Annotated in this window: 49 protein-coding genes and 3 pseudogenes (1 of these 52 cut by a window edge); 32 read left to right on the top strand and 20 right to left on the bottom strand. The window is 58.9% G+C overall.

What is annotated here, in order from left to right; genetic code table 11:
- From EM858_RS18400 to EM858_RS18385, 4 genes are all read left to right on the top strand, one after another.
- Positions 1–97 carry the 3' end of an SMI1/KNR4 family protein gene (locus EM858_RS18400; protein ID WP_080820897.1) on the top strand. 350 nt of this gene lie to the left of the window's left edge, so 97 of the gene's 447 nt are visible here — the last part of the coding sequence; its start codon lies beyond the left edge, outside the window; it ends in the stop codon at positions 95–97.
- A gap of 165 nt (positions 98–262) precedes the next feature.
- The gene (locus EM858_RS18395) at positions 263–625 is read left to right on the top strand and encodes an ATP-dependent DNA ligase (RefSeq protein WP_127757550.1); all 363 of its coding nucleotides are present in this window, start codon (positions 263–265) and stop codon (positions 623–625) included.
- Positions 626–650: 25 nt separating this feature from the next.
- Positions 651–1046 carry a hypothetical protein gene (locus tag EM858_RS18390; RefSeq protein ID WP_127757549.1) on the top strand — a complete coding sequence of 132 codons (396 nt, stop codon included), beginning with the start codon at positions 651–653 and terminating at the stop codon, positions 1044–1046.
- Between the two features lie 6 nt (positions 1047–1052).
- Positions 1053–1343 carry a hypothetical protein gene (locus EM858_RS18385; protein ID WP_127757548.1) on the top strand — a complete coding sequence of 97 codons (291 nt, stop codon included), beginning with the start codon at positions 1053–1055 and terminating at the stop codon, positions 1341–1343.
- A 168-nt stretch (positions 1344–1511) separates the two neighbouring features.
- On the opposite strand, the gene EM858_RS18380 is transcribed toward EM858_RS18385, so the two are convergent.
- Both EM858_RS18380 and EM858_RS18375 read right to left on the bottom strand, forming a co-directional pair.
- Positions 1512–2012 (bottom strand): hypothetical protein, encoded by a 501-nt coding sequence (locus EM858_RS18380; RefSeq protein WP_127757547.1) that lies wholly within the window; start codon positions 2010–2012, stop codon positions 1512–1514.
- A 728-nt stretch (positions 2013–2740) separates the two neighbouring features.
- Positions 2741–4603 carry an ABC transporter ATP-binding protein gene (locus EM858_RS18375; protein WP_127757546.1) on the bottom strand — a complete coding sequence of 621 codons (1863 nt, stop codon included), beginning with the start codon at positions 4601–4603 and terminating at the stop codon, positions 2741–2743.
- A gap of 297 nt (positions 4604–4900) precedes the next feature.
- Between EM858_RS18375 and EM858_RS27460 the strand changes: the two are divergent.
- The 3 genes and pseudogenes from EM858_RS27460 to EM858_RS18365 form a co-directional block, all read left to right on the top strand.
- Positions 4901–5008, top strand: a pseudogene (locus EM858_RS27460) (integrase); the annotation flags it as partial.
- Between the two features lie 103 nt (positions 5009–5111).
- Complete coding sequence (locus tag EM858_RS18370) at positions 5112–6317, top strand: OpgC domain-containing protein (protein WP_127757545.1); 1206 nt, start codon at positions 5112–5114, stop codon at positions 6315–6317.
- 431 nt (positions 6318–6748) lie between these two features.
- Complete coding sequence (locus tag EM858_RS18365) at positions 6749–6979, top strand: BrnA antitoxin family protein (protein ID WP_112954850.1); 231 nt, start codon at positions 6749–6751, stop codon at positions 6977–6979.
- Positions 6980–8101: 1122 nt separating this feature from the next.
- Here the strand turns inward: EM858_RS18365 and EM858_RS18360 are convergent.
- The 5 genes from EM858_RS18360 to EM858_RS18340 form a co-directional block, all read right to left on the bottom strand.
- Positions 8102–11497, bottom strand: coding sequence for a TM0106 family RecB-like putative nuclease (locus EM858_RS18360; RefSeq protein ID WP_127757544.1), 3396 nt, complete (start codon positions 11495–11497; stop codon positions 8102–8104).
- Positions 11498–11956: 459 nt separating this feature from the next.
- Positions 11957–15175, bottom strand: coding sequence for a DEAD/DEAH box helicase (locus EM858_RS18355; RefSeq protein WP_127757543.1), 3219 nt, complete (start codon positions 15173–15175; stop codon positions 11957–11959).
- Positions 15172–16485 (bottom strand): EH signature domain-containing protein, encoded by a 1314-nt coding sequence (locus EM858_RS18350; protein ID WP_127757542.1) that lies wholly within the window; start codon positions 16483–16485, stop codon positions 15172–15174. The genes EM858_RS18355 and EM858_RS18350 overlap by 4 nt, the downstream gene beginning before the upstream one ends.
- Before the next feature lies 1 nt (position 16486).
- A complete protein-coding gene (locus tag EM858_RS18345; protein ID WP_236781232.1) occupies positions 16487–17356 on the bottom strand; it encodes an OmpA family protein in 870 nt (289 codons plus the stop codon).
- 56 nt (positions 17357–17412) lie between these two features.
- On the bottom strand, positions 17413–18873 hold the full coding sequence (locus EM858_RS18340) for a methyl-accepting chemotaxis protein (RefSeq protein WP_245483025.1): 1461 nt from the start codon (positions 18871–18873) through the stop codon (positions 17413–17415).
- 291 nt (positions 18874–19164) lie between these two features.
- Here EM858_RS18340 and EM858_RS18335 point away from each other — a divergent pair, with 291 nt between their 5' ends.
- A complete protein-coding gene (locus tag EM858_RS18335) occupies positions 19165–20220 on the top strand; it encodes a type I restriction endonuclease (RefSeq protein WP_164865475.1) in 1056 nt (351 codons plus the stop codon).
- 99 nt (positions 20221–20319) lie between these two features.
- Here EM858_RS18335 and EM858_RS18330 read toward each other — a convergent pair.
- The 3 genes and pseudogenes from EM858_RS18330 to EM858_RS18320 all read right to left on the bottom strand — a co-directional run.
- Positions 20320–20990: pseudogene (locus EM858_RS18330) on the bottom strand (IS5 family transposase); the annotation flags it as partial.
- Positions 20991–21255: 265 nt separating this feature from the next.
- On the bottom strand, positions 21256–22179 hold the full coding sequence (locus tag EM858_RS18325) for an SRPBCC family protein (protein ID WP_127757540.1): 924 nt from the start codon (positions 22177–22179) through the stop codon (positions 21256–21258).
- Positions 22176–22517 (bottom strand): metalloregulator ArsR/SmtB family transcription factor, encoded by a 342-nt coding sequence (locus EM858_RS18320; protein ID WP_164865474.1) that lies wholly within the window; start codon positions 22515–22517, stop codon positions 22176–22178. The genes EM858_RS18325 and EM858_RS18320 overlap by 4 nt, the downstream gene beginning before the upstream one ends.
- A gap of 284 nt (positions 22518–22801) precedes the next feature.
- On the opposite strand from EM858_RS18320, the gene EM858_RS27455 reads away from it, so the two are divergent.
- From EM858_RS27455 to EM858_RS18295, 5 genes are all read left to right on the top strand, one after another.
- Positions 22802–23020 carry a hypothetical protein gene (locus tag EM858_RS27455; RefSeq protein ID WP_080820895.1) on the top strand — a complete coding sequence of 73 codons (219 nt, stop codon included), beginning with the start codon at positions 22802–22804 and terminating at the stop codon, positions 23018–23020.
- Positions 23021–23066: 46 nt separating this feature from the next.
- Positions 23067–23471, top strand: a complete 405-nt coding sequence (locus EM858_RS18310) for a hypothetical protein (RefSeq protein WP_080820894.1) — start codon at positions 23067–23069, stop codon at positions 23469–23471.
- 255 nt (positions 23472–23726) lie between these two features.
- Positions 23727–24620, top strand: a complete 894-nt coding sequence (locus EM858_RS18305) for a DMT family transporter (protein ID WP_080820893.1) — start codon at positions 23727–23729, stop codon at positions 24618–24620.
- 148 nt (positions 24621–24768) lie between these two features.
- Positions 24769–26784 (top strand): hypothetical protein, encoded by a 2016-nt coding sequence (locus EM858_RS18300; protein ID WP_080820892.1) that lies wholly within the window; start codon positions 24769–24771, stop codon positions 26782–26784.
- A 138-nt stretch (positions 26785–26922) separates the two neighbouring features.
- Positions 26923–27411: a cupin gene (locus tag EM858_RS18295; RefSeq protein ID WP_080821092.1), complete on the top strand. Its 489-nt coding sequence runs from the start codon at positions 26923–26925 to the stop codon at positions 27409–27411.
- Positions 27412–27445: 34 nt separating this feature from the next.
- On the opposite strand, the gene EM858_RS18290 is transcribed toward EM858_RS18295, so the two are convergent.
- The 5 genes from EM858_RS18290 to EM858_RS18270 all read right to left on the bottom strand — a co-directional run bounded on the left by EM858_RS18290 (position 27446) and on the right by EM858_RS18270 (position 31586).
- Positions 27446–28258 (bottom strand): nickel-binding protein, encoded by an 813-nt coding sequence (locus EM858_RS18290; protein WP_080820891.1) that lies wholly within the window; start codon positions 28256–28258, stop codon positions 27446–27448.
- Between the two features lie 192 nt (positions 28259–28450).
- On the bottom strand, positions 28451–30394 hold the full coding sequence (locus EM858_RS18285) for an ABC transporter ATP-binding protein/permease (protein WP_127757538.1): 1944 nt from the start codon (positions 30392–30394) through the stop codon (positions 28451–28453).
- A 72-nt stretch (positions 30395–30466) separates the two neighbouring features.
- On the bottom strand, positions 30467–30667 hold the full coding sequence (locus tag EM858_RS18280; RefSeq protein WP_080820889.1) for a hypothetical protein: 201 nt from the start codon (positions 30665–30667) through the stop codon (positions 30467–30469).
- Positions 30668–30762: 95 nt separating this feature from the next.
- Entirely contained in the window at positions 30763–31089 is a 327-nt protein-coding gene (locus EM858_RS18275; RefSeq protein ID WP_127757537.1) for a hypothetical protein, read from the bottom strand.
- A complete protein-coding gene (locus EM858_RS18270; protein WP_080820887.1) occupies positions 31086–31586 on the bottom strand; it encodes a hypothetical protein in 501 nt (166 codons plus the stop codon). The genes EM858_RS18275 and EM858_RS18270 overlap by 4 nt, the downstream gene beginning before the upstream one ends.
- 168 nt (positions 31587–31754) lie before the next feature.
- Between EM858_RS18270 and EM858_RS18265 the strand changes: the two genes are divergently transcribed.
- Both EM858_RS18265 and EM858_RS18260 read left to right on the top strand, forming a co-directional pair.
- Entirely contained in the window at positions 31755–32621 is an 867-nt protein-coding gene (locus tag EM858_RS18265) for an alpha/beta hydrolase (RefSeq protein ID WP_080820886.1), read from the top strand.
- A gap of 195 nt (positions 32622–32816) precedes the next feature.
- Entirely contained in the window at positions 32817–34025 is a 1209-nt protein-coding gene (locus EM858_RS18260) for an MFS transporter (protein ID WP_080820885.1), read from the top strand.
- 99 nt (positions 34026–34124) lie between these two features.
- On the opposite strand, the gene EM858_RS18255 is transcribed toward EM858_RS18260, so the two are convergent.
- The gene (locus EM858_RS18255; RefSeq protein WP_080820884.1) at positions 34125–35213 is read right to left on the bottom strand and encodes a hypothetical protein; all 1089 of its coding nucleotides are present in this window, start codon (positions 35211–35213) and stop codon (positions 34125–34127) included.
- Between the two features lie 322 nt (positions 35214–35535).
- On the opposite strand from EM858_RS18255, the gene EM858_RS18250 reads away from it, so the two are divergent.
- The 10 genes and pseudogenes from EM858_RS18250 to EM858_RS18205 all read left to right on the top strand — a co-directional run bounded on the left by EM858_RS18250 (position 35536) and on the right by EM858_RS18205 (position 46552).
- The gene (locus EM858_RS18250; RefSeq protein ID WP_080820883.1) at positions 35536–35973 is read left to right on the top strand and encodes a hypothetical protein; all 438 of its coding nucleotides are present in this window, start codon (positions 35536–35538) and stop codon (positions 35971–35973) included.
- A gap of 129 nt (positions 35974–36102) precedes the next feature.
- A complete protein-coding gene (locus EM858_RS18245) occupies positions 36103–36612 on the top strand; it encodes a cytochrome P460 family protein (protein ID WP_080820882.1) in 510 nt (169 codons plus the stop codon).
- A 181-nt stretch (positions 36613–36793) separates the two neighbouring features.
- Positions 36794–38538, top strand: a pseudogene (locus EM858_RS18240) (cytochrome c biogenesis protein DipZ).
- 45 nt (positions 38539–38583) lie between these two features.
- Complete coding sequence (locus EM858_RS18235) at positions 38584–39342, top strand: alpha/beta hydrolase (protein WP_080820880.1); 759 nt, start codon at positions 38584–38586, stop codon at positions 39340–39342.
- Positions 39343–39543: 201 nt separating this feature from the next.
- A complete protein-coding gene (locus tag EM858_RS18230) occupies positions 39544–40590 on the top strand; it encodes an alpha/beta hydrolase (RefSeq protein WP_080820879.1) in 1047 nt (348 codons plus the stop codon).
- 94 nt (positions 40591–40684) lie between these two features.
- Positions 40685–41425, top strand: a complete 741-nt coding sequence (locus EM858_RS18225; protein WP_026372362.1) for a response regulator — start codon at positions 40685–40687, stop codon at positions 41423–41425.
- Positions 41422–42738, top strand: coding sequence for an ATP-binding protein (locus tag EM858_RS18220; RefSeq protein WP_080820878.1), 1317 nt, complete (start codon positions 41422–41424; stop codon positions 42736–42738). The genes EM858_RS18225 and EM858_RS18220 overlap by 4 nt, the downstream gene beginning before the upstream one ends.
- Before the next feature lie 149 nt (positions 42739–42887).
- Complete coding sequence (locus tag EM858_RS18215) at positions 42888–43304, top strand: organic hydroperoxide resistance protein (RefSeq protein ID WP_060726459.1); 417 nt, start codon at positions 42888–42890, stop codon at positions 43302–43304.
- Positions 43305–43613: 309 nt separating this feature from the next.
- On the top strand, positions 43614–45032 hold the full coding sequence (locus EM858_RS18210) for an aldehyde dehydrogenase family protein (protein ID WP_080820876.1): 1419 nt from the start codon (positions 43614–43616) through the stop codon (positions 45030–45032).
- A 197-nt stretch (positions 45033–45229) separates the two neighbouring features.
- Positions 45230–46552 carry an epoxide hydrolase family protein gene (locus EM858_RS18205; RefSeq protein WP_080821091.1) on the top strand — a complete coding sequence of 441 codons (1323 nt, stop codon included), beginning with the start codon at positions 45230–45232 and terminating at the stop codon, positions 46550–46552.
- Between the two features lie 151 nt (positions 46553–46703).
- On the opposite strand, the gene EM858_RS18200 is transcribed toward EM858_RS18205, so the two are convergent.
- The 4 genes from EM858_RS18200 to EM858_RS18190 all read right to left on the bottom strand — a co-directional run bounded on the left by EM858_RS18200 (position 46704) and on the right by EM858_RS18190 (position 48815).
- Positions 46704–46907 carry a hypothetical protein gene (locus EM858_RS18200; RefSeq protein WP_080820875.1) on the bottom strand — a complete coding sequence of 68 codons (204 nt, stop codon included), beginning with the start codon at positions 46905–46907 and terminating at the stop codon, positions 46704–46706.
- Positions 46908–47058: 151 nt separating this feature from the next.
- Positions 47059–47229 (bottom strand): hypothetical protein, encoded by a 171-nt coding sequence (locus EM858_RS27190; protein ID WP_162934162.1) that lies wholly within the window; start codon positions 47227–47229, stop codon positions 47059–47061.
- 67 nt (positions 47230–47296) lie between these two features.
- Positions 47297–48277 carry an alpha/beta hydrolase gene (locus EM858_RS18195; RefSeq protein WP_080820874.1) on the bottom strand — a complete coding sequence of 327 codons (981 nt, stop codon included), beginning with the start codon at positions 48275–48277 and terminating at the stop codon, positions 47297–47299.
- A 19-nt stretch (positions 48278–48296) separates the two neighbouring features.
- Positions 48297–48815, bottom strand: a complete 519-nt coding sequence (locus EM858_RS18190) for a Dps family protein (RefSeq protein WP_080820873.1) — start codon at positions 48813–48815, stop codon at positions 48297–48299.
- Between the two features lie 412 nt (positions 48816–49227).
- On the opposite strand from EM858_RS18190, the gene EM858_RS18185 reads away from it, so the two are divergent.
- The 7 genes from EM858_RS18185 (at position 49228) to EM858_RS18155 (ending at position 57613) form a co-directional block, all read left to right on the top strand.
- Positions 49228–51522: an FdhF/YdeP family oxidoreductase gene (locus EM858_RS18185; RefSeq protein WP_080820872.1), complete on the top strand. Its 2295-nt coding sequence runs from the start codon at positions 49228–49230 to the stop codon at positions 51520–51522.
- 249 nt (positions 51523–51771) lie between these two features.
- Entirely contained in the window at positions 51772–53352 is a 1581-nt protein-coding gene (locus EM858_RS18180) for an ATP-binding protein (protein WP_080820871.1), read from the top strand.
- Positions 53345–54001 carry a response regulator transcription factor gene (locus EM858_RS18175; RefSeq protein ID WP_080820870.1) on the top strand — a complete coding sequence of 219 codons (657 nt, stop codon included), beginning with the start codon at positions 53345–53347 and terminating at the stop codon, positions 53999–54001. Before EM858_RS18180 ends, EM858_RS18175 begins: the two co-directional genes overlap by 8 nt.
- Before the next feature lie 65 nt (positions 54002–54066).
- Entirely contained in the window at positions 54067–54441 is a 375-nt protein-coding gene (locus EM858_RS18170) for a response regulator (protein WP_080820869.1), read from the top strand.
- Positions 54442–54682: 241 nt separating this feature from the next.
- A complete protein-coding gene (locus EM858_RS18165) occupies positions 54683–55150 on the top strand; it encodes a hypothetical protein (RefSeq protein ID WP_080820868.1) in 468 nt (155 codons plus the stop codon).
- Position 55151: 1 nt separating this feature from the next.
- A complete protein-coding gene (locus EM858_RS18160) occupies positions 55152–56399 on the top strand; it encodes an oxalate decarboxylase family bicupin (RefSeq protein WP_127757536.1) in 1248 nt (415 codons plus the stop codon).
- 101 nt (positions 56400–56500) lie between these two features.
- Positions 56501–57613 carry an FAD binding domain-containing protein gene (locus EM858_RS18155; RefSeq protein ID WP_080820866.1) on the top strand — a complete coding sequence of 371 codons (1113 nt, stop codon included), beginning with the start codon at positions 56501–56503 and terminating at the stop codon, positions 57611–57613.
- The last annotated feature ends 58 nt before the right edge of the window (positions 57614–57671 follow it).

The following is a 57671-nucleotide window of genomic DNA, read 5'->3' as shown; positions in this document are numbered from 1 at the left end:
TAGAATGTGCGTTATAGGTCCGGACATTAACAAGGTTTTTGACGTGAGTATATATAATTTTTTTCTGGATTTTGCTTCCGGAAATTTGAATTGGTGAAAAGTGGTCTGGCATACCGGATAAGACAGAATTTTCGGGTACTGAAACGACGATCAGATCATGCATGTCGTTTCTGACATTACAATCGATCCGAGGGCTATTTGCAAGGCGGCCAGCCCCATCCCATGACAGGAATGGTTTCGGTGGCATATCCGCGATATCCTCATGGTGGCGTTTGTCGACTACGCAAAGGACAAGTCGTCTTCCTTCGGCCTGACGGTTGGCGTGAACCCCGCCGACTGGAGTATTCGCGGTGATGAGATCGTCTATGCCGATTCAGTCGGAACAGGCTGCAGGGAAGCGCAGGCCACCAATCTCCGCGTCACCCTTGACAGGCTGAAGCGTAAGCGATCGCCCCTCGCCTGCAACGGCTCCCGTAAGGATATTGTCTGGGCACTGCCAACCATCATCACCGAAATCCACTGTCGTGGCTGGACACATCAGGGGAAACTACGGCACGCCTCTTTCAAGGGCGCTCGCGATGTGCAGGATAACGCCGATGTCTTTCGGATCGAAGACGTTCTTTAGTTGCTACGAAGTGAGACGACAGAATATGAAACGCAGAGCCGCAAAACGCCGTCCATGTCTCGTCATGCTTTTTATGTTTCTACCGGTTGGAACAATAGTTGCTCAGGAATTGACGGAAGGACAGCGTGAGGAAGCTGCGTTGCTCGACGTCTTTCAGGCCAAAGGCTTTTCAGGTGGTGAGGCGGCTCACATGCGAGATATTGGAATCTTGATGTTCATGAACCGTTTCTGCGGAGAGGACCACACATCGGCAGCCTATGTCAGAAGAATTTTCAAGAACGAGAATGATTTTAAAGTATACGGCGACAGGGCGGACGACTATTGGACGAGCGCGGACCAATATGCGTCTTTGCTCGTCAGATATGCGGACAGTGGTCGACGACAGGAAATCTGCGCGATGCTCCCCAAGCCTGCAAAATGAAGCTGTATGTACATGAATTCGAAATGCGCCGAACAAGCAGCTTACACGGAGTTTCTGGCCGAGGTCTCTCCATTCCTTGATCCTCACACGGTGCGAGATGCTGCCATTTTCGATTACGGGCAATGGGAATTGCCATTTGAAGCAGTTTTAATTGCCATTATGGAGAAGCCAAGAAATCAGGTGAGGTTTGATTTCAACCGCGTCGCTGTGTTGGCTGAAGCCGCAAATATAGTGATCGAAGGAGTATTAGATCCGGCGACTTGGCAAAAATTTCTGTCGTGGAACGAGAAGCGGTGACAATCGCCGCGGCGCCGTGGAGGCGGCGCGTTTACGGCCGGAGTGAGCACCAGCGACGGGGACCGGCGGAGGAAACCAGCGCTCCCAAGTAGCGCCGTAGGGTTTTCCAAAACCGGCGGAACCCTTTATAGAAATCGGTCATATCCTAAAAACGCGGTCCCGTATCATTCATTTGGGAAGCTTTGTCGCCGCGCCTCGCAGGATTCTTTCCGCTGCCTTGACTACACTTTCGTCTTGATCTTTGGCCTGTGTCTTCAACCATTCAACCGTGGTCTTTTCCAAATAGAGAGAAAGGCGCTCCAGTCCTTCGGGAAGGTGGGCCTTTCTTGTGCCAGGACGTGATGCCCCAAACTCGATCAAATCAGGATATATCAATACGGCAATGCCACATGCGGCCGTGCCCAGACGATCGCGAATTGCTTCAAAACTCCGAGCACCCAATTGCTGAGTATTCGTAAGCCATGGGTCGCCGGAGATCACTGGTTGAAATTGTATTTTCTGTTTTTGATAGGACTCTGAACTGGCGACGTTGTCGCAAAGAAACTCAGCGCTCTTCACATAACCAAAACTATAGGCGAGGCGTTCTTCACGTGATTTATCCTCCGCGCAAACTGCACCACCTGAAATGCAGATACTCAACATCACAAACATAGAAAGTTTCTTGGACATCGTTTGGTGGATCCTTGGCAGCGTTAGAAAACAGAGGATTGAATCTACTGCCTTTTCAGTACGTGAGGCTCAAAGAGCAATACAAGCCGCTCCTACCAGACGCAACCTTGCATCTGCTGGAGGCATCACACAAAGCTGCGGCACGCCTCATTCAAAGGCCAGAGCCGTCGTCTACAGCATCATTCTGACATGCAGGGCTTGCGCCGTCGCGCCGCTGGCCTACGGCCTTCGTGACGACGGGCGAACGCCTGGGTTTCGTCACTGAGGGAATAGCCACGGTGCCACGACCGGGTGTCCTCTTCCGTCCCCTCACGCTCATACCACCCTCGATACCAATGGCAGTCGCCTCGCGCGGGAAGATACTTCCGCCCGTCGCTTCATGGATACCCCGCAGGCTACGAAACCTTCGCGGACGTAGCCAAACGCGTGCCCAAGTTCATCAAGGAGATTTACAATATCAAGCGGCTGCACTCGGCCCTTGGCTATCGATCGCCAGCAGAATTCGAACCCAACTCGCCCAGCAGGTGGCTTAGTTTGAAGCACCTCGCCGGTCCAGCTCGAGGGGTTCACTCAAAAACCGGCTCAGTTCTGCGCGGAAACCAATATTCTATGCGTCGAAGGCGTCGATAGCTGTATTCAGCATGCCTCCAATCGAATTCAACCGGTTTTCATCACAACCTCTTTACACGTGACGAAGCTCTCTGCTCTCAGCGTCGCTCCACTACCGCTTACGACGTCACCCACTCATCTTCGGGAATGAAGCCGCCGATCTGGCGTTTCCAGAGCCGCGCAAACAGCCCGTCCCGCTCGACCAGCTCGTCCGGTCGCCCCTCTTCGACAATCCGGCCGTGATCCAGCACGATGATGCGGTCCATTCTGGCGATGGTCGAAAGGCGGTGCGCGATCGCGATCACGGTTTTGCCTTCCATCACCAGATTGAGCTTTTCCTGAATGGCGGCTTCGGACTCGCTATCAAGGGCGGAGGTGGCTTCATCAAGGATCAGGATAGGCGCGTCTTTCAACAGCACGCGCGCGATGGCGACCCGCTGTCGCTGCCCGCCAGAAAGCTTGATGCCGCGGTCTCCTACAAAGGCCCGATACCCTTTTCGCCCTTCGCTGTCGGCGAGATCACCGATGAAGGCATCGGCCTTCGCCACTTTCGCTACCTGCTCCACCTCCTCCTGCGTCGCTTCTGGTCGCCCGTAGCGGATATTGTCGCCAACAGACCGATGCAGCAACGCCACATCCTGGGCAATTACCCCGATATTACGGCGTAGGCTCATCTGTGTGATCTCGCGAATATCCTGCCCGTCGATGCGAATGGCGCCATCCTGAATGTCGTAAAACCGCAGAAGCAGATTGACCAATGTGGTTTTTCCCGCACCTGACAGACCAACCAGCCCGACCTTCTCTCCCGCGCGGACCTTAAGCGACAGATCATTGATCACCGGCCTGCCTGACTTGTAGGCGAAACGGATATGATCGAAATCGATGTTCCCATGCGAAACGCTCAGTTCCGCCGCGTCGGATCTGTCCGTAATCGTCGGCGGCGTCGTCATGACAGGCATGGCGTCCTTGATTGTGCCGATCGCCTGAAAAATCTGCTGGCCCATCTGCAGGAAGGTGAACGTGTGCCCGGACAACCGCTGCAATATATAGACGGCACCGACGAATTCCCCGACCGTGATGAAGCCCTTCACAAGACCGGAAAGCCCCACCGCCAGAATTGACAGCCACAACGCCATATTGAGCGCAACCACGACCAGCTCGGACGCCCGGTAGACACGCTGCTCCCGGTGCTGCGTCTGCACCGCCTTGGTCAAGATGCGACGAATAGCGCCCGCCTCGCTGTCCTCGGCGGCAAATTGCTTGATCATCTGCATATTGCTGTAGAGATCGGTGATCGCCCCCGAGACAAGGCTCTTTTGCTCGGCCGAGCGCCGTGACCGCTCCGTGAAGACGGGAGCCAGTTTGACGGCGAGAACGACATTGAGCATGATCCAGATGAACACCGGCAGCGCCAGTTGCCAGGACAAAGCCGCCAGGAGCGCAAGAGAGCCTATCATTTGCAGCAAAAAACGCGGTCCGATCTGGAATGCGTTGATGATCTGCTGCTGAACGGCTGACGAGACCTGTGAAAGACGCGAGGCGACCTGCCCGGCATAAAGCTCATGGAAAAATGCCAGATCCTGCCGCTCCACAGCCTTGTGGCCCTGCCACTGGATGGCCACCGGCATGGCGATGCCGAGCGTGTGCGAATTGAGCGTATTGAGAAGAAACGAAGCCACCGGCATGGCGGGAAAGATCAGCAACCCAAGGGCGGTCAGCAGCGGCCATTCATTGTGCAGGAAAGTTTCCGCTCCCTGAGCCGTCACGCCATCGACGATAACGGACAATCCCCAGATGATCGACAGGTTGATGGCTTCCACCGCCATGGACGACAAGGCAAGAGCAATGAGGACGCCGCGAAACATGGCGATGAAATGCAAAAGCACCGCCACGGGACCTTTCGACGGCAATGGTCGAAAGGGAATTTCGAGTGGCCGTATCAGCGTCTCGAAAGGACGAAAAATCGTATCTGAAATCGACATGGGCCTCTCGGATCGCGGTTTGGCATCGACGGGGAGGAATCAGCTACGCGTCCGGCATGGAACCATGCATGGCGTTCAATCTCAATTAACGGCTGTGTTTTTGCGACTGGAGTTCGCGACTTGGGTTTATAAAATCGCCAGAGTCTTCTCATCGCATCGTTCGGATACTGCGTCATATGGCACGCTTCACGACCGCACCGCCGCTCGGATACATTCATCATGGGCCGAGGTTGAATGCTGCGAAATGCACCAGGTTAGTGACGCCAGCGTAGTGCAAGCATTGATGCGCAAAGAGGCCGCCACGTTCAGAAGCATCTGGGGCACACGACCGCCGAGATGACTCGGCGGTATCAACGACGGCGGGACCGGTTTCGAGTTGACCTGACGAAGGCCTCGGGGCTTTAGCTGGCTTCTTTGGCTGCTTGCTAGGTATTAACGGTCGCCCAAGCCTCATTTAGGCCATCCTTATTGCGTTGCAATATCCTGGATTCGGTTGAAAGAGCTTGTCATGGCGGGTACCGCAGCGATTTCGAGGATCGTCGGGATAGATCTCACCCGGTCGGTCGCCATCTTTTTTGCAATGCTCAGTCATGTCTGGGTCGTCACCGCAATGGATCACTTCTGGAGCAGCCCGTCTGCAGATTTATTGCGGGCGCTGATGGCGCTGGCGACGCCGATCTTCATCCTGCTTTTCGGCACGATGCTCGAAATCATCTATCGGCCCAAATTTGTCCCGGGTGAGCAGAGGCTGGTTGCCATGCGGCTGTTTTCGCGTGCTATACAATGCTGGCTGCTATACTGCCTGTCGGTCGTAGCGCTGTATCTGGTCCCGGACGGATATTCGCTGAAATTCTCGATCGCGACCATGATGCTCCTGGGAGTTACGCCATTCACCGACATTCTGAAATTCTATGCCGTCGTTCTTTTCCTTGCCCCAATCCTATTGCTGTTGCGCAACAGAACCGGCCTGCTGCCGCTTCTCTTCGCCGCGGTCGCAGTCCATGCAGCCCACCCGATCCTTCGGGGATTGCCCAGCCCTATCGATTTTCAGATGAGCATGTACGCGGAGAGGGTAGCGACTTTTTTGTTTGGTATTGGCAACGCTAAGCTCGGCGGCCCGTCGATCCTTCACGGACTTAGCCTGATCATCGGAGGAATGGCGTTCGGGAGGCTCATCGCAGGTGACCGAGCCGCTCGATCTGCGACAACGGGCAGTATTGCTAAAAGAGCCTCGTTTCTGTTGGTTGCTTCAACTCTGGCTTTAGCACTCGGTGCTCTTTTAAGCCGTGACAGTTCGTTGGCCGAGCTTGGCGACATGTCGCTGCGAATGGATAGCGACCCGCTTTATTTTGCTGCCGGCCTTTGCGGCGCGATTGCCCTAACTTCCTTGGCCGTACTCACCACTCAGGGATTGTCTGAGGAGGGAAAGAAGAAGCTGGAAAAGCTCGTGTTTTTCGGACGTACCAGCCTGTTCACCTTCGCATTCGGCAACATGATCCTGTACGCTTGGCCCGATACGCCGGACACCCTTGGATCGGCCATTCTTCACGCTGTACTGATGAGCGTAGTCATTATCGGGCTAAGTTACCTGTTCAACCGGGAAATGCGTGGCGGCGGGCCCCTGGCCACGGTTGTTAGATTGCTTCAGTCGAAGATCACGTCATTTGTCAAGATGCTGATAGCTTTGGGTATCCGCAGAGCGGAACAGACCTGATTTCTTAGAAAATGCCGCGGGGCTGTTGATTATCGCACGAATTTGACCCACTTTTTCATTTCGGAGCGATCCGCCCACACCGCCAAAAGAGGCTTCTAGTCAACACCTGGATGAGATCAGGTGGTACAATGCGAAATGGAAACTTGTCGCAAATTCTACCGAAACATCAACACAACTAAACTCCTAGCGAAGATCGAAGGCTACGGGTGAGGTTTCCTGCAACCAGTTCGGCAGTTGCAGGAAACCCGCGGAGTTTCAAATCGCGATATGCGATCTTGTCCGAAGAGCGGGGCGGCTGACCAGTTCATCAGCAGCAATGACGCTCTTTCGGCTGCCCGCTACGCTGCGACCAACGCTGTGTTGGACATACAGCCTGGAAACGAAACTGACCGGCTGCACCGTTCGGGCGCACGACACAAGAGGATATGACCATGGCAACACCCCGACGACCGTCCAATCCGAAAGACGCAGCCGAGGCGCTGTTCAAACCGGCAAAGAAGGTCACAGCACCGGCCGTTGAACGGCCTGCAATCCCTAACACCAAGGAGCTTGTATCATTGAAGATCGACAGCGATGTCCTCGCGCATTTTCAGGCGGGCGGTCAGGGCTGGCAAGAACGCATCAACGACACCTTGCGAGCCGCAATGAATGTGTCCAATTAAGCTCTTGATGGGATCTGAACGTTCAACACCGTTATTCTAAATAGTGCTAACGCGCTGAAATTGCTCAGCGGTGGACGTCAGTTATCTCCGCGAAACGGCTGATATGGGCCGTGAACGAACGGGCCGCTTTGGGAGAACAGAACTAGGAAGCAGACCCAAGTACGCATCTAACATGGCCAATATTCGAATCCTATCCAACGGGGCACCCTGCTCCCTGGCTGCGCCAGTAAGATCAGACCATCGCAACCCTTCCAGATTCAGACCATAGCTGATCGTCGAACTCGGTGAGGCGTCATGCGACGGATACTGGGGACCGTAAAACCTTCTTTTTCCGGTGCGATCACCGTTTTTCTCATCGATCAGGCCCATTGCAATTGCCGCGTAGCTTGGCACGGACCACTCTGAAAGCCACCAGTTGATCCGAAGTGACTGCACACCATTATAGAGGCTGTCACCAAGCGCCATGAGTTCAGGGTTCATATACTCCCGCGGAATATCGAAGTTTGAAGAAACGCAGGAACTCTTCGCTTCGAAATTTTCCGCTTTTCTTCCATCCCAGTATTTATGAACATCTGTTTTATTGTACCCGGCGTTCTTTGCGTCACGATAGACTGCCGGTTGGGTTTTATATCTAGGCAACCGCCGGCAAGACCGTTGCTGCGGACAGGACGATCGCGAAAACCTTGTTCATTTCACTCCCCCGAGCCCAAAAGAATAAATGAAATCCAAAACTTACAAACGAGCAAAAAACAACTTAAAGTTGGCATGCTGATCCATTTTTTTGTCAAGACTATTCTCTGCGACCGTAACACCCTCCAGTTGTTGTGGAGGCCAGTCGTCCATATTTTCAGCAGCGTAGTTTCAGCTCAGTCCGCGCGGTACGACTGTTTCGGGCCGGAAGGGAACCGACGGCTTAAGAGTCCCAGTCCGGACGAAGCAGACGTTGATCAACGCCGACTGTTCAGTCACACAGGGCCCAGAGCTGACGCGCGGGTCCTGTCAAGCGTCGCGATGCGGCTTCGCTAGCCAGCCGTCTGCGTTTAAGCGCGGCACGTTGAAAGTCGCGAAGGCTCCAACTGTTACGAGGCTGCGAAGTGTTCATAAGCGATCTAGCCACGCCGCTCAGACCACGCTTGCTCTCTCTAGATACCGGCAAAAGGCGTTCGCGAGCTGCATCTGCCGCGGCGTCCGGCACTGCGCTTCGAAGACGGAGGGCGAGGCGACAAGCACGCAGATGCATTTGGCGCGCGAGGTAGCCACGTTCAGACGGTTGAGGCTGTAGAGAAACTCCATGCCGCGCGGTGCGTCTGCATAGCTTGAGGTCGTCATCGAGTAGATGACGATCGGCGCTTCCTGACCTTGAAATTTATCGACCGTGCCGATGCGGCCGCCGGGGATCCGGTCCTGCAACTCGATGACTTGAGCATTGTACGGCGCGATGATGAGGATTTCGTTGAGCGTAACAGGCGCTTCGACCCCGTGCTTGTCGATCCATGTCGTCCCCGCACCAAGGATTTTATCCACCAAGTCGCGGACGCAATCAGCTTCCTCAGGCGACGAACTCTGATTGCCTTCAGTCGGCACGGGTACGTAACGCAGGCCCGAGCCGCTGACACGGCCGCCCGACCTTATCTCCTGCACTTCCAGCCCTGGCCGTGGGTGAAGACGGCCGCCGTAGAACAGCTCGGAGGTATAGGCGCAGATGTCCGGGTGAAGCCGCCACGTCTCGGCCAGAAACAGCCCGCGGTCGTCGGCAATGGTCTGATCACCGCCGAGGATATGATGGAGCGATGAAACGTCGGTGCCTTCTGGATGGCTGCCCTGCATGGGCTGGTCAAGCTGTTGCGGATCCCCGAGCAGCACGATGGTAGATGCCGCCTGAGAGACGGCCAGCACATTGGCAAGCGCCATCTGCGCCGCTTCATCGATAAAGAGTACATCGACGGCTTCGGCGGCGTCGGGTGACGCCCAGAGCCACGCGGTGCCGCCGCCGACGTGGACGCCGTGGCTGATAGCGCCGAGCAGTTCAGGTGCCTTGGTCGTGAAGCTCAAACGGTGGACGTCGTCCTCTTTCTCGGCAGGTTTCTGCATACACTGGACATTTACGCCCATCGCGTCGGCCGCCGTCACGACGGCATCCAGAAGATTGCGGATCACCTTGTGGCTGTTGGCGGTCACGCCGACGGTCTTTCCAGCCTGAACGAGGGCGCAGATCATGCGGGCACCGGTGTGGGTCTTGCCGGCACCGGGTGGCCCTTGAATGGGAAACATGCCCGGCTGCAAATGCGGTGCGATGCGCAGCGCGGCATCGAGCGTGGGTTCGCCGTCCTGCCGGATCGGCTGTCCGCCGAGCCGCGGCGGCATCCGCATGAGAAGATCGCGGGCCGCCCTGTATCGGCCATCGCCCCCCATGCCGTTCGCGGCGACATGTTCACCGATGCGAACAAGCGCCTTCGCAAGCACGTCGGCATCAATCACCTTGTGAGCGAAAACGGCCTCGCTGTGGACATCGGCTGTGTCGCCCCGCTTTTTGATATCGACCCAGCGTTCGTCTAGCGCCATCTGCTCGACCGTGCCGAAATGGGCACCGCCCATGTTCCGCAGGCTTTCGCCGCCGCGCAGTTCCGTCTCCTGCGGGGGGAAGCTGTAGCGATGGATCGGCGCCTTGGCGGTACCGCCGGTTGTGCCGATGAAGGAAAGGCCGGACAGGCCCGCCCGCTCTTCGAGCAGGTCCTCCGCCGCGAGATCCGATAGCCGGAAATACTCCCACCACAGCGCCTTCTGCTCCCGCCGGTGCCAGTCGAGCGTATGGGCAAGCAGCCAGCGCGCGTGCTGCTCCGGTGTCCGGTCCGCTAGATCGAGCGGCACGTCGCCGGTTAGCTCAGCGATGAGCGCATTGATCTTCTCCTGCCACTCGCTAAGCTTCTCACTCGGCGCGCCTTCCGGTGCCTCCGGGCGCGGCACATCCGTGCCTGCTGCGATCAGTTCATCGCGGCGGGTCTCAAGCCAGTCGCGCAATTGCCAGGTCGAAACGCAGTCGTCCATGTTATAGCCGGCGACTACCGTGCGGTCGGCATCATCGATGAATTCCAGATCGCCAAGCTCCAGGCAGGCCTGCATCTTTGCGAGCGCCATGTTTGCGTCGGACAGCTTCGTGTCGCGCGTGAACCCGTACAGCGGTTCGAGCTTTTTGATGGAATAGCTCTCCACGCTCGCCCGCAAGGCGTTCCGGACAACGCCGTACAGATCGACGAAGCGCTTGGAGCGCAGCAGGAAGTCGATCTCTTCCTCGCGGCTCGCGTAGCGGCCCATCAGCCGCTTGAGCGCCGCCGGCTCGTAGGGCGCGAAGTGGTAAATGTGCAGATCGGGGTGCTGTTCGAGACGCGCCATGACGAAGTCGATAAAACGCTCGAAATTCGCCTTCTCGTCCTCGCGGGAAAAAGCCCAGTCGCAGGTGTAGCTGGCGGCGCCATCCGTGGCGGCGAAGCTGTAGCCGAACAGATATTCGAGCCCGCCTTCACCTGCAAAGGGATCGCCTTCGAGGTCGAAGAAGATATCGCCGGAGGACGGGGTCGGCAGGCTTGCAAGCCCAAACCCTGGCACCACCGACAGCAATTCGTGAAGCATGGCGGCTACAGCGCGGCCTTCGACCTGGATGCGCGCCTGTTCGCGAATGCGCTCATAGGAATAGGCCGCACCGCGGGTGGGCTTCCAAGCAAGCGGCAACGGCATGGTCGCAAGGTTGGCCACAGTCTCGATGCCTTGCCGCTTGAGTTCGTCAATCTGGACTTTGCTGATGCCGGCGACGAGAGAAAGATGATCGTCGGCGCGGCGCCGCTGATCGCAACGATCCTGCCAGCGGCATATATCGCAATGCGTTTTCGGGTCGGGATAGATCGCCGGCCCGCCGTGCTCGTCGATCGCGCGCGCGAGCTCGGCCCGCACCCGCCTAAAATAGGCCGCAAAGTCGTCCATCCGGAAGATCTGCGGCTCGTAGTCGGACCAGGGGGCGACGACATAGGAATATGTAGGCGTCAGGCCCTGCACCGAGGCCACGAGTTCGGCATAAAGGCAGAGTTGCAGGACGGTGCCGCCCTTGGTCTCGCGGGCGAGCTTGGTGTCGATCACTTCATAAGACCATGCGCCGAGATCGCTTGGCGTATCGATGCGGCGAAGGATATCGGTGCGGCCGACCCAGGCGTTAAGACGAAACGCACCCTGCACGATGATGGGGTGGCCTTCGATCATCGCCGTGCGTGTCTGCGCGACAGCGTCGTCGTCCACCCCGACGCCGTCAATAACGGTGACGTCGAGCCCCTGCGCCTTCAGGTGCTCGACATAGCCCTGTTCGTGGCGTGCGCCGCGCTCCCAGAGGATCTGCAACAGCGGGTCCCAGAAGGCGGGTTTGGGAAGTGTGCCGCGCGCGACTTCGATGTCTAGGCCGGTCAGATGGCGGCAGTTCAGGTGCCCGACCAAGTCGGACGCGCTGAGCAGAAGTGAGTCGTTGCGAAGCTGCATCAAATAGTTTTAACTCAAATGGTTTACACGCGCTATTGCTTGTTCCAGAGCGCTAGACATCTTTGTAGGCTCCGAGAACTGACACCCAGCATACGGGTGCTAGCCATCGGCGGCAGGCCGCCTCCAATTCAAGAACTGGCTAGAGAGGGCCGGTTATGGGAATGACAACCGCCATTGTGGACGACAGGAATGGAGGCGCAAAGCAGATCGGATCTCGGTAGCGGCTCTCAGAGCAAAGAGGAGCGGCCGCATAACGTGCAGGGCCACTCCCCATTCAGATTTCAGTTCGCTCGGCCAGTTCTAGGGTAGCTTTCCGCTTCACGAAAACTGAGTCAGAACCAACATATCAGCGCGGCCCATGCCGGAGAGCGCGGCGACCAATGCCGTCAGCTACGCCACCCCGCGGGACATGATCTGACGCCCCATCATCTCCCGCGCGAGTCCCACGACGCTTCAGGTCTACTCGGGCAGGACGAACTCTGGCCAAAGGGCGCCAGTCGCCAGCTTGGAATGCGGAACCGACATCTTCTTGGCAACTCCATTGACAGCCATGGAAACCACTGCGGCATCAATATCGGGACGAATGGAGTTTGACGGGAGACTTCCGCCGCTCGCAACGAGAATTGACGCTCCGCCACGCCGCGAGCGTATGCGGATTGTATTTGCGTCGAGCATCTCGGCAGTCAGGTCCGTTCGTCCTTCGAGAGCGCCATCTAGTTCCGGCGTCTCGCTCGCGACACCGACATCCGACGCTTCGACAACCGCATCGTAGAGCATCCGCGTCTCGCTCTCGGTAGCTTCAGCGGGCCAAAGAACTCGGTCAGCGATGGTTCGTTTCCGCTTCATCAGGCGCTGCAGCAGGCAATCGAACGAGCCGGCCCCCAAACGAGGGTGCACGGCGAGAGGGATGTGAACCGTCACTGGCTTTGTTTGACCAATACGGTGAGTGCGATCGTTGCATTGCTCTTCAACTGCCGGGTTCCACCAACGACTGAGATGGATCACGTGATTGGCGGCCGTAAGTGTCAGTCCAGTGCCAGCCGCCCTTGGCCCGAGGACCAGGACATCAAACCCACCGTCGTTCATTAGATGCCGCTGGAACCGGTCGGTGATATCCTTGCGCGCATCGATGGTCGTGTCGCCATTGATGATCATCACCGTGTCCAGATCGAACTCCAAGCGCACAACTTCGGCGAACCAGGCCTGCACATCTCGATTTTCGACGAATACGAGCGCGCGCTCGCCCTTTGACTTGATGTGGCGCAAGATGTCCAAAGCGGCTTCGACGCGTGCCGCCGATGCGCTAAACTCTTCCGTGGTTTCGCCTTCAAGCAGGCCGGGATGCAATGATATCCGCCGGATGTGATGCAGGAGCGCGAGCATCATACCGCCCTTACGACGGGCCTCGTCATACCTCAGCATCTGAGGTTCGGACATCTCTCTAGGATGCAGTATTCGAACCTTCGTAGGCAAGCCCGGCGCAGCGTCAGTTTTCAACCGCCTTATCGCTAGCGCCGGACGTCCATGCTGCCGGGAGAACAGCGCATGGTGAAGGACTGTCATATTCTCTTCGGTGGGAAGGCCGAACACCCCCTTGAACTGCGCCAACGCTCCAAGTGCACCGGGGAATAGTTGGTCCATCAATGCCCAGAGATCTTTCGTCGCGTTTTCGATCGGCGTCCCGGTCAAGCCTATGCGGAAGTCCGCATTCAGCGACTTCGCCGCTTTGGCCCTCATTGTCACTGGATTTTTGACGAACTGAATCTCATCGAAAATGGCGACGGCACACTGGAGTTCCATCAAGCTGATCGCGAAGTTCGCCAGCGTTTGATATGTGGTTATCACGACAGGCGCGCCGTTCTCGAGGCTCCGGACTTTGTCCAGATCGAGTAATGCTTCACCTTCGCGAATGTCCTGGCCGGCGATACCCTCCTTTTTGAAGTGGGCCAGATGGGAGCCATACAGGCGCACGGGAGTTCCAAGCGCCCCGGTGGAGAGATGTCGATCTATTTCGGCCTCCCAGTTCAAGAGCAGCGACGTTGGTGCGACGATCAAAAACGGTCGATGCTCCAAAACACCCGCATCCATCTGCCCTCTCAGCCATGCCAAAAATGACAAAGTCTGGAGAGTTTTTCCCAATCCTTGCTCATCGGCATTAAGGATTCCCGGGATACCCGCGCACCAAGCCGAAACCTGCCATTTGAGCGACACAATTTGATGGGGCTGCAGAGGTGTCATGACCGTCTCCGGTACCTTGTATTCTGCCTCGTCGCCTTTCGGTCGGACGACAGCCTTGAAGTCGACCTCCCAAAAATTGTCATGCGTGACCGGCAGGTAGGCGTCCAGCGAAACTGAAGGGGTATCAACGGGCTTCTGTCTCAGGTACTCGGCCAACCGTCTCGACAGAGCTTCGACGACTTCCGGAAACGTAGGAATTTCCCCTACATCATGGATGATCGTGGGCTTGCCTTCGGCGATAGCGGAGTGGAGAGCTTCGACGACTTCCGCCAATTGCTCATCCTCGATCTGCGAGAGGCGATCAGCCAACTCGGCATCAATGCAAGAGTTCCACCACCTGGTTCCGGAACTTTGCATCCCTTCAATTTCCATCGCCTGCCATTTGGCGACGCCAAGTACACGGGAAACCCATTCGCTGGTCTCGACCCACACTCGAGAGGTTTCCTGCTCAACCCTTTCTGCTCGTGCGGCTGGGCTCATGAGTGCGGTGATGCGCCCGTCATCTTCCATCTGACGTTCGATGGCCGATTGAATTATCCGGCCTGCATCCGCAATAAATGCTCGTCGTCCCGCTTCGTCCGCCTTCGCATGCTTCGCGATCGCATCAAGGACCGGAGCCGCCGAACGGTCGATGATCAGGAATTTGCCGTCTGCAACTCGATAAGCTGGCTGAGCTCCGCGCCGGATAGCACCCTCACGGAATTCGTGCAACTCGCGTCCCTTGAGTGCCGCGATATCGGCAGTTTCCCTGTCTGGATCCGGTTCAGGCGAGCCGACGAACGGAAGAGGAAAGAACTTCGTATCATCATTTTGATCGAACCCGATACCCACCGAGTCACACGTAACTACCGCGAGGTCGCGCAGGAAGCCTTCAAGGTTCTCCTGCGGCGCAGCTTCGTCCGACGCATCGAACAGACGGCGGAATTTCCCGAGTTCAAGCCAGTGATCCGTAACCGATGACTGCTTCTTGAGTGCATCCGCCTGCTGGATGGCCCAATAGATCTGGTGTGGAAGTCTCATCATCTGCACACCAGATCCTAAAAACGCTCCCTGAACCGGTAGTGCAACGGCGCGCCCGTTTTTTTCCCACCACCACTCGATGCCGAAATCGGCGCTTCCAACCGTGCCGGAAAGCCTTGCCTTGAAGACGTAGCCCGTGACCAAGCGTGGAAGTCCCAGGGCGGTAGCGGTGTTTGAATCGAATTGCGCTACCAGAGGATGGCGAATGAGGAGACCGTTCTCGGTTACCTGGTGCTGCTCGCCAAGGGGGTCCAGATGCCTCAGTCGAGCCACGGCCAGCGCCGTTGCGCGCTCCGCCTTCGTCAAAGCCCTCATGTCGATCGGCTCGCGACGCCTAAAGCTTGTAAACCAGCTCCTTCTCTCTTGCGTGACGGTGGCGTACGCAGCGTCGCGATCTACTCGGAAATCAAACTTGATCATCGGACGACCCGCTCTTCGACCCATTTCATCCAATGTCCATATGGATCATGGATTCTTGTGTCAGTGTGGCCCACCGGCAGAATAAGCGCCTCGGCGTCATAGGTAGTTTGATACAACTTGGGAGTCCTCCTATCTGTGCCCGAGAACACGTGGACGCGATAATCGTGGGAACCCTCGACCACGATGTGACGTCCTATCCGCATAATGAGCAAACACGTGTCCTTGCGCGCTTTCGAGGTCTGTTTGCCTGCAACCGCGCTCGCCGCGTTTGCCGATTTGGCAAACATGTCTGCCGCAATGTCCGCGGCGGCGGGAGACAAAGCGACCCAAGCCTCGTTGACGAGACCACGATTGAAAAGTCCTTTCCAGAAGTGATGCCGTGGCGGCCACATGTGATTGGCCGTCGATTTCGTAATTACGGACAACAGGGCGTCCATGCTCGCGCCGGCGAGCCAGCGCACCACCACACCACGACACGGCGCGCCAACAAGCGACCAGAATTCGGGGCGTTGATTGCGGGGGTCTCCGTATGCGCTGGTTATCCGGTCGAGGAGTTCCTTTCGATACTCCTGTTCAGGCATCTTGTGGAGCCATGGCGTCAGCAACTTCTCAATGGCGCTGGCCGCCATCTCATCGCTCGCCCTTGCTCGGCCACCCGGCAGAATCCACCGAAACACCTGGTCGACCTGCGCATCCGTTTCGATCTCAGGAAGTATGCGCAACCAAGACACGTGCAATTCCCACATCAGATTACCCGAATGGGGTGACGCGACGCCCACACCAGTCAGCCATCGATATGGGTCCGGCTGCGTGACCATTCTCTCAGCAAGCTGTTCGGGAGCATGAGTTGGATCAAGCACCTCGGGAATAGACAAGAAAACGCTCTGCCAGCGGTTGGACAGATGTGACGACCGCTCCTGGATGATGCCGGCGAGCCATTTTGTCAGTTGCCCGCCACGCGACCATCCCGCAATATACCCTTCCGCCGCCGCGTCGAGTAGAACCGGATTGGTCGTAGCGTGAACTTCGCGGCGGACGAAATCGAATGTGCTCGGGTCTAGTTTTTCGGCTCGACCAAATGCAGCACTCGCCAGGATACCGACCTCGCCTACGGTAACGCTGTCCCATTCCCAGTCGCGGACCGCGGTCGCGATTTTGGTTTTCACTTGCTCTAACGTGGCGGGGGCCACCTTGCCGACCTCCGGAAAGGCGTGGAAGACAGCCTGTACTGCCTGATTCAAGCGCTCGATACTCTTGCCTTCGAATTTCTTCCGATGGGGCATTGCACGAAGCATCTCAAGCAGCGTCATGTCACGGCTCCCCTGAAAGTGCCCGTCTTATCTCGGCGATATCCGTTTCCTTGGACGGAACCACCATGATGAAGCGCAGATCAATACGACGGTTGGCGTCTCGGCCGCTCTCCGTCTCGTTCTGTTGTATGGGGCGGCCTTTGCCAAAGCCCGCGACCGACAAGACGGGTTGCGTCTCCCGGTTCTGATAAAGCACGAGGTCCGACTTCTGTTGGATCATAAGCGAGTATATGGACGCAGCTCGTTTGGCACTGAGGTCCATGTTCACTACCTCGCTGCCCGTGTTGTCTGTGTGTCCCTCAACTTGCAACGAATCGATCAAGGCAAAGGCGGGATTGCAATCCTCAGCAAAGGCTCTCCTCAAACCCAGCGAGTAACAGCCGAGGTTCTGGTCTAGGACTTCGGCAATCTGCCGCATACGAGCCGCCCCTACGGCCGTCGGCACCTCTTTACCGGAATCGAATAGTCCGTCACCCGCGAACTGAAGCGCGTCGTAGTTCGCACTCACCTCGACGTTTACGCCTGGGATGCGGCTGTTGATCTCGCTCTTCAGACTCGTGAGCAGCTCTTTGCGAGCGTTGGCGACAGCCGAGTTGTAGACCTCCATTTTGTTTGCCTGTTCGGGAGCGTTGAGAAGCTTGCGCAGACGTTCGAGCTCTTCCTTCATTTCTCGGGTCGCCGTCACCACGAGACGGCCATCCGCCTCGACAATCTTAGCAATCGCATCGATGTCTCGTTGTAGCCGATCCTTCTCACCTTTCAGGGTGTCGTACAGGGATCGAGGCACGGTGTCGGAGACATTGAACTGGCTCGCGAAAAAGGCTAGCAGAATCATAAGGATAAAAAGAAAGCTGATGGTCATGTCAGCCATCGATATGAAGACCGACTCCTCCTCTTCCTCTTGCCGACGTGCGCCTCCCCTACCCCTCATGCCAACGGCCTCGCGCTCTCCGGTGTAAACGCCTTTGCATTCTCAATCACCCCCTGGAGTGTTTGAAGTGCATCAGTATACTGCTCGTGGACCTTATTCGCATGATTTTCGACTTCGCCGATCGACCGCGAAATCTGCTCAGTGAACGTCCGGAAGGCAGTGGCCAACTGCCCGTCGTACGCAGCCGCACGCGTTTCGAAGCTCTTGATGTGTTCTCGAATGGAATTGGCTGCGGTCACCACCAGTTCACGCTCCGCCGCCATTGTCTGGCGTGCGCTTTCCACCATGCCAATGCTTGAGGAGGCAATCTGCTGTGTAGCTTCTGCGGTCTTGCTCGCGGACTCCGCGACAGGCACCGCAGCCTGCGCTAGTCCAGTGCCCGCCTTGGCTAGATTGTCCGAGACAAGTTCCAGCCGCCTGGCCGCACCGTCAAGGCCAACTGCCGTGCGTTCAGCCGCTTGCGAGAATTGCTGGGCGGCACCAGTCAGTTCCGCGGCAAGTCCTTCCAATTGTCCGGACGCGGCTTCCAGCCTTTCGCTTGTCGCCGCCATTGCGCCAACTAGACCTTGCGTCAAGGACCCTGCCAAAGACTGCACCATCTCATCCACGTGATTGACGCCGGATGCCGCGGCCTTCTGCAATGGTTCAGAAATGGCGGCAATCAGCTCGTGGTTGAGCTTCTGCATATGATCCCGCTGCTCTACGATCGCCTTGAGCTGCTTCTCGGCCAGATCCTCAAGGCTGATGAAGTTCATGCGGGTCTCTATTTCATGCGTGAGCGTCCGCATTGCCTGCTCGAGTCCGCTACTGCGTACTCTCATGAAAACGGTGAAGATGATCGAGCAAAGTAGCCCTGTTAGCGACATGATGAACTTGGCAGACGCAACGGTCAGAAGCTGCGTAAGCGCCTTCGTCACCGCAGCCTGGTTGCCGCTCTCGCTAAGACTGGTGCCCGTTTCTTGAAGGGCGGCGATGAGGCCAAGGAATGTGGCCGCCAAGCCGACAGAGACGAAGAGGCTCGGCACGACGCGCCAACCCGAAACGCTGAAGCCCATCTCCTCGAGATTGAAGAAAACGGACGGACGTATAGCGTTCCGAATGCCCGCCTGCCCCTGGGCTTCGATCGTAGTCTCACGAAACTCGTCCCAGGTCTCCGCTAGCCGACCAGCATCCGCTCCTGACCACGACGTCAATTCGTCGTAGGTTTCCTGGAACCGCTCCCGGAATTCCTCCGGACCACGACTCTTCCGCACGAGCTTCGTCGCACGGCGGAGTAAGCCCACTCTTCGCCGGACAACAGCCCAGAACCAAAGCGTCGCGATCACCAACAGGATGACAAGGAAGAGACTAAACAGACCAGGTGCCGGCGGTTGCTTCAGCAACGAGGCTAGCGCCAAGATAAGATCGCGCGCGAAGATGCCCGCTGTAGACGTGATATCCAATTTTTTCTGCCCCAATTTCCGCCCCTATTTGAGTTAGCGGAACCTGAAATTCGTGTAAAGATTGCGCTCGCAGCCGGAATAAATCTTTACATTGATCGGCCATTGCCCTGGCAGGCGACGTGGCCTGCTAACCCAGCGCAATCTGCTCCAAGACTGTTGTCTCCATAAAGCGCGGCACACCACCCGACGACCATTTAAAGCGCGACCGCCGTAGAACGGAATTCTGTCTCGCCGGTGACCAAGTATTGCTCTTGACGCCGAGAGCGCTATCAGCAACTTTAACTTGAGAAACTATCGGGGGGCCTGATGTCTACAATCGAAGAGAGCCTGCGTGCCATATCCGAGCGCGTGCGATCGCACTCCAGTACCATGGCGACTGAAGAGGCGGTAAAAACCGCCGTGGTCCTGCCCTTCCTACGTTCATTGGGCTACGAGGTGTTCGATCCCACCGAGGTTATCCCTGAGTTCACGGCCGACGCAGTGGGCAAAAAAGGGGAAAAGGTCGACTATGCCATCAAAATCGACGGCGAAATCCGGATACTTATCGAGTGCAAACCGATATCAGTAACCTTGGAGAAAAAGCACCTCGATCAACTGTATCGGTACTTCAGCGTGACGAACGCAAAGTTCGCCATCCTGACCAACGGCCGTACCTTCAACTTCTATACGGACTTGGAAGCGCCCAACAAGCTCGATTCCCGGCCGTTCTTTGTTTTTGACGTGACCGATTTCAACGCCGGAATTGTTTCCGAGTTACGGAAATTCGAAAAGGCGTCGTTCGACGTATCGGCGATCCTCGCGACCGCTGAGCGCCTGAAATACACGTCCGGCGTCAAGCAGGTTATCTCCAAGCTGATCGAAGAGCCGACCGAGGATTTTGTGCGGCTTGTTGCCGGCACCGTCTACGAGGGCCGGATTACAGCGCAGGTAAAGGAAATGCTGACCGGGGTAGTCCGAACCGCTTTCCGCGATGTCATCATGGACGCAGTCAAGAACCGTCTCTCCAGCGCTCTCGCGGATACCGAGGAAGTGATCATCAAGATAGACGACCCGATCGAAGAGGAGCCCGAAGTCGTCACGACCGAAGAGGAACGCGAGGGATACATGATCGTAAAGGCGATAGTCCGGGACACGATCGCACCCAAGCGAGTGGTCATGCGCGACCAGAAATCGTATTGCGGCATCTTGATCGACAACAACAATCGGCGGCCCCTCGCGCGATTGCATTTCAATCGCTCGGTGAAGTATATCGGGCTGTTCGATGGCGAAGCAGAAGAGCGTCTCATCGTAGACTCTCTTGACCAAATCTACGATCACAGCGACCGGCTGAGAGCCACTGCGAAAAGGTATGCGAACGAGTAATCGCAACACCGCCGTTGATCGACATCGAAAACCTGCTTGAACGCACTATCCGCGTTGAAGGATTATCTCCCACTCGCCTAGGTCGTGGCGACGATTTAACTATCGGAGCCATATCGCGATTGCGGCGAGTTTGGCGAGGCCCATGAAGTTGACGAGCAGCTTGTCCTATCGGGTTGCGACGCACCTAAATTGTTTGAGCTTGTGAAGAGGCGCTTGATGCGATTGCGCTCCTTATAGAGGTCAGCGTCATAGCCGCACTCGACTTTTCGGTTGCGTTTTGGCGGATGACGAGCTCTTTGCCACTGTAGGCAATCCTGTCACATAGATGATCGGCATCATAGCCCTTGTCGGCAATAGCAGCCTTGGCCTCGAAGCCATCGACGAGGTCATGGGCAAAGGCAATGTCATTGCATTGCCCTGGAGAGCCGATCAATCGGATGGGAAGGCCGAGCGTTTCTGCTGCGGCATGGATCTTGGTGCTCAAACCGCCGCGAGACTGACCCAGGCCTTGGGCATCCGCCCCCCTTTCCCTTACGCGCGTCGGCAGCATGCTGATGAGCCCGCACGATAGTGCTATCGATCATCAGCCATGCGAGATCGGCCTCACGGGCAAGAACCGCCAGTATCTCGTCGAGCATGCCCATCTCGATCCAACGGTAATAGCGCCGCTTGACCGAGCGGTAGTCGCCCAGCCGCTGGGGCAGATCGCGTCAGCGACCGCCCGAACGCGCCATCAATAGCAGCGCATCCAGAAACAGCCGGTTGTCAGTTGGGGGATCCCAGCAGGGCATCGTAATTCATCACCGACCTCCAAAAGTCAGTGTTGGATGTCGCCACTGCCTGATAATGGCTGAGAGGGCCATCAAAGCCAAGACTTGAGACAGGCCAGCAATATTGACCTTGGCGGCGGTTCTACCTGTACCGTCAGCCTGCATCATCAATTTGCAATCACACAATTCGGCAGGCGACGGCTGTCTTTTGTGGTCTCTTGCACAACGCCCATACCAAGAGGATACCCCTGGAGGCTCACAAGATTCACAGTGCTTTGGCGAAGCGCTCCAGTTTGCCCAGCGTTTGCTGACCCAGCTCCACGGCGCCGAAACCCTTCGCTTGCTGGAACTCGGCTTCCGTGCTGAACACCATGCCCAGCACAACTCTCGTCGCGCCATCCTGATCTTCGAAGGAGGCCCAAGCATCGGCATGTTTCGGCCCGTTTTCGCCCCACAGCAGCGTATAGGCGATCCTCTCTTCGGGCCGGACCTCGATATAACGATGATGGTTCGGGAAGACTGTTCCGTCAGGGCCGATCATGTCAAAGACCCATTCACCGCCGGTCCGCAGATCAATCCTCTTCGTGCGGCAGGAAAACCCTTCAGGGCCCCACCATTGCGGCAGCGTCTTTTCGTTCATCCAGGCTTTCCAGACAATGTTTCGCGGCACCTTTATCGTTCGCTCCAGCACCATGGTTCGCCCGGCCACGCTGGCCAGATTGTTGAGACCGGCGTTGAAACCTTGTTGATAGCCATCGCGCATATCCTCGGCCAGTGAGGAAAGCTGCACCGTTACGGTCAAGCGGCTACGCTCTTCCGTGGCCCGAAAATCGGCAGTCACCAGCGCTACCGACTGGGTTACGCCGCCGGATGAGACCACCTCGTAATTCACGCTGCGGCGGGTTGGCTGCAGCTCCAGCCAGCCGCATTCACAGCGAATATCCGGCTGGCCGGCGACCTTGCAGAGCGACACTTCGCTCCCACCCAGCCTGCTGTCCGCCTCCAGGAATTCCACCGTCACCGAGGGTGAGGGAGAGGCCCACACCGCCCGGGCGGCGGGTGAAAGCCAGACCTGCCAGAGAGCCGATAGCGGAACGGCAATCTCCCGTTCGAAGCTGAGCGTTGCAAAACGGTCTTGTGGCAGATGCGGTTCAGCGTGTGCGCTTTTTTGATCCGGTTTCGTTGTCATTCTGTATCCTCCTTCATGGCCTGCATTGCAAATGCCTCCAGCCGGTCAAGCCGGCTCTCCCACACGGCCCGCTGCTCATCGAGCCATGTGCTTACCGGCTCCAGCGCTTCCGGCACGATGGCGCAGGTGCGCACCCGCCCGTCCTTGGACGTGACGATCAGCCCCGCCTCCTCCAGCACGGAAAGATGCCGCATGACCGTGGGCAGACGCAGCCCCGTGGGAGCGGACAGTTCCATGACCGGCGCCGGCCCGCCGCCGAGGCGCGCCAGAATCGCCCGCCGCGTCGGATCGGCCAGAGCCTGGAAGATCAATGAAAGGTCCTGATGATGCTTAGTCATATTGCTAACTATCATGTTTCATCGTGACGGGGCAAGGAGAAACTTAGCAGATCGACTAAGTTTTCTCGGCAGGAATGATCCCCTTGATGACATGCGGATGCATCGACCAGCCGTTTCGTTTGGGCAACCGAGCCTTCCCTTCCCGCAGATGGCGTTCGGCAATGGGTGGCGGATGCAACTGTCGGGCCAGAAACAAGCCATCCAAAGTTGCAGAAAAAGATTGACTCTCGCGGCCACCTGAGTGAGCTTCGCCAAGAAAATGACGGGGAAAACATCAAATCATCATGTCACCAGAACGCTTTAATCAATGCCTGCGGGTGATCCGCTGGACGCCGATCAATATTGCGTCCGCCCTGCAATGCGAACTTTCATGGATTGAGGCGCTGGAAGCGGGCAACGAGGAGGTTCCCGCTGGCCTGGCGACATGGCTTGAGACGCTGGCGCAAGCCCATGAAGCGCTTCCGCCGCCAGCCGCCTACAGAGGAAAACGGTCGACATTCTGATGCGACCGGCAGCTTTCAGCCTTCACCAACGATTGGATTATTCGAAATGAAATATGTCCTGGCAGCTCTTGGCATGATCGCCTTTTCAAGCCCCGTCCTCGCGGCATCCTGCGAGAAGAACTTCACGGTCTCAGGCGTACCGATGGTGACGGCCGTCTCTTATAAATCCTGGCAGGAACTGCCCAAGGCGAAAGCGCCTGCCGTGCTTCAAAAGCTGGCTCAGGCCGTGGCGGCGGAAGGTTTTTCCGGCATCCAGATCAACAAGGCGCTGTCTTCCATCGATGCGCACCAGGAGACCAGTGGCAGCGGCAGAATTCAGACGCTGCGGGTCGTGGCCCGGCAGAAAGGCGCCGCTGTGCGGATCGATGCTGTCTTTAACATTCAGGCTGGACAGATCGCGGACAAGAACGTCATCCGCGAGGGGATCTGCAATATCATCAATGGCGCGTGACGCGCGGTAAATGGACTGCCCGTTCGCAGAGTTGATGCCGGTGTATGCTGACATCGGGGATGGGCGGCTGAACGGGTGCGGCGCATTTGTTGCGAGCGGATGCGGCGGCTTGCCCGGCACGGGCGGTGGCCATATGCCGGTTCATGCCGTTGATGGCGATGCTTATGGTATGGCGGGCAACCCCGGAATCTGCGATGGGTGCAGGCAGGGATAGTGTCCGCGGCCGGAAGCAGGCGGCGAATCGACGGGGAAAACATGCCGATCTATGAACTGGCTGCCGTGGGCGCCGCGACCTGCTGGGCAATGACCGGGCTTCTTTCGGCTGGCCCGGCGGGGCGGCTTGGAGCGCTGGCCTTCAACAGGACGCGGCAGCTTTTTGTCGCCGCTCTGCTGGGGGTCTATGTGTTCGCCTCGGGCAGCTGGCGGGAGCTTCAGCCGGCGGCGCTGTCCTCGCTTCTCCTTTCCGGCTTCATCGGTATTTTCGTTGGCGACACGCTTCTCTTCACCTGCCTCAACCGGTTGGGGCCGCGTCGCTCGGGAATCCTGTTTGCGCTGAATGCCCCGATCGCAGCGCTGCTGGGATGGGCGGTGCTTGGCGAGCAGCTTCCCGCCAGCGCCATCGCCGGCATAGGCCTGACGCTGAGCGGCGTGCTGCTGGCGATCCTCTTCGGCAAGCGCAAGGCGCAGCTGCACGAATGGGAAAGCGTGAAGGGGCCGCTCTGGCTCGGCGTGCTTTTCGGCCTTCTTGCCGCGCTCAGCCAGGCGGTCGGCTCGCTGATTGCAAGGCCCGTGATGGCGACCGGGGTCGATCCTCTTGCCGCCTCCATGCTGCGCGTCGGGGTGGCCGCTCTTTGTCTGACGGCGCTGACGATGCTGCCCATCGAGGCTGTCAAGCCAAGAGGCAGGCTGACCGGAAGCCTGTTCCTGCAGACGGCTCTCACGGGCATCATCGCCCTGGCTTTCGGCATGACGCTGCTTCTCTTTGCCCTTTCCGGCGGCAAGGTCGGCATTGTCTCGACACTTTCGGCAACGACGCCTGTCATCATCCTGCCGCTGCTGTGGCTGAGGACACGGGAGCTGCCGGCGCCCGGCGCATGGGCGGGTGCTGCACTTGTCGTGACCGGCATGGCGCTGATGTTCTGGCGATAGCTTCAGCCGGATGGCGAACGACTGCTGCAACACCGCCTCCGCCCCGCGATTTTTCACGCCTTGATTAAGCCGGCGACGACCACTTGCTAAGCAACTTTTGCGTGCTTAAAAGGCGGTCAATATCAGTTCGTTAGAGAGGACCAACTTCGTGGAACAGGAAAACATCCAGACCGGCAAGGGTCGGCGCAGGGCGCTTTGGGCGGCGGTTGCGATCATTGCCGTCGCCGCTGCGGGCGTCGTCGGCGGCAAGACCTTCTACGAAGCGAAGGTGAAGGAGCTGGTTGCCCGCAGCGGTGCGACCGCCACGTCCATCGAGGTCGATTTTCTCGGGAAAATTCATGTTCGCGATCTGACGCTGGCGCTTGAAGACGGCAGGAATATCAAGATCGCGGCTATCGACGGACGTCCGAAACTTCCGTTTCTGGACGGCGCGATTGACATGAACACCATCGACATCGATGTGCCCACCGGAAAGATTTCGATGGCGCAGGCGCGCATCGAGAACGCCGCCTTTGAAAAACCGGGACAGGCGGAAGGAAACGGCGGCTCCCTCGCCCGCCGCATCGAGCGCTTCGCGGCCGCGCGCATCTCCACGCCGGAGGTGACGTTTACCCAGTCGGTCGCGACCACCGAGCAGAAGACCGTTTACAAGAACCTGGCCCTCTCCGAGATCGCCGGCGGCCGCATTGCCAGCTATTCGATCGACAATGGCAGCTACGACATCAAGATGCAGCTGCCCGACAGCGACGGCGCGATGAAGGACAAGCATATGGTCGTGTCGACCGGCGCGATCGCCGGCCAGGACATCGACGTCGCTTATCTCGCCCGGCTCTATACGGAGAAGGCCGGTCCGCAAGACAAGGAAGCGAAACCGCTCTACGGCCCGCTCTCCGTCAAGGCGGTTTCCTTCTCTGACGGAGACGGTCATTTCAGCTACGATGAAATCCGCAGCGACGGCTTTACCGCCCGCATGCCGTCCGAGCCGCTGCTGGACACCCTCAAAACGCTGACGACCACCCAAGATCCTGACGCGCTTTCACCGGAGGCGCGCCAGGCGCTCTTCGCAAAAGCCGTCTCCATTCTCGACATGATCGGCAAGAGCAACATGCAGCTCATCGGCTTCAAGGTCGATGCGCCGGATGAAAAGGAAGGGGCGGCCGGCAAAAGGGTCAAGGCCACCATCGACCGCATCGACATGCAGATGGACAGCCGCAAGCTGGACTTCGGCATGAATGGCATGTCGATCGGAGACGGCGACGGCACGATCGAAGTCGCGGAAGCAAGCCTCAAGGGCTTTGACTGGAGTTCGACGCTCAAGGGAATCTCCGAGATCATCGCGCTCGACGAGACGCAGATGGAGACCTTTCAGTTCAATCGCCTGATACCGGAACTTGGCCGGGTGCGCGTCGGCGGCATCAACGTCGATATGGCCGCGCCGGAAAAGCCGGAGGAGGAGACGGAAGAAGAAGCGGCCGGAACGCCGGAACGTATCAAATTCTCACTCAAGAATTTCGAGATGGGGTTGACCAAGCCCTTCAACGGCATTCCGACCGATATCGAGATCCGGCAGGACGACCTCACGGTTCCAATTCCGGCAGATTCGGAGGAGGAAGTTTTCGTTGAAGCCCGCAAACTGGGTCTCGAAACGCTGGCCTTCTCTTATGGCCTTGCCGCCGGCTGGGACGAACCGAACAGCAATCTGGTGATCCGTGATATCTCTCTCAGCAGCAAGGATTTCGGCAGCGTCAATTTTGCCGGTCTGGTGAGCGGCTTTACCGAAGAGTTCTTCTCTTTTGACGTCAATCGCGCGCAGGCGGCGCTCTTCGGGCTCGCCGGCCGCGAAGTGAAGCTCACGATCAAGGACGAAGGTTTGATGGCCAAGGCGATCAAGCTTTATGCCCTGCAGAACGACATGACGGAAGATCAGGTACGCGCCACCCTGACACTGGTGGCGAGCATGATGCTGCCGCAGGTGGCGGCTGAACAGCCGAAGCTGCAGAACGCCGTGGAAGCGCTCGTCCAGTTCATCAGCAAACCCGGGACCCTGACGGTAACGGTCAAATCCACGGGCGCAAACGGCCTCGGCATTTTTGATCTGGTTGCCGCCTCCGACAATCCGATGGGGCTTCTCGACAAGGTCGATATTCAGGCGACGGCCGAATAAACCGGCCACTCCTCCGGCAAAGGTCTCAAGCCCGGTTCTTCGAGCTTGAGACCGCCGGAACTGGTATTCTCATGAGATTATGACCTGAATGTCCGAGAAGTCCGCCTCTCCTGCGGGCAGAACATGAGGAGCATCAAGATGAAAACCGAGCAACTCACTTTCGGCCCCGGCGGGCAGGTTCCCAACAATCAGACCTTTGCCGTCATCATTTATCGAAACGTTGGCCCGGACTCGGACTCCTCGGATTTCGAGGCTATGTTTTCCCGCAACAAATGGAGCGGCATCTGGCGCAATGGCGTGTTCGACTACCACCATTACCATAGCGGCGCGCATGAGGTTCTGGGCGTGGGACGTGGCGAGGCGACGTTGCAGATCGGCGGGCCCGAGGGGCAAATTCTGGAGGTCACACAGGGCGATTGCCTGATCCTGCCCGCCGGAACCGGCCATATGAAGCTGAGTGCTTCTGCGGATTTTCAAGTGGTGGGTGCTTATCCGCCGGGGCAAAAGGCCGATATTCAGACTTCCGCGCCCAGCGATGAAATGCTCGAGCGGATTAGATCCCTGCCAAAACCTGCGACAGACCCCGTGCACGGAGCCTCCGGCGGCCTGACCGAGATATGGCGCTAAGGAGCGATCCATTCGGTCGCGACACAGGCCGTAGCTAATGCAGCCACTCGCAACTGTAAGCGAGGACCGGTTCGGCAAAGCCTTTCAGCCTGTAACGATCGCCATGCACGAGGACATCGGCGCCGCCATATTCCTGGAAGGTCTTGTCCGAAATCAGAATCTGGTCGCTCCTGGCGGCTGCGCAAAGCCTTGCGGCCAATTGCACGGTCGTGCCGAAGAAATCATTGCTGTCTTCGATTGGCTCCCCGCAATCCAGACCGATGCGGATGTGGATGGGCTCGCCCCTGTCGCTGTTGTAACGATGGAACTCGCGCTGGATATCGATGGCGCAATCCACGGCAAACGGCGTGGAGGAGAACACCGCCATTATGCCATCGCCGGTGTGCTTGACTTCCCGTCCCGAGCGCCGCCCCAAACAACCGCGCACGAGAGCGTCATGCGCCCGAATGAGTTCCGCCGCCATACGATCGCCGAGGCGGGCCGTCATTTCGGTTGAACCGACAATGTCCGTGAAAAGGATCGCACGGTGGCCGGCGTCCATATTTTTCGAGGCCGCCACAGGCGCCACCGGATCCTGTATTCGCCCAAGAAACGCTTCCACCGCCGACAGGGCGACTTCCACGACTTCGCTGGCGACGAAGCCGTGCGCTTCGCGATGCACGCACTGCGCGGTTTCCGCGTCCGGGGCATCCATAAGGCAAAAGGCCGTGCCACGCCTTTCATCGAACCAATAGGTCAAAAACCTGACACCGTACCGATCCTGAATGTTGATATCTTTAAGATGTGCCGCGGCGATATCCGCAGCGGAAACGCCGGCAAGCTCGTGCCGGTCCATGAAGATAGGCATTGTTTCCTCCCCAAGAGTATATCGTTGCCTCCTCTGCCAGCCATTTTATGACTTCACCGAATTGTCGTCCATCGTTCTTACGGGTGACACCGGAAAAGACGGGAACACCGAAAAGGGCGATATTCGTTAGCGTTAGAATTTCGGGGCTGTGGAGACCGAGCACACACGACGGCTGGAGCGACTGACGGCCTCTCACCTGCGTGTGACCATGCGCCGTAGCAGGAAGCCGGATCGGGCCTTGCGGGGAATGAGGTGGATGTCGCTGACCAGCTTTGCGCCGCCTTCCCGGCGTTCCAAGGTAATCTTTCGGCTATGGAATGCCTCCAGCTCGGCACGATGCGCCACGCTGACGATGGTGGCGTCGGGCAGTTCATCGATCACCGTCTGCATCATCCTGTCCTGGCTTTTTTCGTCAAGAGCCGCGGTCGCCTCGTCCATGACGATGATATCCGGGTCGTTCAGCAGCAGGCGGGCAAAGGTCAGCCGCTGTTTTTCACCGCCAGACAGCGTCTGGTCCCATGGCGCTTCCTCTTCCACCTTGTCCTTGAGATGACCGAGACCGACCTTGTCGAGAGCCTCCCCTATCTCTTCAAAGGTCCAGCTCTCGGCCGTCTGCGGATAACAGACCGCCCGGCGTAACGTGCCGGAGGGAATATATGGCCGCTGCGGCAACATGAAAAGCCGACTGCCGGCGCGAAAACTGACGCTGCCCCCGCCCCATGGCCACAGGCCCGCAATTGCCCGAACGAGCGTGCTTTTGCCCGATCCGGATTCGCCTGCGACGAGCACTCTTTCTCCCCGCCCGATTTCCACATCGGTCTCCTTGACGACGGCGGTGCCGTCGCCGAGCGACACCGAGACATCCTTGAGGCTGAGCATCGTTTCGCCTTCCGTTTCACCGCGCACGATCCGGCCGAGCTTGTCGCTCTGTTCGGCCCGCTCGAGCCCGTCAAGCGACATCATCAGGGAGGCAACGCGGCGTGCACAGGCATTCCAGTCCGCCAGCCGGGGATAGTTGTCAACCAGCCAGCCAAAGGCGGATTGAACGATGGTGAAAGCGGATGCCGCCTGCATGACCTGGCCGAGGGACATGCTTCCATCAAGAAATTTGGGCGCGCAGAGAAGAAGCGGAACAACGGGCGCGATCAACATCGACCCATGCGACACAACGGTGGTGCGCATATATTGCTGCGCCATCTGCTTCCACTGGTGCCGGACATTGCGGAACCTCCTGTCGAGGTCGCTCCGCTCCTCCTCTTCGCCGCCAAGCAGGGCAATGCTCTCCCCGTTTTCCCGGACGCGGGTCAGCGTGTAACGGAATTCCGCCTCCAGCTGGTTCTTGACCTCGGAGACCTTGACGAAGTTCCGGCCGATCAACGCGATGGAACTCGATGTGATGAGCGCATAGATCACCGCCGCTATCACGAGAAAGCCGGGTATCGTGACAGATACCCCGCCGATGGGCAGCGTCAGCGCGCCGCCAATCGTCCACAGGACGACGATGAAGGTGGAGGCCGATACGAAGGCGGCAATGACGCCCGCTACGAAATCCACCGGCGCTTCGGTGGCGATCCGCATATCTTCCGACAGCCTCGCCTCAGGGTTTTGATGGTCGCCGTCGATCAGGTTGAGCTGGTAATAGCGGCCATTTGCAATCCATCGGGAGACCAGCACCTTGGTGAGCCACGACCGCCAGCGCCGCTGAATGCGCATTCTGACGTAAACCTGCGAGGTCACAATGAAAACGCTTCCGAGAACCAGCGGCGGAAATATGGAAGCAAGGAAGTAGACCGTCGCTGCATCCCGTTTTTCAATCGCATCGAAAATTCCGCGATTCCAGACGTTGATGCCATATTGGAAACCGACATTTACGCCGATCATAGCGAGAAGCCCGATGGAGAACGGCCAGGCCAGCCCATCCCCACGGCGGCTCCAGAAACCCCGGGCGCTGATCCAGAAGCGCTTCAGGAGATATCTCTTGCGCGCCTCTTCCGCCTGCTGCGGGGTTAAACCCGAAGCAGGTTCCATTTCTTCCGGCGGGAGGGGATCATCAGGGGCGTGGTTGGCATGAACATTCTCTGCACCGTTGTGGCCGGTGCCATCGACTGGTTTGGGTTTTGCGTCAGCATCGGTCATGGATGCTTAAACGGATGACGGTTTGAAAGGTTGCCGTTCCGGAACGGTTTGCGGTCGGCCGAAGACGCCGGGCTAGCGACCTCGGTTTTTTCTCCATTTCAGCAGATAGCCAAATCCCGGTCCGAGCAGAGCGCCGGCGATGATCCATTCCATCAGGCCCAGCGGGGTTTCATCGGGATCATGCCCGGTGAGATAGAGAAAGAGAAAAAAAGCCATAAGGCCACCGACGATGAGTGCGGCGGCGATAATCAGGTCCCGGGAAGAATTCGACATGGTAATCCTCTCCAAAATGGCTGCGTATGCGGTTCATGTAGCACATTCAGGCCGCGTTGCTTCACGCCTTTGGTTTTGCGATGAATGTTTTCACCTCACTCGGCAGCACCGTCACCTTCAATATCGGGCTCATAGCGCTCAAGAATCGTCATGACAGCCTTGTTCCCGCTATACTGCCGTTTGAGGCGGGCCAAATCGGCATCGCTTCCGCGGCACAGCCGGTTCAGTGCTTCTTCTATTTGGGCACGGCGATCACGATCAGTGGCTTCCTCGCCACGGAAATGATCACAGCCATCCCGGCGGCTGACGAAAGCGCTGACGTCGTCTGGAAGTGACGGTTGCTGCGCAAATGACGGCGCTGCAAACCCCATCAGCGCCAATGCGATGCCGGCACGCTTCGCCCTATGACGGCCCATCATCATTCGACCTGATCCTCCAGTTGCTTTGCAACGACTTCGTAATGCCGGGCCGAGGCCGCATTGCCATCCCGGGCATAACGCCCGGCCACTTCCCGGGCAGCTTTGGCCGCGAGGCGAAAGGCGTCCAGCCCGACCTGCGGTTGCTGTTGCGTATCGCTGCCGATATCGCCTTTGCTGAGCGCGCCAACGCGATAACCTTCATCATCGATAACGCCGATAACCGGCACGCCCGCCTGCATTCGCCCATAAAAAGCGGGACCGGTGTTGTCACCATCGCGACGGCGAAGCATGCCGAGACCGGACGCCTTGTTCCCCGGGCATGCGCCGATCCAATATGTAGGACCCACCGTTAGCGACACTGGTGAAACGAATTCGCAACGGCTGGCGGGATCCCTGGTCCAGGTCAATCCACTCGCCGGTTCCTGCGCATGGGCGCCGGATGCGCCGACCATCCACGCCACAATTGCGGCCTTCAATGGTTTCGAGTGCTGTAACGCCATTTCTTGTCTCCAGCCCGATACACGTCCGTTTTTTAAAGGTTTTAGCCGAGCCGAGTGGCGAACAACAGTCGCATTTTGCTGAGATTGAGGACCGAAGACGTTCGGCCCATGCACGGATAAGGGAACCATTCGTCCCGCTCTGCACTCTTATCCCTAGGGAGAAGTTCAATGCACACGCGCGTCACACATCGCAAAATCTCCATTGCCGGAATAGAGACTTTCTACAGGGAGGCTGGCTCGCAGGATGCGCCGGTCATTCTGCTGCCGCACGGCTATCCCTGCTCGTCCTTCGAGTTCCGAAACCTCATGCCCAGATTGGCCGACAGATGGCGACTGATCGCACCGGATTTTCCGGGATTCGGCTATAGCGGCAATCCCGAAACCTTTTCCTATAGCTTTGACGGTTATGCCGTCTGGCTCAATGCCTTTGTTGAAGCCCTGGGTCTCGACCGTTTTGTTCTCTACCTGCACGACTTTGGCTCTCCCATCGGCGCGAGGCTTGCCATCATGAAGCCGGACCGCATCGTGGGACAGATCATCCAGAACGGCGATATTCCCTATGAAGACGCGCTGGGCCCGAAATATGCCGATATCGAAAAGTTCTGGTCGCTGCCTGCAGACCGGATGCGCGCCGCATTTCGCGATGCCGTCACCGAAGAGAATTTTCGTGACGAGTTTCTAAATAATGTCCGCCCCGAGCTTACCGCGCTCATTCCTCCTGACCTCTGGCAATTGCACTGGAGCCTTATGACGGAGAGGAGGAAGGATATCGCAGCAGACCTACTTTCTGACCTCAAGGCAAATCGCGACTGGTTTCCAATCCACCGCCGCTACCTGCAAAGCTGTCGGCCGCCGACCGTCATCATCTGGGGACCGCAGGATCATTACATGCCCGAGCGCTCCGCCCGCGCCTATCTCCGCGATCTGCCGGATGCCGAGCTTCATTTGCTGGACGGAGGACACTGGCTCTTGGAGACAAATCTGGAGGACGTCATCCCCCTGATCAGGAGCTTCCTTGATCGCATCCGCCACTGACGGGACCCCGCTTTCATCGTGCCATCATTCAGACACGTCTGCGCCGCTGCGCAATGGCATCCGCCTCATGCCAATGGCGTGTCAAATGTTGTGCGATGCACAAGTTTCGGAGGAATAGGCATGAAATTCGGATTTTTAGATACATATCATCCGGGAAAAACCGTCTAAAACTCTCTCAACTCAAGGAGAGACGTCATGACGGACACAACATCGCAGTTTGATGGGGTAGCTATCCCCCTGGAAACCACAGAAGAACCCGCATGGACGGCTGCGACCTGGTTCGCTGTTCTTTCCATGGCGGCCACCAGCTTTGCGCTGGTATCGGCCGAGTTCCTGCCAGCGGGCCTGTTAACGCCCATGGCGCGCGATCTTGGCATCACCGAAGGCACGGCCGGACAGGTCGTCACCGCCACCGCCTCCGTAGGCGCGGTGACGGCTCTGTTGAGCAATGTTATGATCGGCAAGCTGAACCGCAAGACAGTGCTTGTCGGTCTTAGCGCGCTGGCGATCGCCTCCAACATTCTGGCATCGGTTGCCGCCGATTTCTGGCTATTGCTGTTGGGCCGGGCCGGGCTGGGTATTGCACTCAGCGGTTTCTGGGCGCTGTCGGTGGCCGTTGTGGCGCGGCTCGTCGGCGCAAATTCAACCGGGCGCGGCATGGCTATCGTTACCCTCGGCGTTTCGCTTGCCACCATTGCAGCTCCTTCGATGGGCGCCCTGATCAGCGACTGGCTGGGATGGCGCATCGCCATGTCGATGACGGCCGGACTTGCCATAGTTGCCATGCTGCTTCAGATACTCAGCCTGCCGTCGCTGCCGGCAAGTATAAGCAACAGTCTTTCCGATGTCCTTGGATTGACGCGACGCCGCAGCGTTCAGCTCGGTATGCTTGCCATCCTGTTGCTGATGACGGGGCATTTTGCAGGCTCGGTCTATGTGCGTCCCTTCCTCGAAAAGGTCACGCTTCTTGACACCACGCCGATTGCACTCGCCCTGCTCGGCTTTGGCGTTGCCTCCGTGATCGGCAATGTCGTCGGCGGCCGGATGGCTGACGCCAGTATCCGCGTTGCTCTCATCGTCACTGCCGCGGTGATGGCATTTGCGACGATCGCCCTCGTTATCTGGGGCGCTCATACGAGTGCGGCTTTTGCTCTCGTCGCACTTTGGGGCCTTGCATTCGGCATGGGGCCGGTCGTGCTGCCGACCAATCTTTCGCGCGGCGCTCCCGATGCTCTGGAGGCAGCAGGCAGCCTGATGGTCGTTTCCTTTCAGGTGGCTATCAGCATCGGTGCGGTTTTCGGCGGCTACATCGTCGACTCCTACGGTGCGACCGCACCGCTGGCGCTGACCGCGATACTGGCTGCATCCACTGTCGCTCTGGCCTTGCTGCAGCGTCGCGATTGACCCTCTCTGTGACGCCAGATGCCTAAAACGTAAGTCCTGCCCGGAATGTGGTCCGGGCAGGACTTTTTTGAAGAGCCGATTTTCTTGCAGTCGCTCTGGTTACTTGCGGTAGGCTAGCCCACCCCAGATGCGGCCTTCATCTCTGTGGCGACCGCCGTGTACTGCGCCGATATAGGCAGCCGCAGCGGAAACGAGCGCGGAAGCGGCCAGCAGGAACGCTGTCAGAATACCCGCGACGCGTGCTTTTTCTGCGGCATCCGCAGCCTTGGTCTTGGCATCGTCCAATGCCTTCTGCGCCTCAGCCTTCACGGTCTCGACCTGCTTCTGCGCTTCATCGACCTTCTTCTGCGCTTCCGCCCTGACGGCCTGCACACGTTGGACCGTCTGGTTCACGCGCGTTTGCGCATCGGTCTGGCTGATGTTTGTGCGGGCAGCTACCTGATTGGCGAGCCATGTTTTGTCGGCATCAGATATCTCGCCTGTTGCCATCAGATTGCCGAGGATGCCGCTAATCTGGCGCTGATAGTCACCGGCGCTCTGTTCACCCGTCAGAGGGGTGGCGGGCGTATCGGTCCTCAGAAGCGTATCCGTGAAATAGTCGATCGGGTTAGTTCTCAGGCCCTGCGGAAGCATCTGCTCAATGCTGGGTGCTGCAGCCTGACCGGCTCCTTGCGCCAGACCACCGGCCGCACTGCCAGCGCCGGAAATGATGCCGCCCGCTATTTGGCCAGCCCCCTGAACGGCGCCGCCGACTGCGGAACCCGTGGCCTCGACGGCGGTCTGCGCCACGGTGCCAACAGCTTTGGCGCCACCGGACAGCACGCCGAGCGCGAGAAATGCCGAGACGACCGTCCCGAGACCCCATACGACCAGGCCATTCACACCATCGCGGACCGTCAGTTCGTTCCTATCGGCAGCGCCGGCAGGCCGACGCATCCGGCCGGCAATATAGCCACCCAGCATGTAGGAGCCGACCATAGAAATAATGACGAAGAGCGCGGTTATGATGAGCCAGACTGTGCTGATCTCGCCGCCATCGTCGGCCGAGATCGAACTCAGGCCTAGGCCGCCCGCGAATGCGGTGAGGACTGCCATGGCGCCCGAGGAGATGACGGCACCGGCGAAAATCGCTGGCCAGTCCACATAGCTGCGGTTCGGATTCGTTTCGATGCCCGTTGGATCAACCATTAGCGTAGCCCCAGCAATGAGAGAATGAACAGGACAACGACGACGAGTCCAACTAGATAGATGATGGAATTCATGCGGTATCTCCTCCGAATGGACGATCAATCCTCCGCGTAGCGGCGATTTTATGCAGTGAGACATGCGAGCTGATTGCTCTCTCACCAAACTCGCCGCGCTCCAATAAGTTTCACAAAATGTCGGAAAGAGGGGTGACGGGAGAAATGTGCCCGCGCCCGGCAATTGTATGTCTTCTCAACGCAGACAACGAGGATGATCAGCCAGAGGCAAGCCAACCGAACCAGATTGCGACCGAAGGAGATATACAATGTCTGCAATCGATCGAATTGGCCATGCCGCTCTGCTTTATCCACGCGCGCGGCCGCAGGACGTTTCCCAGGCCGTGCCCAATCCCACACCCGAACGGTCGGCATCGTTGATCGGCGGGAGCACCGCGCCTTCGCTTTCCTCCAATCTTGCCAACGCACTCTGGTCGCTACGGGGGCAAGAGGGCGGAGTAGAAGAGACGCCGCTTGAGAACGGCGGCACAGGCTCGGATGAGGACGAGCTCAGCCGCTGGGCCAATATGAGCCTTGGCGAGAAAATCCGGGCGCAATATCTGGAGGCGCGGGGATTGTCCGAAGGCGACCTTGCCGCCATGCCGCCCGACGAAAGAAAGGCCATCGAGGACGAGATCCAGAAAGCAATAAGGGTCGCGATGGAGGCTCCAAAAGACGATGACGTGGGCGTGCTCGCCGACCTTTGAGCGTGACATGCCTTCGAGGGCACTGCGCAGCGCTACGATTTGATACATAAATGCGGGTTTCAGGAAACATGCCGGATACCTGCAGGGCAGATCATTGCCTGATCTATTTCGGATCAGGCAGGATTTCCCATGAAGAGGCAGATTTTCTTCGCCGTCGCCCTATCGGTTGCGGCAGCAGGTTTTGGAACCGTTTATTCGAGCTCAGCGGACACGCCGCCCGGACTTGCCTCTCCCATCTACGGTGTCACGCTTCCCAAAGGATATCGTGACTGGAAGTTCATCGCGCCCGCGCTGGAAGCGCCTCCGTTGGACGAGCTTCGCGCTGTTTTGGCAAATGATATCGCCGTCAATGCCTATAAGAGCGGAAACCTGCCCTTTCCTGACGGCTCGATACTGGTGAAACTTGCCTATAAGCGTCAGCAATCCGCTGAGTTTCCGCCGGCCACGGTGCCGGGAGCGGCAACCACGGTGCAGGTGATGGTGAAAGACTCCAAGAAATATGCCGGCAGCCACGGCTGGGGCTTCGGGCGGTTTGTCAACGGCAAGCCGGTGGACGCCGTCCAGCATGAGACCTGTCTCTCCTGCCACGAGGGCAACGTTAAAGACCATGATTTCGTCTTCACGCGCTATGCGCCGTGACGAATGACGGAGGCATGCGGTTTGGCTTTTGCGGCCGTGTGCCTGAGGCGGCTTTTACACTCGAATACAAATTCACCGAACCCCCGACACATCAGGGATACGTGAGGCCGGGAAATTGGCGCCATCGCCGGGTCGCCTTCGCCGACCGGAGCCCCGAACTCATGCCTGAAAGGAAAAGATGATGACGTTTCTGGTCATTGCCTATCTTGGAGGGGCGCTGACAATTCTCAGCCCCTGTATCCTGCCTATTCTTCCCTTCGTTTTTGCGCGGGCTGGGCAACCGTTTTTGCGCAGCGCGCTGCCCCTGCTCGCGGGAATGGCGGCGACCTTTTGCGCCGTCGCGACACTGGCCGCGGTGGGCGGCAGCTGGGCAATTAGCGCCAACGAATATGGCCGGCTCGCGGCTCTTGCGCTGCTTGCGGTCTTCGGCGTGGGACTGGTCTCGCCCCGTGCGGCCAGCATCATCACGCGCCCGGTCGTCGAACTCGGCAACCGGCTTGCCAATGCCGCCGGCAAGCCCGGGGCAATGCCGACGGTCGCGGGTTCACTGTTACTCGGCATCGCCACCGGCCTTTTATGGGCACCCTGCGCCGGACCGATCCTCGGGCTTGTGCTGACGGGTGCGGCCCTGAAGGGGCTAATCTGGAAACCAGCCTGCTGCTTGCCGCTTACGCCGCCGGGGCCGCGACCTCCCTTGCCGTCGCCATCCTCGTCGGCGGCAGGGTATTTGCGGCCATGAAGCGGTCTTTGGGTTTCAGCGAGCGGATCCGCCAGGCTCTTGGCGCGGCGGTGCTTTCCGGCGTCGCGGTCATCGCGCTCGGGCTGGATACGGGTTTCCTGTCGCAGATTTCCTATGCGAGCACGGCATCCTTCGAACAGCAGGTGCTCGACGGGCTCCACACTGCCAAAGCGCCTGAAGTGGCGGCGGCGGGCGTCAGCGCTGCTGCGGCCCGGTCGGAACTGCCGGTTGAGGGCAAGGCCCCATCCCTCGACGGCGCCGTCGAGTGGCTCAATTCCCCGCCGCTCACGCGCGAGCAATTGCGTGGCAAGGTCGTCCTCATCGACTTCTGGACCTATTCCTGCATCAACTGCATCCGCACCATTCCCTATGTGCGGGCCTGGGCGGACAAATACCGGGATCAGGGCCTCGTCGTCATCGGCGTTCACGCCCCCGAATTCGCCTTTGAAAAGAAGATCGACAATGTTCGCCAGGCCGTCACCGGCTTCAAGATCGACTACCCCGTGGCAATCGACAACGACTACAGGATCTGGCGCGCCTTCGATAACAGCTATTGGCCGGCGCATTACCTGATCGATGCCAATGGCCAGATCCGCTACCACCATTTCGGCGAGGGCAACTACCGGCAGACCGAAGAGACGATCCAGGATCTGCTGCGCGAGGCCGGCAGCAGCGCCTCCGCCAGCGCACCGGTGGCCCCAGAGGCGACGGGAGCCGAAGCCGGTGCGGATATCGGGCACATGCTGTCTGGCGAAACCTATATAGGCTATCGGCAGGCTCGAAGCTTCGCATCGAACGAGCCGATGCGTGCAGACGCACCGCGCGACTATTCCGTTACGACGCCCTCCCTCAACGAATGGGGACTTTCCGGCGCCTGGACGGTTGGCGCGGAGGCGGCGACGCTCGATGCGGCTGAAGGCGGCATCACCTATCGCTTCAACGCCCGTGACCTGCATCTGGTTCTTGGGCCGGATGCAGCCGGAAAACCGGTTCGTTTCCAGGTCACCATCGACGGGCATCCGCCGGGTGCGGATCATGGCGCTGACACGGATGCCGAGGGCAATGGCGTCGTCACCTCAACCCGTCTTTACCAGCTCGTCCGCCAGTCCGGCGCCGTCGAAGCGAGAACCTTTACCATCCGCTTCCTCGACCCCGGCGTGCAGGCCTATGCCTTCACTTTCGGCTGATCCGGATTTTCCTCCCGTTCCCATCAAAACCAAAGGAGAAATATGATGCACCATCGTCTCATGCCAAAATTCGCGCTTGCCCTCGCAACCGCACTGATCGCTTTTGCCGCACAGGCGGCAGAGGTGAAGAATATCGTCATCGTCCATGGCGCGCTGGCCGATGGTTCGGCCTGGCGCAGGGCAACAGACATCCTTGAAAGCCGTGGTTTCAACGTCACGATCGTGCAGGAGCCCATCACCTCTCTTGCCGATGACGTGGCGGCCACCACCCGTGTTCTCGATCTCCAGCAGGGGCCGAGCCTGCTCGTCGGGCACAGCTACAGCGGGATGGTGATCTCGGAAGCCGGTAACCGGCCGGATGTGGCCGGGCTAGTCTACGTCGCCGCCTTCCAGCCGGAGAAGGGTGAGAGCCTGCTTGACCTCGCCGGCTCGAAACCGCCGGCCGGCAACGGCATCAAGGCGACGAAGGATGGCGCGTTCCTCTATCTTGACCCGACCGTCTTTGGACAAGATTTCGCCGGCGATCTGCCGCGTGAGGACGCGGCCTTCATGGCAAGAAGTCAGGTCTTCGCCGCCAAGGCTGCCTTTGCCGCCAAGGCCAGCGAACCGGCCTGGAAAACCAAGAAAAGCTGGTCGATTGTCGCAACGCAGGACCGCTCGATCAACCCCGATCTCGAGCGCGACATGGCCAAGCGCGCCGGTAGTGCGGTGACCGAGATTGCGGCAAGCCATGCGGTCTTTGCCTCCCAGCCCGAAAAGGTCGCAGACGTCATCGAACAGGCCGCCCGGCAATCCGCGAAATAAACCGCGCCCGCCTCGAAATCCAACACAGCCGCCCCAGACACCGGGGCGGCTGATTGCGTAAGGAGGACGGACCGAATGTATCAGTCTGTATCCGGAATGCCCCCTGCTACAAAACCATTCACATTCGTCCCCCTTGGGACACATCGAGGATACACGCACAGCGTTACCTGCCCGCATCCAACATGGACAGGAGAGACAGCAATGAATTCCGAGATCAATTTCCAGCGCCGCCGCTTCTTCGGCATTGCCGCAATGACAGTTGCCGCCGTCGAATTCGGGGCCGCAGGCCTTGCTCATGCCAAGGGCGAAGCGCCTTCGCCTCAGCCGTCAACCGGACGCGACGGCGCCACCTCCTTTGGCGCCCTGAAGCAGGTTGAAGCGGGCGTACTCAGCGTCGGTTATGCAGAAGCCGGCCCCGCAGACGGCCCGGTCGTGCTGCTGCTGCACGGATGGCCTTATGACATCTACAGCTATGTCGATGTCGCACCCATCCTTGCATCGGCTGGATATCGGGTACTCATCCCCTATCTGCGCGGATATGGCACGACCCGTTTTCTCTCGGACGACACCGCACGCAACGGACAGCAGGCGGCGCTTGCGGTCGACATGATCGCCTTTCTCGACGCGCTCGGCGTGAAGCAGGCGGTCGTTGCCGGTTATGACTGGGGCGCTCGCACCGCCGACATCATGGCGGCGCTCTGGCCCGAACGTTGCACCGGGCTCGTATCGGTCAGCGGCTACCTTATCGGCAGCCAGGAGATCAACAGGAAGCCGCTTCCGCCCAAGGCGGAACTCTCCTGGTGGTATCAGTTCTATTTCGCGACGGAACGCGGCCGTGCAGGCTATGCCGCCAACACCCGCGACTTCGTGCGCCTGATCTGGCAGACGGCATCTCCGACCTGGAAATTCAGCGACGAGACCTTCAATCGTTCGGCCCCCGCATTCGACAATCCCGACCATGTGGCCATCACCATCCATAACTACCGCTGGCGGCTGGCACTGGCCGACGGAGAAGCCAAGTACGATAATTACGAGCGCCAGCTTGCGAAACTTCCCGTCATCACCGTGCCGACGATAACGCTGGAAGGCGATGCCAACGGCGCGCCGCATCCGGATCCTTCCGCCTACGCATCGAAGTTTTCCGGCAAGTACCAGCACCGCAACATCAGCGGCGGCATCGGCCACAACCTGCCGCAGGAAGCGCCCGAGGCTTTTGCCAAGGCTGTTCTGGACGTCGCAAAGCTTTAAACTTGCCGAAGCCCGCGAACCGTTGTCTTACTGCATGTGACGCAGGGGACGCGGTAGCGGGCCACTCGAACCGTCCGGACGACGAAGGCATCCAATGGAACATATCGACCATATTCTCGTCGTAGACGACGACAGGGAAATCCGGGAGTTGGTTTCCAGCTACCTGAAGAAGAACGGCCTGCGCACGAGCGTGGCGGCCGACGGACGGCAGATGAGAAGTTTTCTCGACGGCAATACCGTCGATCTCATCGTGCTCGACGTGATGATGCCTGGCGATGACGGGCTGGTCCTATGCCGTGAGCTGCGAGCGGGGAAACACAAAGCCACGCCGGTCTTGATGCTGACCGCCCGCGATGACGAGATGGATCGCATTATCGGGCTCGAAATGGGAGCCGACGACTATCTGTCGAAGCCCTTCGCTGCCCGTGAGCTTCTTGCGCGGATCAAGGCCATCCTGCGCCGCACGCGGATGCTGCCTCCCAATCTGCAGATCAGCGAGGCCGGACAGCTCCTGACCTTTGGTGACTGGCGCCTCGACACGGTGGGCCGTCACCTGCTCGACAGGGAGGGCACGACCGTTGCCCTGAGCGGGGCTGAATACCGGCTTCTCAGGGTCTTCATCGATCATCCCCAGCGCGTCCTCAACCGGGACCAGCTGTTAAATCTCACCCAGGGACGCGATGCGGAGCTTTTCGACCGGTCGATCGATCTTCTTGTGAGCCGCGTGCGCCAGCGCCTGGGGGATGACGCGCGCGAACCCATCTACATCAAGACCGTACGGGCGGAGGGTTATGTCTTCGCGGTGCCCGTGGAAATTTCGGAGCCGAGGATATGAACGGCCCGCGCCTGCTCGCCGGCTGGTGGCCGCGCTCATTGCGGTCCAGACTTTTCATCATCCTTTTTGCCGGCCTCGCCATCGCCTACGGCCTGTCGTTCAGCATCCTCTTTGCCGAACGATATATGTCGGCAAAGGCGGTCATGCTCGGCACTCTGGAGCAGGATCTGGCGGTATCGATCGCCATCATCGACCGCCTGCCTGCGGAAGAGCGGGCGCAATGGGTCCATCGCCTGAGCCGCAACAATTATCAACTCGTCCTCGGCCCCGGTCTTCCCGGTGTTTCCGACATGACCGGCCGCGGCGCTGAAATTGCGCAGAGGATCGAAGAAGCCGCGGGACACCGTTTTCCCGTCAGGGTCGAGTCCATTCCCGGCGACGGCAAGCGGCTTCAGGCACACCTGACGCTTTCGGACGGCTCGCCCCTGACGATCGACGTGACGCCGCGCGGCGTGATGCCCCTGGCGGAATGGCTGCCTTATGTCTTCGCCGCGCAGATGGCGCTTCTCCTCCTCTGCACCTGGTTTGCAGTGCGACAGACGACCAGACCCCTCAGCGCGCTTGCTGCGGCAGCCGAAGCGCTGGATCCGGGGGAAAAGGGGTTGCCGATGAGTGAGAGCGGCCCAAGCGAAGTTGCTCACGCCGCCCGCGCCTTCAACGCCATGCGCGATCGCGTCGCGCAATATCTCGAGGAGCGCGTCCAGATTCTTGCGGCGATCTCGCACGACCTGCAGACGCCCATCACCCGGATGCGGTTGCGGGCCGATATGGCAGACGATACGCCGGAAAAGGAAAAGCTGGTCAGTGACCTGCGTGAAATCGAACGCCTGGTGCAGGATGGGATCGCTTACGCACGCAGCGCTCACGGCAATGGCGAGAAATCCTCCCGTATCGATCTGGCCTCTTTCATCGACAGCATTGCCTACGACTATCAGGATACCGGAAAAGCCGTAACAGTTGCCGGCATGGTGCGCGGCACCGCGTCGACAAAGCCCCATGCATTGCGAAGAATCCTGACGAACTTCATAGATAACGCCCTCAAATTCGCCGGCAGCGCCGAGATTAAAGTGGACCGGCGTGGTGAAGGCACCGTGGTCATCACGGTGCTCGATCGGGGGCCGGGCATCCCGGACGAGATGCTGCAAAATGCCATGCAGCCCTTCTTCCGGATCGAAACATCGAGAAACCGCGATACGGGCGGAACGGGTCTCGGACTGGCGATCGCGCAGCAACTCGCCGGAACGATCGGCGGCTCGGTTCGCCTCTATAACAGGCAGGGCGGCGGGCTTGCGGCCGAGGTGGCTTTTCCCTGAGAGGGAAACGGGTCGACGATAACCAGTGACAAAGCGCCGATACTTTTCGATACAGTTTCGCAGTTTCCGGAAACATGCCGGATACGCTGATCCATCACAAAGCTCCTATCACGAAACGCCGCAGCAGCGGCAAATGAAAGGAGCCTCCCATGACCAAGATCGAGACTGTTCTTTATACCGGCAAGACCCACACGACCGGCGGGCGTGACGGATCGGCGCAAAGCGATGATGGCGCGCTGGGCATCAAGCTCTCGCCTCCGGGCAGCGGAAAGCCGGGCACGAATCCCGAACAGCTTTTTGCGGCCGGCTGGTCGGCATGTTTTATCGGCGCCATGACAAAGGCGGCGGCGAAACGCCAGCTCCGGCTTCCCGCCGACACCGCCGTCGATGCGGAAGTCGACCTCGGCACGACGGGCGGCGAGTTCTTCCTGCAGGCTCGCCTGTCGGTAAGCCTGCCCGGGATCGATCGTCCCGTAGCACAGGCCATCATTGAGGATGCCCACCAGATCTGCCCCTATTCGAAGGCAACCAGGGGGAACATCGATGTTACGCTCAAGCTCGCTTAAGCCGATTGTCTCCGCCCGTGCGCTTGTCATCGCCATCGTGTTTGCGGCGATATTCGCAGCACCGTGCGTATATGATGCAACATCCGACGAGCCCTCGCCGGTTGCTGGACTTCTGGGCGCGGTCTCATCGGTGTGACCACAAGGGAACGGCTCGGCGCCCGCCGCAGCCGTTTTCGCGTTTCCACTTCTTCCTGCCATCCCTCTGATCAACTCAATGAAGCCTGCTTGGACCCATGCGGCGCGCCTCCAGCGCGTTCCGCGGCGGCCAGACGAGCCGGATTTCCAACCATCTTAAACGAGGCCAGATCAATGCGATCAATTGAACACATCTATATCGACGGTAAATTTGTGGTGCCATACGGCAATGAACGGCTGGACCTTTTCAATCCGGCAACGGAAGAAAAAATCGGCGATGTCCGGCTTGGCAATGCCGATGATGCAAGGGCCGCAGTGGCAGCCGCGAAACGGGCTTTTCCCGCCATGGCAACATCCACCAAGGCGCAGCGTATCGATATGCTGCGCAGCCTGCGCGATATGATCGAAGAGCGACCGGATGAGCTTACGCAGGTCATGACCGAAGAATACGGCGCACCCGCTTATTTCACGGCTTTCTCCGTTCAAAACGCAGCGTCGATTTTTGATGTTATGGCTGAGACCGTGGCGAACTACGACTTTGACCGGGTCGTGGGCAAAAGCACGGTCAGGATGCTGCCGCGCGGCGTTCTCGCCGCCATCACGCCCTGGAACAGCAATTTCGGTTTTATCGCCACCAAGCTTGCGCATGCAATCGGTTCAGGCTCGTCCCTCGTCATCAAGCCGGCCGAACAGAGTGCGTTTCAGACGGATATTCTGGTGAGAAGGCTGCATCGGGCCGGCCTGCCGGCAGGAGTTTTCAACATTGTCAACGGCACGGGTCCGGTGGTCGGTGCGGCTTTGACACAGGATCCCGACGTGGCGACCGTCAGTTTCACCGGTTCCACCCAGGCTGCAAAGATCATTCAGCGTGCGGCGATCGACGGCATGAAAAGGGTGGTTCTGGAGCTGGGAGGCAAAGCGCCCACCATTATCCTGCCGGATGCCGACCTCGACAAGGCTATACCTGTCGCCCTGATGTCGGGCTTTGCAAACAGCGGCCAGGCCTGCGTCGCGGGTACCCGCATCCTGGCTCCGAGGTCCCGTCTCCCGGAGATTGCCGAGCGGTTGAGAATGGCCGCTGAAAAATTCAAAGTTGGCGATCCCCGTGATCCGGAGGTTCGGGTAGGCCCTCTCGCCAGCCTTGCCCAGTGGGAGAGGATCCAGACTTACATCCGGCTTGGTGTCGAAGAAGGAGCAACCCTGCTGACAGGCGGAACCGGACGCCCGGCCGGGATTGAAAAAGGATGGTTCGCCCGCCCGACAATCTTCGCAGATGTCACGAACGAAATGCGCATCGCCCGCGAAGAAATCTTTGGTCCCGTCCTGTGTCTTCTCGCCTATGAGGACGAAGATGAGGCCGTCAAAATCGCCAATGATAGCGACTACGGATTGCAAGCCTATGTGCTTGGATCCGACCTCAGACGTGCCGAACGCATCGCCGAGAGGCTGATGGCCGGCCGCGTCGTCATCAACGGCGCACCGCATGATCCTCGCGCGCCCTTCGGCGGTTTCAGGCAATCCGGTATCGGCAGGGAGATCGGGGCCTTCGGTCTCGACGGCATGCTCGAACCGCGAGCCGTTCTCACCCCGTAACGCGAGAAGTCTGCAGCGCCGGTCCCGGCGCACTCTCCGTTCTGCTTCAGGCCGACTTTGTATCCAGAAGTGTCAGCCGTGCGAAATCCGACGTTTGGTGACGCAACAGCAGGTCGAAAGAAACAGCCGGGATACGATCAACATCTACCTGTTCCGGACGCGAAATGGTCGCGGAACACATCGATATGGAGAGAAATATGACCGATGTCCTTCACCCTGCAAAAGGCGGACACAGCACCGCGATTGTCTTTGGGTCTGCAATGGCCGTGTTGATGGCCTTCGCTCCTGCCTTGGCAGTTGAGCCTGTCAAACCACCCCAATCCGAAACAGCCTCTGCCGACGACAGCATTCGGCCGTTCCAGGTTCATGTCGATCAGTCACAGATTGACGACCTCAAGGCGAGGATCAGGAATGCGCGCTGGCCGGATAAGGAAACCGTTGGCGATATTTCCCAGGGCATCCAGCTGGCGCGGGTTCAGGATCTCGTCCGATACTGGGGCAGCGACTATGACTGGCGAAACGCCGAGAAAGAACTCAACGCCTTGCCGCAGTTCATCACCAGAATCGACGGCGTCGACATCCACTTCATTCATGTTCGCTCACGCCATCCCAACGCCCTGCCTGTCATCCTCACCCACGGCTGGCCCGGTTCAATCTTCGAGTTCACAAAAGTCATCGGCCCGTTGACGGACCCGACCGTTTATGGCGGCAAAGCCGAAGACGCGTTCGACGTGATCATCCCCTCCATCCCCGGCTACGGTTTTTCAGGCCATCCGACCGATCTGGGCTGGGGACCGGACCGTGTTGCGCGGGCCTGGGACACCCTCGTGAAGCGCCTCGGCTACACGCGCTATGTTTCCCAGGGCGGCGATCATGGTTCGGTCATTTCCGATGCGCTTGCCCGGCAGGCGCCAAAGGGTCTGCTCGGCATCCATCTCAATATGCCGGCCACCGTTCCCGGCGCGCTCATGAAGGGCATCAACAGCGGTGATCCGGCCCCTGCGGACCTGTCTGCGCCGGAACGAAATGCCTATGACTCGCTCAAGGAGTTTTTCGGCAGGAACGCTGCCTATGGCGCAATGATGGTCACAAGACCGCAGACGATCGGTTATTCCTTGTCGGATTCACCTGTCGGTCTTGCATCTTTCATCTACGAGAAATTCGCGCAGTGGAGCGACAGCAATGGCGAGCCCGAAAGCGTGCTTTCCAGGGATGAAATGCTTAACGACATCACTCTCTACTGGTTGACCAACAGCGGCGCGTCCGGCGCGCGCTTCTATTGGGAAAACAACAACAACAACTTCAGCGCGGACGCCCAGAAGACCAAGGACATCAAGATCCCCGTCGGCATCACCGTCTTCACGAAGGAAATCTACCAAGCGCCGGAGAGCTGGAGCAGGCAGGCCTATCCATCGCTGACCTATTATCATCAGGTCGATCATGGCGGACATTTCGCCGCGTGGGAGCAGCCCGGGATTTTCTCGAGCGAGCTTCGTGACGCTTTCAGAAAACTGCGCTGAGAGACGTCATTCTGGAAGCGCGGTTCCCGGACCGCGCTTCACCACATCCTCGTTGCTCTCCGATTTAAAGCTTGGGCGTTTCTGCACCCAAAAAGCCGTCGCTCGACACCAGTCGAGGAACGGCTTTTTCCGTATCTGAGGCCAGGAGATTTCAGGCCGCAACCGCGATACGTTCCGCCATCCACTGATCCAGCGCAGATCGCAGCATCGATCCGGACACGGCGTCCGTGGAGGCGATCCCGATCAGGTATTTTGCGGCGTCGACGGCTATCGAGCAGCCGATCGGCAGGCGGTTCTCTGCGCAGAACTCATTCAAAACCCTGCGGATCGACAGAAGCGACACGGCGTTGGTCATCTCGGATCTCCATCATGAATAACGATATTGCGCCACTTGATGGAGAAGCATTGTGTCGAGAGTTTTCCATCGAAACCGAAAACGGTACCTCGATGTAGCCTGTCTGGTTGCTGATACAATAAGCTACGGTCGAGGACGGCAATCACATCGATCAGACCTGAAATTTCGTTTCGTTGTTCGAAGGATCCGGCTTCGCATCGACGCGATTTTCCGCCTCGGCCTGCTGCGACAGAGGAAGCTCCAGTTGGATATCCTCCATCTCGGGCAGGCTGGCGATGCCGTCACGAAGGGCAAGGTCTTCATAAGATGGTTTGAACGGCATCGGAATCTCCTTCCGCGCGGGAATTGGTCGCCATCCGCTTTTTCCGACGGCGACCCTTTACCGGTGATCAGCTCTTCACGAAGGCCAGCAGATCCGGATTGATGATGTCGGCATGAGTTGTCAGCATGCCGTGCGGATAGCCCTTATACACCTTCAGCGTGCCATTCTTCAGCAATTTGACCGACAATTCGGCAGAATCTGCGATCGGCACGACCTGGTCGTCATCGCCGTGGAGAACGAGCGTCGGCACCGTGATCGCCTTCAGGTCTTCCGTCTGATCGGTTTCCGAGAAGGCCTTGACGCCGTCGTAATGGGCCTTGGCGCTGCCCATCATACCCTGACGCCACCAGTTCTGGATAACACCGGGAAAGACTTTGGCATCCGGACGATTGAAGCCGTAAAACGGGCCGGTCGGCACGTCGAGGAAGAACTGGGCGCGGTTTTCGGCCACACCCTTGCGGAAGCTGTCGAAGACTTCGATCGGCAGCCCGCCGGGATTGGAAGGCGTCTTCAGCATCAGTGGCGGAACGGCGGAGACAAGAACGGCCTTGGCGACACGGCCCTGCGGTTCGCCGAATTTTGCGACGTAACGCGCGACCTCACCACCGCCAGTCGAGTGTCCGATATGAACAGCGTTCCTGAGATCGAGATGTTCGGCAACGGCGGATGCATCGGCGGCATAATGATCCATGTCGTGACCGTCGCTCACCTGCTGGGAGCGGCCGTGGCCGCGACGGTCATGGGCCACGACGCGGTAACCGTTGTTTACGAAGAACAGCATCTGGGCATCCCAGTCGTCGGAGGATAGCGGCCAGCCGTGATGGAACACGATGGGCTGAGCATCCTTCGGACCCCAATCCTTGAAATAGATATGGACGCTGTCCTTGGTCTTTACGAATGATTCGGTCATAGGAAATGCTCCTTCGTTGCGGGATGGGGTGGATTTTGAAAAGGCTGTTGATGGCATTGCCATCGCAGCGGAAAGCGCGGCACCGGCCACGAGAAGACGTCGTCTCGAAAGCGCCAGCGCAATTGGATCGTCGGTCATGTCGGTTTCCTGCCTGGCTTCAGCGGGAGCGACGGGTGGTTTCGAACAGGAACCATGTGCGGCGCTCGGTCTCGTCGATCCAGTTTTCGATCAGGCTGGTGGTGGCGTGATCGTTGAGGTCGGAGGTGAGGTTGTGCGTTTGTCGCAGGATGGCGGTCAGCTGCTTGTTGTCCTCGCGCAGTTCGGCGAGCATGTCCTCCGAGGTGACGAAGTCGGCATCATTATCAAGGAGACGCTGGAGACGGCCGATATGACCGATGGAACGGATGGTGGTGCCGCCGACCTTGCGCGCCCTTTCAGCAATGTCGTCGGTCATCGCGAATATCTGCGCTCCCTGTTCGTCCAGCAGCATGTGATAATCACGAAAATGCGGGCCGGAAACATGCCAGTGGAAATTCTTGGTCTTGATGTAGAGCGTGAAGACGTCCGCCAGCAGGGCGGTCAATGCGGCGGCGATGTCGCGGCTCGCTTCGGCACCGAGGTCAGTCGGCGTTGCGAGCGGAAGCTTGCGGTTGCTGGCAACTGTGGTCATGTCCATGATCGTTCTCCTTTTGCAATCGACCGCCCGGTGTTGAGCGCCCCTGTTGCGGCTGTCTGATCGGCACCGAGGATAGAAAGAAGAATGGCCCGGGAGAAATCGGCTGGTGGTACAGTCCACCCGATACCTAAGTGTAGTTTCGGCGGGTTCCCACCCGGGATAGTTTTTGCCTGTCGCCCCGCCCCGGGCGATTGGCTCGCAGAAGCCATGAACTCCGGTATCCCCTCTCCCGGAGCCGCGGATCTCCTCCCGATCCGCCAAGGCCGCCCCCCGCCGCAGGAGGCGGCCTTTTTCGTTCCGCCCTCCAGGAAGCAGGCAACCTATGCCTGAGTATGATGTTTACTCATCCGCAGTTGCGCTAGCGTCAGCGAGCACGACAATCGTCAATCTGCAAAATCGAAGGAACTCCGACATGGCAGAAGAGCGGCCGGAAGGTATTGAAAAATACGATCATCCCGCTGGCGGCTGGGATGCGTTGAAAGCTGTCGCGAAAACGCTCGCGCATCAGCAGATCGTCGCACAGGGCACGATGACGCTCCTCAAGGCCAATAAGCCCGAAGGTTTCGACTGTCCCGGCTGCGCCTGGCCCGACCCCAAACACACCTCATCGTTCGAGTTCTGTGAAAACGGCGCCAAGGCAATCACCTGGGAATCGACGGCGAAACGATCCGGACCCGAATTTTTCGCGCAGCATACGGTTTCCGAACTGTGGCAATGGACCGATCACAAGCTTGAGGATGCCGGCCGGCTAACCCTTCCCCTGCATTACAATTCCGAAAAGGACCGCTATGAACCGATCGCCTGGGACGATGCCTTCAGCCTGATCGCACGGGAACTCAACAAGCTTGACGACCCCGACAAGGCTGAGTTCTACACGTCCGGCCGGGCATCCAATGAGGCTGCGTTTCTCTACCAGCTTTTCGTACGCGCCTATGGCACGAACAATTTCCCTGACTGTTCCAACATGTGCCATGAAGCCACCAGCGTCGGCCTTCCGAAATCCATCGGTGTCGGCAAAGGCACGGTGACGCTGGAGGATTTCGATCATGCCGATGCGATCTTCAGCTTCGGCCACAATCCCGGCACCAACCATCCCCGCATGATGACGACGCTGCATAATGCCGCAAAACGCGGCGTGCCGATCGTCGTGTTCAATCCGCTGAAGGAACGCGCGCTCGAACGGTTCGCCGCGCCGCAGGACCCGATCGAGATGGCGACGCTCTCTTCGACGCCGATCGCCTCCGCCTATCACCAGCTTCGCACCGGAGGCGATCTCGCCGCCCTCAAGGGCATTATGAAGGCGGTGTTCGAACTCGATGCGGAGAGCCTTCAGGCGGACCGCGGCGGCGTACTCGACCGGGCTTTCATCGAGGAACATACCGCAGGCCTCGACGCGCTTCGCGCCGATATCGACGCGACGTCCTGGGATATGATCTGCTCAGTCAGCGGGCTGACGAAGGAGGCTATAGAGAGTGTTGCGAGGATTTATGTGAACGCTTCTAACGTCATCATCTGTTACGGCATGGGCATAACCCAGCACGCCAAGGGTACCAGCAACGTACAGCAGATCGCCAATCTCCTGCTGCTGCGTGGAAATATGGGTCGCCCCGGCGCGGGAATAGCGCCCATTCGCGGCCATTCCAACGTTCAGGGAGACCGTACCGTCGGCATTACCGAAATCCCGAACAAGGCGCTGTTGGACGGCATGGAACGCGCTTTCGGTTTCCGCCCATCTGCGGAGAAGGGTCACAACGCGATAGAAGCCGTGGAGGCAATCATCGCCGGCAAATCCCGCGCACTTATCTGCCTCGGCGGCAATCTCGCTGTCGCCATGTCGGATACAGGCGCGACCTTCGAGGGCATGCGCAACCTCGATCTGGCCGTTCATATTGCTACGAAGCTCAACCGCTCTCATCTTTTGACAGCAAAGACATCGCTGATCCTGCCTTGCCTTGGACGCACCGATCTGGATACTCAGGCGTCAGGACCGCAGGCTGTAACAGTCGAGGATTCGATGTCGATGGTGCATGCCTCTCGCGGTTTCCTCAATCCACCAGGGGAACTGGTGAGGTCAGAGCCCGCCATCATCGCCGGCATCGCCAAGGCGACCGTCGGAAACCGTCACGGAATTGATTGGGACTGGCTGATTGCCGATTACGACCGAATCCGTGACAAGATCGAAGAGGTCTTTGCAGATTTCAGGGATTTCAACAGCCGGGTTCGGGTAAAGGGCGGTTTTCGCCTTGATGTCGCGGCCTCCTTCCGCCGTTGGAACACGCAGAGCGGCAGGGCCAATTTCCTTGTCGCCACAGGACTTGAAGAAGACCCGCTCATCTCCAATCCGGAGGCCCTCGTGCTGACCACGATCCGCAGTCACGATCAGTACAATACGACGATCTATGGCATGGATGACCGTTATCGCGGCGTCTTCGGCCGAAGGGACATTATCTTCATGAACCGGCACGACCTTGCCGCGCGCGGCCTGAAGGATGGTGATCGCATCGATATTCACGGCATCGGCCCGGAAAATGAGGGCCGACACCTCGTTCAGGGTTTCACCGCCGTCGAATACAATATCCCGAAGGGATCGGCCGCAGGCTATTATCCGGAGATGAATGCGGTGGTGGCGCTCGGCCATTATGACCGCCTTTCCGGAACGCCTTCCTACAAGGGTGTCCCGATCACGGTGAGTCCAGCAGCCGCCTGACGGCCGAAGCCCGACGCGCAACGCAGCGGTCGTTGCACGCTCTTTTCCCCACCGTTTGGGCTGGACGTCACCTCGGGCCATCAGGCATGGCCTGTGGATGACCGGCCATATGTGCGGATTTTTCGATATATCGCCGTGCCGTTTTACCGCTATCCTGATGTTTCGACGACGGTGGCAACCAAGACCTATGTATAGGTCAGGTTGTGCTGAAAAAACCGTATTGTCGGCAAAAATCGCATCGGGGGAACAATGTCGATTGCGTCAAGGATGTTTCGCGCGCGCGAACCGGAAGGTGGAGCGCACCATCTGGCTTTTGGTCTTGGGGCGCTGGCGCTGGCGGCCGCGGTATTTTACGTTGATACCTATACCGACATAGAAGGCGCGATCGCGGTGCTTTATGTCATCACGGTCCTTTTGGCCGCGCAGACTGTAAGCTGGTCGGGACTGATCGTGATCTCCTGCGCCTGCGCCATTCTTTCCCTCCTGTCCTATGCAGCGACCCACGCGCAGGATGCGGATTTCCAGTCGGCGCTTCGGTTGGTCGTCGCCCTTGCGGCACTTGCCGTCACGACCGTGCTGCTTTTGAAAACCGAGACCGCCCGGCTGGCGATGTTGTCCGTCAATGCGGCGCTGAAGGAAAGCGAGGAGCGTTATCGCTCCATTTTCGATCGTACGCGCGTCGCACTTTGGGAACGCGACTATTCGAAGCTTCACGCCCTGCTGATGGGCCTCAAGCAACGGGGCATCACCGACATGCGGGCCCATGCCCGCGCCAATCCGGGTTTTACGCAGCAATGCATCGATCTCATCACGGTCGTTGCATCGAATGAAGCCGGAAAGGAGATGCTGGGTTACGATTCCTCTATCCGCGGCACCCTCCAGCGATCGGTCGTGTCTTCGTCCGGCAAGTTCGTCGATGTACTGCAGGCGATCATCGACAATCAGGGTGTCTTTGAAGACAAGGTGGTGGTGCGCACCGACAGCGGCGAAGACAAGCTGGTGCTTCTTTCAATCAGTTTCCCCGCGGAGGCGGCCTCCTTCAATCGTGTGGTGGTCAGCATGGTGGATATCACCCAGCGCGAAATGGCGCTGAAGGCGCTGGCTGAAGCTCAGGCGGAATTGACAAAGGCCTCGAAGGCGGCGGCCGTCGGAGCCATGTCCGCATCGCTCTCCCACGAGCTGAACCAGCCGCTTGGCGCCATCATCGTCAATGCGCAGACATTGCTGCGCTGGCTCGATCGCGATCCACCGGATCTCGCCGCCGCCCGCCGCTCGGCCGAACGCATGATCCGCGACGGGCAGCGCGCTAGTGAAATAATCCAGAACACGCGCAGCCTGCTCGCCCATACGAGCGGCAAGGTGGAAACCTTCGACCTCGATGAGTTCATCGATGAAACGCTAAGCCTTCTCGAACATGAGCTGGAACGCAGCAAGACCACGGTGCATGTGGAAAAAGCGGTAACGCCGCCGATAACAGCCGTCAGGATCGAATTGCAGCAGGTCCTCATCAATCTTCTCACAAACGCCATTCAGGCCATGGACGAGGCGGGCACCGGCAATCGCACCATCACGGTGCGGAAGGAACGTGAAGACAGGGACAATATTCATATTGCGGTTCACGACAATGGACCGGGTTTCCCGGCGCAGATGAAGGAAAAGCTGTTTTCGCCGTTTTTCACGACCAAGGAAACGGGAATGGGCATGGGGCTTTCCATCTGCCGCACGACACTGGAAGCACGGGGCGGCAGGCTTACCGGTGACAATCATCCTCTCGGCGGGGCGGTCTTTACCATTTCCATGCCGATCAGCCAGGAGATGGAACATGCCTGAGCAACGCAAGACGACAAAGGAGCCGCCGTCACCCATCGTGTTCATCGTCGACGACGATGTGTCGATGCGCGAGGCGCTCACCGATCTTTTCCGCTCCATGAAGTTCGATGCCGAAGCTTTCGACAGCGCTGCCGCCTTTCTTGAAAAAGCCAATCTGAACCGGCCTGGCTGCCTGCTGCTTGATGTGCGGCTTCCGGGCATAAGCGGCCTGGATTTCCAGATGCAGCTGGAACGCGTCGGCAACCGGATGCCGATCATTTTCATGACCGGCTTCGGCGATATTCCGATGAGCGTGCGGGCGATGAAGGCGGGCGCCGTGGATTTTCTGACCAAGCCCTTCAAGGAGCAGGACATTCTCGACGCCGTCGCGGCCGCGATGGAGCGGGATGCGTCGCGACGCCGCGAAAGCGCCCAGAACGACGCCGTCACCTCCCTTGCCGAGCAGCTGACGCCAAGGGAACGCGAGGTCATGGGCGCGGTTGTCCGCGGCCTGATGAACAAGCAGATCGCCTACGAGCTCGGCATAAGCGAGGTCACCGTGAAGCTGCATCGGGGTAATGTCATGCGCAAGATGGAGGCGAAATCCCTCGCCGATCTCGTGCGCAAAGCGGAGTTGATCGGCGAGAAGCTGCGGCCACCTGTATCTTAGTATGGTATCTTTGATAGCGGCATGGGCGCATAGAGAAGAAAGAAAAACAGAAAAGGTCGCTTTCATTGCCCCCCGTTCCCGTCATTGCTGTCGTCGACGACGATCCCGCCATTCGCGAAGCCATGGATGATCTGATCATGTCCTTTGGTTACGAATGCCGCCTGTTTGCTTCTGCCGAAGAATTCCTGGAATCGAAGCAGCAGGCGGGCATCGACTGCATCGTCGTGGACGTGAAAATGCCCGGTCTTTCCGGCATCGAGTTGCAGAGCGAGCTGAACCGGCGCGGCGACCATCCACCCATGATCTTCGTCACCTCCTATCAGGACGAGCGCACCCGGAACGCGGCTTTGAACGGCGGCGCATTGGCCTTTCTCGGCAAGCCAGTCAATATCGTCAGTCTGATCGGATGCCTGCAATCCGTGCTCAACGCGCAATCCTGACGACAATCTTTCCCCAGTGAAATCCGTCGCTATTTCATGCTCCGTCGCCTGCGTCCGGGCATGCGTTGTCGTTGGGCGAGCGCCATTTCCTGGATTGTTTCGCCGCCAAGACGTTCCGCTATACGAACTAGACCTCTGTATAGATGCCGGCCCCGCCTCTCCGCCGTAACCTTTGCTCCAGTCAAGCGCCTCCCTTCCGGGACGCTCCCGACGACACCACCACCCATTTCAGGAGCAGGGCATGACCTCCATCAGCAAGAATGCCGACGCGCAAAGACGGCGTCACCTCAAAGTCGCAGCAATGTTGGTTCTGGGTGTGGTCGCCTTGTTCGGAGGAAATGTATTCCCGATCAGGGATAGCGAGCCGGCGCTCGCGGCCTCCGAAGACGTCGCATCAACCAGCGCCTTCCGCATCCTCACACCGCTGACGATCGACAGGCCTTACGGACATTCCGCGCCTGTCGCGGCCGCCGGCGATGCAACCGAAGGCAAAGATACTGTAGCGGCCACCGACGACACATCCTGCGTCGCCACCCGTGCCGCCCGGAAAACGGACCGGCACGACACGCTGGATCCAAAAGCCTTCTGTCAGCTCCAACACCGCCTCTTCAATGCCGAGCTGATCGACCGCATCGCCTTGCTCCAACTCGCATCACAGACCCACACAATCGACACCTCATCCCAACTCGCTATGAACAAGGAGTTCTGAAATGGAAACGTTGACCAGACGCGCAGTCCTCGCAATCGGCGCCGTCGGCGGCACCGCCCTTGCCGCAAGCGCGGCCGGAGCAGCATCTTTCGGCAATCCCGATCAGCCCGCCGAGGGAGCAATTAATGCCAATGCCGCCGGCCTCAGCGATCCCGGCCCGAAGAACCCTGCGATCAACAACCAGTTTCCGTCTTTCCAGAGCCCACCGGCGACCGATGTCGGCGACATGCAGCTTTTCTGGGGCTCGTTCAACAATGCCGCCAAACGTATCCAGAATGGCGGCTGGGCACGTCAGGTGACCAAGTCGGACTTCGCGATTTCGGATGCCGTGTCCGGCGTCAACATGCGGCTCGGACCGGGCGGCATTCGTGAGATGCACTGGCACCGCGCCGCAGAATGGGCGATCATGACCAACGGGCGTTGCCGCATCACGGTGCTCGATACGCAGGGCCGCGCTTATGTGCAGGATGTGGAGGCCGGTGATCTCTGGTATTTTCCGGCCGGTTACCCCCATTCGCTGCAGGGACTTGGTCCCGACGGTTGCGAATTCGTCATCGTGTTCGACGAAGGCGACCAGTCCGAATATGGCACCCTGCTTCTCACCGACTGGTTGGCGCACACCTCTCCCGAGCTGCTGGCCAAGAATTTCGGCGTCGCGCCGGACGTGTTCCGGAACATTCCACTGCAAAACCTCTGGATATTCCAGGGCAAGGAGCCGGGACCGCTCTCCCGGGATCAGGAAGCCGTTGCCGGCGCGGGGCTTCCCCCGTTTCCGTTCACCTATAAGCTCGCGGCATCAAAGCCACTGAAGGAAAACGCTGCCGGCGTCATTCGCCTCGCCGACAGCAGCGCCTTTACCGTGTCCAAAACCATCGCCGCCGCCATCGAAACGATCAAGCCCGGCGGGGTGCGCGAAATGCACTGGCACCCCAACGCGGACGAATGGCAATACTGGATCAAGGGTGAAGGCCGGATGACCGTGTTCGACGCGGGGCCACGCAGCCAGACCGCGGATTTCCGTGCTGGCGACATTGGCTACGTGAAGAGGAGCCAGGGCCACATCATCGAAAATACCGGCAAGACCGACCTGCAATTCGTCGCGGTCTTCAAGACCGCCGAATACCAGGAGGTCAGCCTATCGTCCTGGCTGACCCACACCCCGCCGGCGCTCGTAGCCCAGCACCTCAACGTCAGCATCGAGGATGTGGCGAAGTTTCCCGCAAACCAGCCGGCGATCATGCCGGGCTGAACATCCTGCCTACCCTTTGACCGGCGTTTCGGCATACCCGATCCGCAGGTCTTCGAAGACAGGACGCAACGCAAAACCAGTATCGAAAGTCAGGAACAGCCATGAAACCATTGACGATCCGGATCGCCGGCGGCTCGCTTGCCGGTCTCTTCACGGCGATATTGCTTCAGCAGGACGGGCACGATGTGAAAATCTACGAACGCTCTGCATCCGGCCTCGCAGGGCGTGGTGCAGGACTGGTGCCACAGCAGGAATTATTCGAGGTTCTAGACCAGATCGGCTGCGAAGACGTCTCCCATGTCGGTGTGGTTGCGAAGGAGCGCATCTACCTCGACGCCGGCGGCCACGTCGCCCAGCGCCAGAAGACGCCGCAGATGCAGATTTCATGGGACTATCTCTTCGAGCGCGTATCCTCCCGCCTCCTTGCCGATACCTATCGTCTCGGACACCATATCAACGCGGTTCGGGAAGGCCATGATGGAGTGACACTATCCTTCACCGACGGCACGGAAGACCGCGCCGATCTGGTGATCGGCGCGGATGGCCTGGGTTCGGTCATCCGCAAGGCGGTTAATCGCCATTCAGAAAACGCCTTTGCGGGTTACGTCGCCTGGCGCGGACTGATCCGGGAAACCAAATTGCCGGCCGATGCATCCCTGCTGCTCGACCGCTTCGCTTTTTATATCGCACCCGGAATTCATGTTTTGGGTTACCTCGTGCCGGGCCCAAAGGGTGAGACACAACAGGGACAGCGCCGTTACAACTGGGTGTGGTATCGCCCCACACCGGCTGACGAGCTGCCCCGCACCTTCGCCGGCCGCGACGGCAGGCATTTCGAGTATTCGCTCCCCCGGGGTGAGCTGGCGGAACAGCGCCGCGAGCAACTGCGCAGGGACGCGTTTTCCCTTCTGCCGCCGCAACTGGCTCTTGCGGTGGGAGCCGAGGAAACCCCATCGATCCAGGGCATTTTTGACTATGAGGCTGAACAGATGGTGTCGCCACATATGGTGCTGGTCGGGGATTCCGCCTTTGTGGTTCGCCCTCACACCGCAATGGGCGTTTCCAAGGCCGCGGGCGACGCAATGGCACTACGCGACGCCCTGCGACAGACGGACGACCTGCCTGCAGCCCTTTCACGATATCAGAAAACCCGCCTGCCGGTGGGCAAATCAATTGCCGCCTATGGCCGGAGGCTTGCCGAGACCGCGATCTGACGACGGGTCAAAATCAGGTCCGCCCGGCGTCATTGTCGTCCGGGAGCTTGTGCCTAAG

Source organism: Agrobacterium sp. CNPSo 2736, assembly GCF_004005385.1.
Classification (GTDB): Bacteria; Pseudomonadota; Alphaproteobacteria; order Rhizobiales; family Rhizobiaceae; genus Agrobacterium; species Agrobacterium leguminum.
This window is presented reverse-complemented; position numbering and strand designations above follow the sequence as displayed.

Bases quoted from the DNA above. Each gene is read 5' to 3' on its own strand.
- EM858_RS18395 (WP_127757550.1), top strand. From the start codon at position 263: ATGGTGGCGTTTGTCGACTACGCAAAGGACAAGTCGTCTTCCTTCGGC.
- EM858_RS18390 (WP_127757549.1), top strand. From the start codon at position 651: ATGAAACGCAGAGCCGCAAAACGCCGTCCATGTCTCGTCATGCTTTTT.
- EM858_RS18385 (WP_127757548.1), top strand. From the start codon at position 1,053: ATGTACATGAATTCGAAATGCGCCGAACAAGCAGCTTACACGGAGTTT.
- EM858_RS18380 (WP_127757547.1), bottom strand. From the start codon at position 2,012: ATGTCCAAGAAACTTTCTATGTTTGTGATGTTGAGTATCTGCATTTCA.
- EM858_RS18375 (WP_127757546.1), bottom strand. From the start codon at position 4,603: ATGTCGATTTCAGATACGATTTTTCGTCCTTTCGAGACGCTGATACGG.
- EM858_RS18370 (WP_127757545.1), top strand. From the start codon at position 5,112: ATGGCGGGTACCGCAGCGATTTCGAGGATCGTCGGGATAGATCTCACC.
- EM858_RS18365 (WP_112954850.1), top strand. From the start codon at position 6,749: ATGGCAACACCCCGACGACCGTCCAATCCGAAAGACGCAGCCGAGGCG.
- EM858_RS18360 (WP_127757544.1), bottom strand. From the start codon at position 11,497: ATGCAGCTTCGCAACGACTCACTTCTGCTCAGCGCGTCCGACTTGGTC.
- EM858_RS18355 (WP_127757543.1), bottom strand. From the start codon at position 15,175: ATGATCAAGTTTGATTTCCGAGTAGATCGCGACGCTGCGTACGCCACC.
- EM858_RS18350 (WP_127757542.1), bottom strand. From the start codon at position 16,485: ATGACGCTGCTTGAGATGCTTCGTGCAATGCCCCATCGGAAGAAATTC.
- EM858_RS18345 (WP_236781232.1), bottom strand. From the start codon at position 17,356: ATGGCTGACATGACCATCAGCTTTCTTTTTATCCTTATGATTCTGCTA.
- EM858_RS18335 (WP_164865475.1), top strand. From the start codon at position 19,165: ATGTCTACAATCGAAGAGAGCCTGCGTGCCATATCCGAGCGCGTGCGA.
- EM858_RS18325 (WP_127757540.1), bottom strand. From the start codon at position 22,179: ATGACAACGAAACCGGATCAAAAAAGCGCACACGCTGAACCGCATCTG.
- EM858_RS18320 (WP_164865474.1), bottom strand. From the start codon at position 22,517: ATGACTAAGCATCATCAGGACCTTTCATTGATCTTCCAGGCTCTGGCC.
- EM858_RS27455 (WP_080820895.1), top strand. From the start codon at position 22,802: ATGTCACCAGAACGCTTTAATCAATGCCTGCGGGTGATCCGCTGGACG.
- EM858_RS18310 (WP_080820894.1), top strand. From the start codon at position 23,067: ATGAAATATGTCCTGGCAGCTCTTGGCATGATCGCCTTTTCAAGCCCC.
- EM858_RS18305 (WP_080820893.1), top strand. From the start codon at position 23,727: ATGCCGATCTATGAACTGGCTGCCGTGGGCGCCGCGACCTGCTGGGCA.
- EM858_RS18295 (WP_080821092.1), top strand. From the start codon at position 26,923: ATGAAAACCGAGCAACTCACTTTCGGCCCCGGCGGGCAGGTTCCCAAC.
- EM858_RS18290 (WP_080820891.1), bottom strand. From the start codon at position 28,258: ATGCCTATCTTCATGGACCGGCACGAGCTTGCCGGCGTTTCCGCTGCG.
- EM858_RS18285 (WP_127757538.1), bottom strand. From the start codon at position 30,394: ATGACCGATGCTGACGCAAAACCCAAACCAGTCGATGGCACCGGCCAC.
- EM858_RS18280 (WP_080820889.1), bottom strand. From the start codon at position 30,667: ATGTCGAATTCTTCCCGGGACCTGATTATCGCCGCCGCACTCATCGTC.
- EM858_RS18275 (WP_127757537.1), bottom strand. From the start codon at position 31,089: ATGATGATGGGCCGTCATAGGGCGAAGCGTGCCGGCATCGCATTGGCG.
- EM858_RS18270 (WP_080820887.1), bottom strand. From the start codon at position 31,586: ATGGCGTTACAGCACTCGAAACCATTGAAGGCCGCAATTGTGGCGTGG.
- EM858_RS18265 (WP_080820886.1), top strand. From the start codon at position 31,755: ATGCACACGCGCGTCACACATCGCAAAATCTCCATTGCCGGAATAGAG.
- EM858_RS18260 (WP_080820885.1), top strand. From the start codon at position 32,817: ATGACGGACACAACATCGCAGTTTGATGGGGTAGCTATCCCCCTGGAA.
- EM858_RS18255 (WP_080820884.1), bottom strand. From the start codon at position 35,213: ATGGTTGATCCAACGGGCATCGAAACGAATCCGAACCGCAGCTATGTG.
- EM858_RS18250 (WP_080820883.1), top strand. From the start codon at position 35,536: ATGTCTGCAATCGATCGAATTGGCCATGCCGCTCTGCTTTATCCACGC.
- EM858_RS18245 (WP_080820882.1), top strand. From the start codon at position 36,103: ATGAAGAGGCAGATTTTCTTCGCCGTCGCCCTATCGGTTGCGGCAGCA.
- EM858_RS18235 (WP_080820880.1), top strand. From the start codon at position 38,584: ATGCACCATCGTCTCATGCCAAAATTCGCGCTTGCCCTCGCAACCGCA.
- EM858_RS18230 (WP_080820879.1), top strand. From the start codon at position 39,544: ATGAATTCCGAGATCAATTTCCAGCGCCGCCGCTTCTTCGGCATTGCC.
- EM858_RS18225 (WP_026372362.1), top strand. From the start codon at position 40,685: ATGGAACATATCGACCATATTCTCGTCGTAGACGACGACAGGGAAATC.
- EM858_RS18220 (WP_080820878.1), top strand. From the start codon at position 41,422: ATGAACGGCCCGCGCCTGCTCGCCGGCTGGTGGCCGCGCTCATTGCGG.
- EM858_RS18215 (WP_060726459.1), top strand. From the start codon at position 42,888: ATGACCAAGATCGAGACTGTTCTTTATACCGGCAAGACCCACACGACC.
- EM858_RS18210 (WP_080820876.1), top strand. From the start codon at position 43,614: ATGCGATCAATTGAACACATCTATATCGACGGTAAATTTGTGGTGCCA.
- EM858_RS18205 (WP_080821091.1), top strand. From the start codon at position 45,230: ATGACCGATGTCCTTCACCCTGCAAAAGGCGGACACAGCACCGCGATT.
- EM858_RS18200 (WP_080820875.1), bottom strand. From the start codon at position 46,907: ATGACCAACGCCGTGTCGCTTCTGTCGATCCGCAGGGTTTTGAATGAG.
- EM858_RS27190 (WP_162934162.1), bottom strand. From the start codon at position 47,229: ATGCCGTTCAAACCATCTTATGAAGACCTTGCCCTTCGTGACGGCATC.
- EM858_RS18195 (WP_080820874.1), bottom strand. From the start codon at position 48,277: ATGACCGACGATCCAATTGCGCTGGCGCTTTCGAGACGACGTCTTCTC.
- EM858_RS18190 (WP_080820873.1), bottom strand. From the start codon at position 48,815: ATGGACATGACCACAGTTGCCAGCAACCGCAAGCTTCCGCTCGCAACG.
- EM858_RS18185 (WP_080820872.1), top strand. From the start codon at position 49,228: ATGGCAGAAGAGCGGCCGGAAGGTATTGAAAAATACGATCATCCCGCT.
- EM858_RS18180 (WP_080820871.1), top strand. From the start codon at position 51,772: ATGTCGATTGCGTCAAGGATGTTTCGCGCGCGCGAACCGGAAGGTGGA.
- EM858_RS18175 (WP_080820870.1), top strand. From the start codon at position 53,345: ATGCCTGAGCAACGCAAGACGACAAAGGAGCCGCCGTCACCCATCGTG.
- EM858_RS18165 (WP_080820868.1), top strand. From the start codon at position 54,683: ATGACCTCCATCAGCAAGAATGCCGACGCGCAAAGACGGCGTCACCTC.
- EM858_RS18160 (WP_127757536.1), top strand. From the start codon at position 55,152: ATGGAAACGTTGACCAGACGCGCAGTCCTCGCAATCGGCGCCGTCGGC.
- EM858_RS18155 (WP_080820866.1), top strand. From the start codon at position 56,501: ATGAAACCATTGACGATCCGGATCGCCGGCGGCTCGCTTGCCGGTCTC.